The organism is Jannaschia faecimaris (genome assembly GCF_900107415.1).
GTDB classification, from domain to species: Bacteria; Pseudomonadota; Alphaproteobacteria; order Rhodobacterales; family Rhodobacteraceae; genus Jannaschia; species Jannaschia faecimaris.
In genome coordinates this window covers 224,179-277,843 of sequence record NZ_FNPX01000002.1, presented here as the reverse complement: position 1 = coordinate 277,843, position 53,665 = coordinate 224,179, and the positions used below count along the sequence as shown (strand labels likewise).

General features: G+C 63.9%; 61 protein-coding genes (2 of these 61 running past the window's edge). 29 read left to right on the top strand and 32 right to left on the bottom strand.

Translation table 11 applies throughout. From position 1 onward, the window contains the following. The 4 genes from BLV27_RS19275 to lgt all read right to left on the bottom strand — a co-directional run. A protein-coding gene (locus BLV27_RS19275) for a hypothetical protein (RefSeq protein ID WP_170831345.1) crosses the window boundary here: on the bottom strand, positions 1-52 show its 5' portion. The gene continues 92 nt to the left of window position 1, outside the view; the window shows 52 of its 144 coding nt (coding positions 1-52); it begins with the start codon at positions 50-52; its stop codon lies off the left edge, out of view. 130 nt (positions 53-182) lie between these two features. Beyond that, positions 183-947, bottom strand: coding sequence for a peptidoglycan editing factor PgeF (gene pgeF / locus BLV27_RS04185; RefSeq protein WP_092642835.1), 765 nt, complete (start codon positions 945-947; stop codon positions 183-185). Further along, a complete protein-coding gene (locus BLV27_RS04180) occupies positions 944-1,999 on the bottom strand; it encodes a class I SAM-dependent methyltransferase (RefSeq protein ID WP_092643021.1) in 1,056 nt (351 codons plus the stop codon). The genes pgeF and BLV27_RS04180 overlap by 4 nt, the downstream gene beginning before the upstream one ends. Then, positions 1,999-2,892, bottom strand: a complete 894-nt coding sequence (lgt, locus tag BLV27_RS04175; protein WP_092643018.1) for a prolipoprotein diacylglyceryl transferase — start codon at positions 2,890-2,892, stop codon at positions 1,999-2,001. Before lgt ends, BLV27_RS04180 begins: the two co-directional genes overlap by 1 nt. A gap of 112 nt (positions 2,893-3,004) precedes the next feature. On the opposite strand from lgt, the gene BLV27_RS04170 reads away from it, so the two are divergent. Beyond that, on the top strand, positions 3,005-3,250 hold the full coding sequence (locus BLV27_RS04170) for an accessory factor UbiK family protein (protein ID WP_092642832.1): 246 nt from the start codon (positions 3,005-3,007) through the stop codon (positions 3,248-3,250). Positions 3,251-3,348: 98 nt separating this feature from the next. On the opposite strand, the gene BLV27_RS04165 is transcribed toward BLV27_RS04170, so the two are convergent. From BLV27_RS04165 to BLV27_RS04140, 6 genes are all read right to left on the bottom strand, one after another. Further along, on the bottom strand, positions 3,349-4,362 hold the full coding sequence (locus BLV27_RS04165) for a threonine aldolase family protein (RefSeq protein WP_092643015.1): 1,014 nt from the start codon (positions 4,360-4,362) through the stop codon (positions 3,349-3,351). Positions 4,363-4,369: 7 nt separating this feature from the next. Then, positions 4,370-4,846: a YcgN family cysteine cluster protein gene (locus tag BLV27_RS04160; RefSeq protein ID WP_092642829.1), complete on the bottom strand. Its 477-nt coding sequence runs from the start codon at positions 4,844-4,846 to the stop codon at positions 4,370-4,372. Beyond that, positions 4,839-5,768, bottom strand: coding sequence for a bifunctional riboflavin kinase/FAD synthetase (locus tag BLV27_RS04155; protein ID WP_092642825.1), 930 nt, complete (start codon positions 5,766-5,768; stop codon positions 4,839-4,841). Before BLV27_RS04155 ends, BLV27_RS04160 begins: the two co-directional genes overlap by 8 nt. Positions 5,769-5,859: 91 nt before the next feature. Then, positions 5,860-6,303: a MaoC family dehydratase gene (locus tag BLV27_RS04150; RefSeq protein WP_092642822.1), complete on the bottom strand. Its 444-nt coding sequence runs from the start codon at positions 6,301-6,303 to the stop codon at positions 5,860-5,862. A gap of 108 nt (positions 6,304-6,411) precedes the next feature. After that, on the bottom strand, positions 6,412-7,284 hold the full coding sequence (locus BLV27_RS04145; RefSeq protein WP_092642819.1) for a TIGR01459 family HAD-type hydrolase: 873 nt from the start codon (positions 7,282-7,284) through the stop codon (positions 6,412-6,414). Between the two features lie 83 nt (positions 7,285-7,367). Continuing rightward, the gene (locus BLV27_RS04140) at positions 7,368-8,129 is read right to left on the bottom strand and encodes a Hint domain-containing protein (protein WP_170831344.1); all 762 of its coding nucleotides are present in this window, start codon (positions 8,127-8,129) and stop codon (positions 7,368-7,370) included. 141 nt (positions 8,130-8,270) lie between these two features. On the opposite strand from BLV27_RS04140, the gene BLV27_RS04135 reads away from it, so the two are divergent. Then, positions 8,271-10,409 carry a tetratricopeptide repeat-containing sulfotransferase family protein gene (locus BLV27_RS04135; protein WP_092642813.1) on the top strand — a complete coding sequence of 713 codons (2,139 nt, stop codon included), beginning with the start codon at positions 8,271-8,273 and terminating at the stop codon, positions 10,407-10,409. A gap of 11 nt (positions 10,410-10,420) precedes the next feature. Here the strand turns inward: BLV27_RS04135 and BLV27_RS04130 are convergent, their stop codons facing one another. Continuing rightward, positions 10,421-11,155 (bottom strand): alpha/beta hydrolase, encoded by a 735-nt coding sequence (locus BLV27_RS04130; RefSeq protein ID WP_092642810.1) that lies wholly within the window; start codon positions 11,153-11,155, stop codon positions 10,421-10,423. Between the two features lie 45 nt (positions 11,156-11,200). Here BLV27_RS04130 and BLV27_RS04125 point away from each other — a divergent pair, with 45 nt between their 5' ends. Next, positions 11,201-11,665: an NUDIX domain-containing protein gene (locus tag BLV27_RS04125; RefSeq protein ID WP_092642807.1), complete on the top strand. Its 465-nt coding sequence runs from the start codon at positions 11,201-11,203 to the stop codon at positions 11,663-11,665. Here the strand turns inward: BLV27_RS04125 and BLV27_RS04120 are convergent. Further along, the gene (locus tag BLV27_RS04120; protein WP_092642804.1) at positions 11,635-12,483 is read right to left on the bottom strand and encodes a DMT family transporter; all 849 of its coding nucleotides are present in this window, start codon (positions 12,481-12,483) and stop codon (positions 11,635-11,637) included. The two genes, BLV27_RS04125 and BLV27_RS04120, sit on opposite strands and share 31 nt — an antisense overlap. A 150-nt stretch (positions 12,484-12,633) precedes the next feature. Between BLV27_RS04120 and BLV27_RS04115 the strand changes: the two genes are divergently transcribed. Then, positions 12,634-13,524: a cation diffusion facilitator family transporter gene (locus BLV27_RS04115; protein WP_092642801.1), complete on the top strand. Its 891-nt coding sequence runs from the start codon at positions 12,634-12,636 to the stop codon at positions 13,522-13,524. Here the strand turns inward: BLV27_RS04115 and BLV27_RS04110 are convergent. Continuing rightward, positions 13,511-14,173: a DUF2161 domain-containing phosphodiesterase gene (locus BLV27_RS04110; RefSeq protein ID WP_092642798.1), complete on the bottom strand. Its 663-nt coding sequence runs from the start codon at positions 14,171-14,173 to the stop codon at positions 13,511-13,513. The two genes, BLV27_RS04115 and BLV27_RS04110, sit on opposite strands and share 14 nt — an antisense overlap. A gap of 88 nt (positions 14,174-14,261) precedes the next feature. Here BLV27_RS04110 and BLV27_RS04105 point away from each other — a divergent pair, with 88 nt between their 5' ends. Both BLV27_RS04105 and BLV27_RS04100 read left to right on the top strand, forming a co-directional pair. Continuing rightward, entirely contained in the window at positions 14,262-15,182 is a 921-nt protein-coding gene (locus BLV27_RS04105; protein WP_092642795.1) for a manganese-dependent inorganic pyrophosphatase, read from the top strand. Positions 15,183-15,234: 52 nt separating this feature from the next. Next, the gene (locus BLV27_RS04100) at positions 15,235-16,017 is read left to right on the top strand and encodes a metallophosphoesterase family protein (RefSeq protein ID WP_092642792.1); all 783 of its coding nucleotides are present in this window, start codon (positions 15,235-15,237) and stop codon (positions 16,015-16,017) included. On the opposite strand, the gene BLV27_RS04095 is transcribed toward BLV27_RS04100, so the two are convergent. The 3 genes from BLV27_RS04095 to BLV27_RS04085 all read right to left on the bottom strand — a co-directional run bounded on the left by BLV27_RS04095 (position 16,002) and on the right by BLV27_RS04085 (position 17,936). Next, positions 16,002-16,934, bottom strand: a complete 933-nt coding sequence (locus BLV27_RS04095; RefSeq protein WP_092642789.1) for a formate/nitrite transporter family protein — start codon at positions 16,932-16,934, stop codon at positions 16,002-16,004. The genes BLV27_RS04100 and BLV27_RS04095 overlap by 16 nt on opposite strands. Positions 16,935-17,001: 67 nt before the next feature. Further along, positions 17,002-17,397 carry a RidA family protein gene (locus tag BLV27_RS04090; protein WP_211605476.1) on the bottom strand — a complete coding sequence of 132 codons (396 nt, stop codon included), beginning with the start codon at positions 17,395-17,397 and terminating at the stop codon, positions 17,002-17,004. A 38-nt stretch (positions 17,398-17,435) separates the two neighbouring features. Then, on the bottom strand, positions 17,436-17,936 hold the full coding sequence (locus tag BLV27_RS04085; RefSeq protein ID WP_092642786.1) for an Lrp/AsnC family transcriptional regulator: 501 nt from the start codon (positions 17,934-17,936) through the stop codon (positions 17,436-17,438). A 233-nt stretch (positions 17,937-18,169) separates the two neighbouring features. Here BLV27_RS04085 and trxB point away from each other — a divergent pair, with 233 nt between their 5' ends. The 3 genes from trxB to BLV27_RS04070 all read left to right on the top strand — a co-directional run bounded on the left by trxB (position 18,170) and on the right by BLV27_RS04070 (position 21,579). Continuing rightward, positions 18,170-19,195, top strand: a complete 1,026-nt coding sequence (gene trxB, locus BLV27_RS04080) for a thioredoxin-disulfide reductase (RefSeq protein WP_092642783.1) — start codon at positions 18,170-18,172, stop codon at positions 19,193-19,195. Further along, positions 19,192-19,497 (top strand): hypothetical protein, encoded by a 306-nt coding sequence (locus BLV27_RS04075; RefSeq protein WP_092642780.1) that lies wholly within the window; start codon positions 19,192-19,194, stop codon positions 19,495-19,497. Before trxB ends, BLV27_RS04075 begins: the two co-directional genes overlap by 4 nt. 360 nt (positions 19,498-19,857) lie before the next feature. After that, the gene (locus BLV27_RS04070) at positions 19,858-21,579 is read left to right on the top strand and encodes a bifunctional sulfate adenylyltransferase/adenylylsulfate kinase (protein ID WP_092642777.1); all 1,722 of its coding nucleotides are present in this window, start codon (positions 19,858-19,860) and stop codon (positions 21,577-21,579) included. 190 nt (positions 21,580-21,769) lie between these two features. Here BLV27_RS04070 and BLV27_RS04065 read toward each other — a convergent pair whose 3' ends face one another. Next, entirely contained in the window at positions 21,770-22,015 is a 246-nt protein-coding gene (locus BLV27_RS04065) for a DUF1150 family protein (protein ID WP_244504529.1), read from the bottom strand. A 32-nt stretch (positions 22,016-22,047) separates the two neighbouring features. Beyond that, positions 22,048-22,491: an Hsp20 family protein gene (locus BLV27_RS04060; protein ID WP_092642774.1), complete on the bottom strand. Its 444-nt coding sequence runs from the start codon at positions 22,489-22,491 to the stop codon at positions 22,048-22,050. A gap of 217 nt (positions 22,492-22,708) precedes the next feature. Between BLV27_RS04060 and BLV27_RS04055 the strand changes: the two genes are divergently transcribed. From BLV27_RS04055 to trmB, 4 genes are read left to right on the top strand one after another with little or no spacing between them, the layout of a single operon-like run. Continuing rightward, positions 22,709-22,930, top strand: a complete 222-nt coding sequence (locus tag BLV27_RS04055) for a YdcH family protein (RefSeq protein ID WP_244504528.1) — start codon at positions 22,709-22,711, stop codon at positions 22,928-22,930. Positions 22,931-22,937: 7 nt separating this feature from the next. After that, positions 22,938-23,426 (top strand): 5-(carboxyamino)imidazole ribonucleotide mutase, encoded by a 489-nt coding sequence (purE, locus tag BLV27_RS04050; protein WP_092642771.1) that lies wholly within the window; start codon positions 22,938-22,940, stop codon positions 23,424-23,426. Continuing rightward, entirely contained in the window at positions 23,423-24,487 is a 1,065-nt protein-coding gene (locus tag BLV27_RS04045; RefSeq protein WP_092642768.1) for a 5-(carboxyamino)imidazole ribonucleotide synthase, read from the top strand. Before purE ends, BLV27_RS04045 begins: the two co-directional genes overlap by 4 nt. 51 nt (positions 24,488-24,538) lie before the next feature. Beyond that, positions 24,539-25,234, top strand: a complete 696-nt coding sequence (trmB, locus tag BLV27_RS04040) for a tRNA (guanine(46)-N(7))-methyltransferase TrmB (RefSeq protein ID WP_092642765.1) — start codon at positions 24,539-24,541, stop codon at positions 25,232-25,234. 6 nt (positions 25,235-25,240) lie between these two features. Here the strand turns inward: trmB and BLV27_RS04035 are convergent, their stop codons facing one another. Beyond that, entirely contained in the window at positions 25,241-26,284 is a 1,044-nt protein-coding gene (locus BLV27_RS04035) for an MBL fold metallo-hydrolase (protein ID WP_092642762.1), read from the bottom strand. 125 nt (positions 26,285-26,409) lie between these two features. Between BLV27_RS04035 and aroA the strand changes: the two genes are divergently transcribed. From aroA to BLV27_RS03970, 13 genes are all read left to right on the top strand, one after another. Then, positions 26,410-27,756, top strand: coding sequence for a 3-phosphoshikimate 1-carboxyvinyltransferase (gene aroA / locus BLV27_RS04030; RefSeq protein ID WP_092642759.1), 1,347 nt, complete (start codon positions 26,410-26,412; stop codon positions 27,754-27,756). An 80-nt stretch (positions 27,757-27,836) separates the two neighbouring features. Beyond that, positions 27,837-28,355: a tetratricopeptide repeat protein gene (locus BLV27_RS04025; protein ID WP_092642756.1), complete on the top strand. Its 519-nt coding sequence runs from the start codon at positions 27,837-27,839 to the stop codon at positions 28,353-28,355. A gap of 148 nt (positions 28,356-28,503) precedes the next feature. After that, entirely contained in the window at positions 28,504-28,914 is a 411-nt protein-coding gene (locus BLV27_RS04020; protein WP_092642753.1) for a GFA family protein, read from the top strand. Positions 28,915-29,009: 95 nt separating this feature from the next. Continuing rightward, entirely contained in the window at positions 29,010-29,624 is a 615-nt protein-coding gene (locus tag BLV27_RS04015; RefSeq protein WP_092642750.1) for a (d)CMP kinase, read from the top strand. Between the two features lie 82 nt (positions 29,625-29,706). Further along, positions 29,707-30,309, top strand: a complete 603-nt coding sequence (locus tag BLV27_RS04010) for a hypothetical protein (RefSeq protein WP_342023673.1) — start codon at positions 29,707-29,709, stop codon at positions 30,307-30,309. A 48-nt stretch (positions 30,310-30,357) separates the two neighbouring features. Further along, positions 30,358-31,560 carry a DUF2130 domain-containing protein gene (locus tag BLV27_RS04005; RefSeq protein ID WP_092642747.1) on the top strand — a complete coding sequence of 401 codons (1,203 nt, stop codon included), beginning with the start codon at positions 30,358-30,360 and terminating at the stop codon, positions 31,558-31,560. Next, positions 31,560-32,234 carry a dienelactone hydrolase family protein gene (locus BLV27_RS04000; protein ID WP_092642744.1) on the top strand — a complete coding sequence of 225 codons (675 nt, stop codon included), beginning with the start codon at positions 31,560-31,562 and terminating at the stop codon, positions 32,232-32,234. The genes BLV27_RS04005 and BLV27_RS04000 overlap by 1 nt, the downstream gene beginning before the upstream one ends. Before the next feature lie 384 nt (positions 32,235-32,618). After that, positions 32,619-34,328, top strand: coding sequence for a 30S ribosomal protein S1 (gene rpsA / locus BLV27_RS03995; RefSeq protein WP_092642741.1), 1,710 nt, complete (start codon positions 32,619-32,621; stop codon positions 34,326-34,328). Between the two features lie 403 nt (positions 34,329-34,731). After that, entirely contained in the window at positions 34,732-35,016 is a 285-nt protein-coding gene (ihfB, locus tag BLV27_RS03990; RefSeq protein WP_092642738.1) for an integration host factor subunit beta, read from the top strand. Between the two features lie 59 nt (positions 35,017-35,075). Then, entirely contained in the window at positions 35,076-35,417 is a 342-nt protein-coding gene (locus BLV27_RS03985) for a LapA family protein (RefSeq protein ID WP_092642735.1), read from the top strand. A 21-nt stretch (positions 35,418-35,438) separates the two neighbouring features. Beyond that, a complete protein-coding gene (locus BLV27_RS03980; protein ID WP_244504526.1) occupies positions 35,439-36,101 on the top strand; it encodes a phosphoribosylanthranilate isomerase in 663 nt (220 codons plus the stop codon). A gap of 71 nt (positions 36,102-36,172) precedes the next feature. Beyond that, positions 36,173-37,405, top strand: a complete 1,233-nt coding sequence (gene trpB / locus BLV27_RS03975) for a tryptophan synthase subunit beta (protein ID WP_092642732.1) — start codon at positions 36,173-36,175, stop codon at positions 37,403-37,405. 217 nt (positions 37,406-37,622) lie between these two features. After that, entirely contained in the window at positions 37,623-38,054 is a 432-nt protein-coding gene (locus BLV27_RS03970) for a hypothetical protein (RefSeq protein ID WP_139176550.1), read from the top strand. Between the two features lie 12 nt (positions 38,055-38,066). Here BLV27_RS03970 and BLV27_RS03965 read toward each other — a convergent pair whose 3' ends face one another. The 7 genes from BLV27_RS03965 to ygfZ all read right to left on the bottom strand — a co-directional run bounded on the left by BLV27_RS03965 (position 38,067) and on the right by ygfZ (position 44,972). Continuing rightward, positions 38,067-38,666 (bottom strand): GNAT family N-acetyltransferase, encoded by a 600-nt coding sequence (locus tag BLV27_RS03965; protein ID WP_092642726.1) that lies wholly within the window; start codon positions 38,664-38,666, stop codon positions 38,067-38,069. Between the two features lie 149 nt (positions 38,667-38,815). Further along, positions 38,816-39,202 (bottom strand): DUF2237 family protein, encoded by a 387-nt coding sequence (locus BLV27_RS03960; protein ID WP_092642723.1) that lies wholly within the window; start codon positions 39,200-39,202, stop codon positions 38,816-38,818. A gap of 51 nt (positions 39,203-39,253) precedes the next feature. Further along, entirely contained in the window at positions 39,254-40,405 is a 1,152-nt protein-coding gene (locus tag BLV27_RS03955; protein WP_092642719.1) for a serine hydrolase domain-containing protein, read from the bottom strand. Positions 40,406-40,467: 62 nt separating this feature from the next. After that, positions 40,468-41,160, bottom strand: a complete 693-nt coding sequence (pth, locus tag BLV27_RS03950; protein WP_092642716.1) for an aminoacyl-tRNA hydrolase — start codon at positions 41,158-41,160, stop codon at positions 40,468-40,470. A 208-nt stretch (positions 41,161-41,368) separates the two neighbouring features. Then, on the bottom strand, positions 41,369-43,219 hold the full coding sequence (locus tag BLV27_RS03945) for a M3 family oligoendopeptidase (RefSeq protein ID WP_092642713.1): 1,851 nt from the start codon (positions 43,217-43,219) through the stop codon (positions 41,369-41,371). A 69-nt stretch (positions 43,220-43,288) separates the two neighbouring features. Next, positions 43,289-44,125, bottom strand: coding sequence for a PhzF family phenazine biosynthesis protein (locus BLV27_RS03940; protein ID WP_092642710.1), 837 nt, complete (start codon positions 44,123-44,125; stop codon positions 43,289-43,291). A 124-nt stretch (positions 44,126-44,249) separates the two neighbouring features. After that, positions 44,250-44,972: a CAF17-like 4Fe-4S cluster assembly/insertion protein YgfZ gene (ygfZ, locus tag BLV27_RS03935; RefSeq protein ID WP_244504525.1), complete on the bottom strand. Its 723-nt coding sequence runs from the start codon at positions 44,970-44,972 to the stop codon at positions 44,250-44,252. Between the two features lie 130 nt (positions 44,973-45,102). Here ygfZ and BLV27_RS03930 point away from each other — a divergent pair, with 130 nt between their 5' ends. Both BLV27_RS03930 and BLV27_RS03925 read left to right on the top strand, forming a co-directional pair. Beyond that, complete coding sequence (locus BLV27_RS03930; RefSeq protein ID WP_092642704.1) at positions 45,103-46,371, top strand: pyridoxal-phosphate-dependent aminotransferase family protein; 1,269 nt, start codon at positions 45,103-45,105, stop codon at positions 46,369-46,371. A gap of 94 nt (positions 46,372-46,465) precedes the next feature. Then, complete coding sequence (locus tag BLV27_RS03925; RefSeq protein ID WP_092642701.1) at positions 46,466-46,825, top strand: hypothetical protein; 360 nt, start codon at positions 46,466-46,468, stop codon at positions 46,823-46,825. Positions 46,826-46,849: 24 nt separating this feature from the next. Here the strand turns inward: BLV27_RS03925 and BLV27_RS03920 are convergent, their stop codons facing one another. From BLV27_RS03920 to BLV27_RS03900, 5 genes are all read right to left on the bottom strand, one after another. Beyond that, positions 46,850-47,089 (bottom strand): hypothetical protein, encoded by a 240-nt coding sequence (locus BLV27_RS03920; RefSeq protein ID WP_092642699.1) that lies wholly within the window; start codon positions 47,087-47,089, stop codon positions 46,850-46,852. Between the two features lie 51 nt (positions 47,090-47,140). After that, entirely contained in the window at positions 47,141-48,238 is a 1,098-nt protein-coding gene (locus BLV27_RS03915; protein ID WP_092642696.1) for a pyridoxal phosphate-dependent aminotransferase, read from the bottom strand. A gap of 28 nt (positions 48,239-48,266) precedes the next feature. Then, a complete protein-coding gene (locus BLV27_RS03910; protein ID WP_092642693.1) occupies positions 48,267-49,196 on the bottom strand; it encodes a 2-hydroxyacid dehydrogenase in 930 nt (309 codons plus the stop codon). Next, positions 49,193-49,603 carry a VOC family protein gene (locus BLV27_RS03905; protein WP_092642691.1) on the bottom strand — a complete coding sequence of 137 codons (411 nt, stop codon included), beginning with the start codon at positions 49,601-49,603 and terminating at the stop codon, positions 49,193-49,195. Before BLV27_RS03905 ends, BLV27_RS03910 begins: the two co-directional genes overlap by 4 nt. 97 nt (positions 49,604-49,700) lie before the next feature. Then, a complete protein-coding gene (locus BLV27_RS03900; RefSeq protein WP_092642688.1) occupies positions 49,701-51,365 on the bottom strand; it encodes an NAD+ synthase in 1,665 nt (554 codons plus the stop codon). 151 nt (positions 51,366-51,516) lie between these two features. On the opposite strand from BLV27_RS03900, the gene BLV27_RS03895 reads away from it, so the two are divergent. Continuing rightward, positions 51,517-52,983 (top strand): 2-isopropylmalate synthase, encoded by a 1,467-nt coding sequence (locus BLV27_RS03895; protein WP_244504524.1) that lies wholly within the window; start codon positions 51,517-51,519, stop codon positions 52,981-52,983. Positions 52,984-53,078: 95 nt separating this feature from the next. On the opposite strand, the gene BLV27_RS03890 is transcribed toward BLV27_RS03895, so the two are convergent. Further along, positions 53,079-53,665, bottom strand: the 3' portion of a protein-coding gene (locus tag BLV27_RS03890) for a hypothetical protein (RefSeq protein ID WP_092642682.1). 43 nt of this gene lie beyond the right edge of the window; the window shows 587 of its 630 coding nt (coding positions 44-630); its start codon lies beyond the right edge, outside the window — the gene reads right to left on this strand; its stop codon occupies positions 53,079-53,081.

The window sequence follows — 53,665 nt, the reverse complement described above, 5'->3', positions numbered from 1 at the left end:
CAGCCTCTCGGGCGGCTTCGATGGTGCGGTCCATCCAGATCTGACGGGACATGACGTCCTCCGGCTTAGCATTTCATTAAGCAGATTTATGCCGGGCGGGCAGGGCAGCGGTGGGACGGAGTGCGGGTCTTTCGGAGGCGGGATTGTGTCAGGAATTAGGACAGGTCGCTTGCCCTGTCCGGTCAGAGCTGTATTGCAGCAATCAATCGCCCGTAGTCCGCCTGACCCGCATGCGTCGCGCGCCGATAGGAATAGAAGCGGCTGGGGTCCGCATAGGTACAGTGGCCCGTCCATTCCGCATCCGCGCCGGTCTTGCGAATGCGCCAGAGGCTGTAGCCGGGCAGGTCGAACATGTAGCGATCGCCTTCGCCGTTGATGAAGAAGCGGCTCGCTTCGGGCGCGTCATCGATGAACGGCTCCGGGAATTCAGGTCCGACCTCATAGAACCGCTGGCTGATTGTCGGGCCGATGGCCACGCGGATGTTATGTGCTTCCGCGCCCAAACCTTGCATCGCCTCGATCGTGGTTTCCAGAATGCCGGCCAGCGCCCCCTTCCAACCTGCATGGGCGGCCCCGATGACACCGGCTTCGGGGTCGTAGAAAAGGGCCGGCTGGCAGTCGGCGGTCAAGACAGTCAGGACCTGGCCCGGTACGTTCGTGACCAATGCGTCGGCGCGGCGCGGTGCCCCGTCGGGGTCGGTCGCATTGCACAGGGGGCCATCAATCACCACGGCGTCGGCGGAATGAACCTGGTTCACGCCGTGCAGCGGGCCGCCCATCGCCTCGGCCACGCGAGCGCGGTTCATCTCTACGGCTTCTGTCTGGTCAGAGGAACCCAGCCCGCAGTTCAGGCCTTCGAAGATACCCGACGACGCTCCACCCTTGCGGGTGAAGAATCCGTGGTGCACGGGGCCAAGCAGATCGGAGGTCAGGGCTTCCAGTGTCATGGGTCAAATCCCGGCGGCAGAGCGGCCTCTGGCGGTACCAGAGCCATCGCCTTGAAAAGGTCGCCCATCTTGGTGGGGTGGGTCAAGCGACGATGCGCGGTGACATGCGCGTCCAATGCGGCCCCCGTCAATCCGCGCGCCAGGGCCTGTGCCCGCGCCGTGATGCCCAAACGCTCCAACAAAACCCCTTGCGTCGTCATGAGGCTGACGCGCGCCGGACGGGCGGCGCGGGCGACGGCCTCGAAATCCACATGCGCCGTCAGATCGGCCTGTCCCGGATGGGCGAGCGGGTCTTCCGGTGCATGCGCGCGCAGGGCCTGCAATGTGTCGCCGCGGCTGCGCCAGTGGCCGTAGTCGATGAAAATCGCCGCCCCGCCCCCCGAGACGCGATCCGCAACCGACGCAACGAGGCCTGGAAGGCCCGGACATCGCTCCACTAGCGTGCCATCGGGTACGTCATGGTGGGCCAATTCGGGAACCGGTACCGGGGGTGACAGGGCAAAAGTCAGGGAATCGCCATCCGCCGTCACGAGCCGCTCCCGCCATTCGGTGCCGTCGCGCACGTGCTGGCGGATCGGCAGGGCGTCGAGGAATTCGTTGGCAAGCAGGAACTGCGGAAGCTCGGGCAGGGTATCGACTGTGTCGTGCCAGACCGGGGCATGTCCTGACAGGCTCGCGGCCTGCACCTCGCGCAAGGTGGGCGAAGCCTCGACCAGATGCACCTCCGCCGCTTCGACAAACCCGGCCACGGCGCGACCGACGCGCAACACGTCTGCTGTCAGGGTTCCCCGCCCCGGTCCCAGTTCGGTCAGGGCGAAGCGGGCAGGCCGGCCCTGCTCGATCCAAGTCTGCGCCAGACAGAGGCCCAGCATTTCCCCGAACATCTGGCTGATCTCGGGGGCGGTGGTGAAATCGCCGGCTTTGCCGAACGGATCGCGCGTCGAATAATACCCAAGTGTCGGATGCAGCAGGCAGTCGGACATATAGTCGGCCACCGTCAGCGGCCCGGTCGCATGGATACGCGCCAGCAGATGATCGCGCAACGTGTCGATCATGCCCGCCGGAAGCGCAGCGCCACTAGCAGGACAACGACGCCCGCCACGACCATCGGCAGCGAGAGAAGCTGCCCCATGGTCAGCCCGATGTCCGATCCACCGACAACGTGACCCAGCGGATTGTCGGGCGTGATGTACTGCGCATCGGCCTGTCGAAAGTATTCCACAAAGGTCCGTGCCGCACCGTAACCGATCAGGAACAGGCCGAAAATCAGCCCCGGCGTCTTAAGCCCGCCCCGGAGCGCCACGATCCAGAGCAAGACCAGAAGAACCAGGCCTTCCAGTATCGCCTCGTAGAGCTGGCTTGGATGGCGCGCGCAAAGTTCGCCCACGTTCGCGCAGGCCTGCGCGGCCCCGCCGGGGAAAATCACGGCCCAGGGCGCGTCGGATGGACGACCCCAAAGCTCCGCATTGATGAAATTCGCCACCCTCCCGAGGCCCAGCCCCAGCGGCGCGCAGAGCGCCGCGATGTCGACGATGGCAGGGACGGAAATCCCCTTGCGCCAAGCATAAATCCCCACGCCAAGCCCGGTGCCGATTGCGCCGCCGTGGAACGACATGCCGCCGCCCCGCAGGTTGAGGATTTCCAGCGGGTCCTGAAGGAGGAGCCCCGGCTGATAAAACAGCACATAGCCGATCCGTCCGCCCAGCACGATGCCGAGCACGACCCAGGTCATCACATCCTCGACCTGATCTCGGGTCATCGGCGCGGTGTCTCGGGGCCAGAGTGCCGGTCGCGATACCAGCCAGCGCCCCATCATCCAGCCACCCAGGATGCCCGCGATATAGGCCATGGCGTACCACTTCACCGCAAAGCCGATGACGGGGATCGTGAACATATCCGGCGAAATGTCGGGAAACGTCAGGGCGAGGGGAAGCGATGCGATCATGCCCAGTGCAATGCCCGTCCCCCGCGACAAGTTCAATGGTCGGGCCGTGCAATCCTTGAGGTCGCGGGCCAATCGCCCCATATGTCATGCAAGCAGCCCGGAGGCCCAAGACATGCAGACCCGCAATCGTATCATGGACGACATCGGTCAATTGATGACCAACGCAATGGGCGTGGCCCAAGGTGCCAAGGACGAAGCCGAGACGGCGATGAAGTCCCTTCTTGATCGTTGGATGGCGGATCGTGATTTCGTGACCCGCGAGGAATTCGACGCCGTGCGTGCTATGGCCCAGAAAGCCCGCGAGCAGAACGAGGCGCTGAGCGCGCGCCTCGATGCGCTCGAATCCAAGAAGAAGTGATCGGGCGGGGCGCGCCCCCGGTTGATCGTTTGCCCTTCCGACGACCCGTACCGAGATGACAGCGGCGCGGGTCGTTTTGTAATTCAGGGGCGGACGCCCTAGCCTGCGAAAAGCTCAAGCAGCCGGTCCACCTCGGCCTCCGTCTTGGTGAAGTCGCAGACGAGACGGCAGAGCGGTTCCTCGGCGTTGTCCATCAGGTAATATTGCGCTTCCGCTTGGGCCTTGTCGTGCGCGCTGCGGGGCAGGCGGCAGAAGATCATGTTGGCCTGCGGCTCCCACTCCATCCGTGCACCGATGTCGCGCAGGCCCTTGGCCAGACGCTGCCCAGCGGCGTTGGCGGCACGGGCGTTGTCCAGCCAGAGATCGTTTTGCAAATAGGCCAGCATCTGCGCCGACAGGAACCGGTGCTTGGACCAAAGCTGCGCGGCGCGTTTGCGTCGCAGTTGCATCTCCCAATGATGGGCCGGGTCGCGCATTACGATCGCCTCGACCCCCATGCAGCCGTTCTTGGTGCCGCCGAAGCTGACCATGTCAAAGCCCCGCACCATCTCGGCTGCCGTGCAATCCAGCGCGGCGCAGGCATTGGCAAAGCGCGCGCCGTCCAGGTGGGTCCGGATCCCGGCGTCCTTGGCCATCCCGGTCAGGGCACCCAGTTGGTCCAGGGAATAGAGCGTCCCCGCCTCGGTCACGTTGGTCAGGGACAGCGCACCCTTCTGAACATTGTGCACCGACCCGCCGGTCCGCGCGATCATAGCGGCGAGAGCGTCCTTGTCGATCCGCCCTTGCGCTCCGTCGATCAGGACCAGCTTGGCCCCGCCGGTGTAGAACTCCGGCGCGCCGCATTCGTCCTCCTCGATGTGCGCAATGCGGTGGCAGAGTACCGTTTCCCAAGGCTGCACCAACCCCGCCAGCGCAAGCGCATTGGCCCCAGTGCCCGTCGCGACCAGCAGGACTTCGGCCTCCGGCCAGTTGAAAAGGGTGCGGATCTGCTCGGTCACCTGGCGCATCCAAGGGTCATTGCCATAAGGCATGGCGGCCCCGGCATTGGCATCGACAATGGCCTGTAGAATTGGGCCGGCCACGGGACCGGTATTGTCGGACGCAAAATTCAGGTTCATGTCAGGCCCCTCCGGTGGGCTCTTCGATCAGGTGATCTTCCCAGTCGTCTTCGTGCACGACCGTTTCGGACAGCGTTTCGTCCATCATCGATGCGCCCGCCTTATGGGGGGACATCGGGTCGCCGGTCAGCAGGGGGTGCCAATGCGGCAGGTCTCGTCCTTCGTGCAGGCGGCGATAGGCGCAGGTGTCGGGCATGAAATAGGCGGCCTTGGGCAATGATTGAGGCGTCAGGACCACGCATTCCGGCACGAACGTCAGCCGCGCATCATAGTTGGAACAGCGGCAGGTCTGATCGTCGAACAGCCGGCAGGCGATCCGCGTGAACACGACTTCGCGGGTGTCCTCGTCCTCCAGTTTGTTAAGGCAGCATTTTCCGCAACCGTCGCAAAGCGCTTCCCATTCCTTGGGGTTCAGGTCTGACAGGCCCCGCTCCCAGAACTGGGGGCGTAGCCCGTCCCGGTCGATCGGGTCATCCACGGGGCAGCTCGGCCAGGATAGCGCGCGCGCGCATACTATCGTCATTCATCTGGGTGACGAGCGCTTCCAGATCGTCGAATTTCATTTCCGGCCGTAGCAGGTCTACCAGCGCGACCGAGAGGTGCTTGCCATAGAGATCACCCTCGAAGTCGAACAGGAAGGTTTCGATGTTTGGCGTGTTCTCCCCGAACATCGGGCGCACACCCAGCGAGGCCACGCCGTGGTATTGCCCGGCCTGCGGCCCCTCCAGCACGTCAACCAGCACCGCATAGACACCCAGCCGTGGCAGGTGCAGGCCCTGAACCGACATGTTGGCGGTCGGATAGCCCAGCGTGCGGCCCCGCTTTTCGCCATGTAGAACGGGCCCCTCGATCCGGTGCCAGTGGCCCAGCATCTTCGCCGCCTCGCGGGGGCGGCCTTCGGCCAGCGCGATGCGGATCGCGGTCGACGACACGGGCGTGATGTCGCCCAGTAGATCAGCCGTGGAGACATCAAAACCAAGCCGCGCGCCGCCTTCGATCAAGACATCAACGTCGCCGGCGCGCCCTTTGCCAAACCGAAAATCGGCCCCTGTGACCACGTGGTTCAGCCCAAGTCCGCCGGCCAGAACGTCAGCCATGAAGGCTTCGGCGGTCAACGGCGCTATCTTGGCGAAAGGCAGTTCGAACAGGATATCGACACCCAACTTGGCCAGGCGGTTCGCCCGCGCCTCGGCCGACATGAGCCGGAAGGGCGGGGCATCGGGGGCGAAAACCTCGCGTGGGTGAGGCTCGAAGGTCACGACCGCCAGGGGCATCCCCTCGCGCCGCGCCAGGTCAAGAACCGCCCGGTGGCCCAGATGCACGCCGTCGAAGTTGCCCACGGCCGCTGAGGCCCCGCGCGCGTCCGGTGGAATGTCGTGATGATCCCGAAAAATCCGCATGAAACGCGGCTAGCCCGACGGACCCGAAGGCGCAAGCATGGCCGCTTCCCTGCGTCCCAAATATGCGAACGCAATCAACCGATGGGTCGGTTCAGTCGAACTTCCGCGAAGGGGCCAAAACCACCGCCTCGCCCTTGAGAACCTTCTTGCCGTCGATGGCGCAGTGCGTTTCCATCGTCACACGGCGTTTGGAAATATCCATGTCGGTGACGGTGACGACAGCCTCGACCATGTCGCCGGGGCGCACTGGTGCCAGGAATTTCAGCGTCTGACCCAGATAGACCGTGCCGTGACCCGGCAATTGCTCCCCTATGACGGCGGAGACCAGGCCGGCCGTCAGCATCCCGTGCGCAATCCGTCCTTCGAAGATGGTATCCTGCGCATAATCGTCGTCCAGGTGCACTGGATTGTGGTCGGTGGAGACTTCGGCAAACAGCTGTATGTCGCGATCGGTTACGATTTTGCGCAGGCTGCGGCTCATGCCGATTTCGATGTCTTCGATGCAGATCGTGCCGCGCGGTGCGTTGTCGAGCATGTCCGAATCCTCCGAAACCGATGCCGTGATACACCTAGCGCAAATGCCGCGTTGCGGCAATCCCTTGTGAAATATAAGTTCGCCTAGTGGTAATTTTTAGAGTGATAGTTACCGAAGCGTGCCGATCACGTAGGTCGGAGCCACGCCGGTTTCAGCCAGGTAGGTGGCCAGCTTGTCCGGGTCCGGTTCGCCGCCCGGCTTCGTGCCTGTTTCCACAGCCCCCAGTCCACCAGAGATGAATAACAGGTCGAGGTCTTCACCCATCGCCCCCGCCGCATCCGTTGCAGGTCCGTCGCCAATGGCCAAAATTCCCGCGTCCGACACGTCCTTGATCTCGGCAAGGCGGCGGCGGGCAAGGTCATAAATCGGAGGATGGGGTTTGCCGAAATAGAGGCTTTCGCCACCCATCTCGGAGTACAGCTTTGCCAGCGACCCGGCGCAATACTCGCGACGCTCGCCCCGATCGACAACCAGATCGGGATTTGCGCACAGCAGTTTTAACCCGCGCGTCTTGGCGGCCAGGAATTCGGGCCGCATCACCGACGGATCTGCCATCGGGTCGAACGGACCGGTGCAAACGATACCCTCGGCCTGATCCAATGGCACGCGCTCGATCGGGGTGGGGTTTTCCAGGATCGCGGGGGGCTCGAAGAACCCGATGTCGTGCGCGGGGCCAAGGTGCCAGACCTTGGTGCCCACGGCCCCGTTGAACATGGCGACGCGGGCCGAATCGCCCGACGTGGCGATGTTGTCATAGGCGTCGTCAGGCACGCCGATGTCTTCGATCTGCGCGGCGACTCCGGCACGTGGACGGGGCGAATTCGTCAACAAGATCACGACGCCGCCCGTCTTGCGATAGGCCTGCAGTGCCTCAACGGCCCCGGGCAAAGGACGGACCCCGTCGTGCACACAGCCCCATAAGTCGACGAACATGGCGCGATAACGGTCCGACACTTCGGACAGGGCGGAGATGATCTGCATGGAAAACGGGCCTCGCTGCTGCGTTGCTCCGTTATCTACAGCAAGCGGCGGGGCGGTAAACCCGCGGTTGGTCCGCCGTCCGATTAGACGCCGGCCAACGCCAGTCCAACCGCCTCGGCCGGTGTGAGATAGGGGATGCGTGGCGCGCCAAACCCGGCCCCGCCGGTCGTCTGCGGAAAGAGCTTGGCCAGATCTGCCAGAACGGTTCGGTTCAGGCTGCGCACGGTGGCCCGTGCCGGGTGGTAGCTTTCGATTGCCAGCCCTGCGGCCAGCATCGCCTCCTGCCCACGGCAGGCGATGCCATAGACGGTGACCTCACCGGGCGGGACGATGGCGGCGACGTTGTGACCGTCCTCGAACGCGGAAATTGGGGCGAAAGCCAGTGTCCCGCCGACAAGGTCCACGCATTTCTTGCTGTCAATCAGGACGTGGGCGGATGCCCCCAGAAGAATGTCGACGTCCGGGCCGGAGGCCCCGAAGGCGCGCGCCGCGACCCGGTAAAACATGGGCCGTTCGGCCGTGCTGGAGTAGCTGCGCGACCCGATCCAATCGATCCGGGCCATGCCGCCGCCGCGCACCATCACCTGGTCACCGGGGATCAGATCCTCGACCGCGACCGGACCACGGGGGCCGCGCAACATGGCGCTGCGCGCGAAGCTGGATACGGCAGCTTCTACCTCGGGTGTGTCGGGAAGGGAGCGTCGATCCCAAGTGGCCATGCCACGGTGGTCGACCCAAGCAAGGTCGTAGGATGCGGTGGTCCGAACTTCGGCCCCCCGCGTGTCGCCATCGGGGCCCGGAACCGGGCTGAACGAGGCGGAAGGAAGCCGCTGATATGCTGTCATGACAAGGCTGTCCTGGCAAATGCGGCCCCCACCGCTTGGCTTCATTAACCCATACTTGGCCGCTTTATCTACGCCTCTTTCGGAAACAATCGGTTTCGTATGCCCGTTTCGGTGCCGTTCCGACCATGATACGCGAAGCGAATGACCCAAGACGTTCCCGCCCCCGCCGAGATGCTGACCGCCGCCCGCACCGCTCTGGAGGCGGAGCGGGCGGCGGAGGCTTGTACCCTTCTGAGGTCATTGGTCAAAACGCACCCTCAAGCCGCTGAAGCCTGGCTTCAGCTTGCCAAGGCGGAAGCGGCCTTGGGCGCGGCGGACCCCGCGCGCACCGCGTTCGATCGGTGCCTGGCGCTGGCCCCGAAGGAACCCGTGGTCTGGCTGGAGTACGCCCTCTTCGAAGCCACGCAGGGCAAGGGGGGCAAGGTTACCGCGCGGGCCCGCAAGGCCGGATTGCCCCAAGCCCTTGTCGGCATGGTGCAGGCAGCGGGCACCGGGCAGGGGGCAAGGGCGATGGGTGCTGGCGCGGCGACAAAGGCGGACCTGGCGGCCATCGCCAAGGCAAGTGCCGGGCGCGCGATCGCGTCGGTCGAGGCGCGGGCGATTCCGCTTCTCAAGGTACGGCCGGGGGCCGTTGTCTGGGGTTTGCTGGCGCAGGCGCAATACGACGCGGGACGTCTGGCTCAGTCGGTCGAGGCCTTCCGCCAGGGATTGAAACTTGAGCCCTACGCGGTGGACCTGCGTCTGGGGCTGACGCGCGCATTATCCGCACAGGGTGAGCTTGCCGCCGCCCTGGTGGAGGCGCGACGGGCCGCGCAGGTCGCACCATTGTCGAAGGCTGCGCAGCTGATCTATGGGCGGATTGCCCTTCAGGCCGATCTCGCGGCCCGCGCCATGTCCGTCGCTGACGCCCTTTTGGCCCGATACCCGACCGACGATGCCGTACTTGCGCTGGCCGCCGAGGCGGCGCTGGTACTGGGGCGCGACGCGGACGCGGTCAGGTTTGCCCGCGCCCGGTCGAACAAGGCCGCGGATCAGCTGATCCTGCTGGCTCGCGTTTTGCGCGATACCGGGGATGATGCGGGGGCCCTTGAAACGCTGGACCGGGTTCTTGCGAAATCTCCGGGGGATGCGGGCGCGCTGTCTATTCGGGGGCAGTCGCGGCAGACGATGGGCGATGCCGACGGGGCAGAGGCTGACCTTCGGGCAAGCCTCGCCGCCGACCCTGCCGATGGCGTGGCCGCGCGCGCACTGGCCTACGGCACAAGGCTGGCCGCCGATGACCCGGCGATCGCTCTGATGCGGCAGACCCTGAAACGGCCTGGCCTTTCCGCGACGGGGCGCCGGATGCTGGACTACGCGCTTGCGCGGGCGCTGGTCGGGTACGATCCAGATGCGGCGGCCCGACACCTGGCCGAAGCCAACGCGTCCATGCTGCGCAGCTACCCTTACGACCGGCAGCAATTGCGCAGCCTTCTGGAGCGGACGACCGACGCGACATGGCCCGCAGTGCGCGCGGCGCAGGCACAAGGGGCTGAAAGTGCGCAATCCGCCGCCCCGATCTTCGTCACTGGCTTGCCTCGATCCGGCACCACGCTGGTCGAGACGATCCTTGCCGCGCATCCCGACGTGATCGCCGGCGGGGAAATGGGGGTCCTCCAAGGCAGCCTCGCCAACCTGACTGCACGCGTTCAGAATGGCGACGAACTGGGCTCGGATGACCTGAGCGCAGCCGGTGCGACCTATGCCGCTGGTGCCGAGCAGGCGGTCGGTCGGGACGCAGCGGGTCGGCGCATCACCGACAAGTCGATTTTCACCTTTCTCGATATCGGATTGGCGCGCGCGGTCCTGCCGCAGGCTCACATTGTCGTCGTGACTCGTGATCCGCGCGATGTCGGCCTCTCGATCTGGCGCAACGCGTTTCGCGAAGGATCGCATCGCTATGCGGCTTCGCAAGAAGGGATCGCGGACCAGATCGAGTTGTTCCGGGACGCGCTCGCCTTCTGGGAGGCGGAGCTGCCGGGCACTGTGCACCGTATCGCCTACGAGGATTTGCTGAACGATCCGGAGGGGCAATCACGTGCCGTGCTGGATTTTGCGGGCCTCGACTGGGACCCGCGCGTCCTTTCGTTCCATGAACACGCGGGGGTAGTGAAGACGCTCAGCTTCGCGCAGGTACGACAGCCGATCTATCGTTCCTCGAAGGGGGGATGGGAGAAGAGCGCAGATGAAATTGCGCCGCTGATCGCGGCGTTGTCTCGGAAGGGGCTTCTGCCCGATTGAAGCACGGCGTGTTAGTCACTCGTCAGGGTCTCGACCGCTTCCGTCAGGGTCTGGTCGTGGTCGAAGCGCCCGGTGCGAAGGAAGGTCAGTACCTGCGCGATGACCAGCGGCTGGTTCATCATGAAAGTGTGCGTCACGCCCATCGCGATGTGATCATCCATGCCCTCCACGCGGGTCGATTCGACCGAAACCTTGCCGTCGTCCGGCCCCGGCAGGACGGTTGACCAGACAGGGTTCAGGCTGCGCGTGCCCGCGATGATGCCAACGCCGGGCCAGACCGGGCCGAGTTTCGGCGGTAGGCCCTTGGTGCCGAGTTCGTTTCCGGCGGGGCCATTGATCCACTCAAAGGCGGCGATCTCGCCCAGCGTATCGACGATCTCGGACCCTTGGTTCGGCGGAGCGAGCATTACCGTCCGTCCCAGATTTGGGACCGTGTTGTGCGCCATCCACTGCCGCAACAGGATGCCACCCAAGGAATGCGTGACGAAATGGATATTCGGCGCATCGGCGCACTGCGCGATTACCGGGGGTAGGGCGGTGGCCGTCAGCCCCTCCACGGTATCGGCCGTGCTGTCGTAATCGCTGTTGGCGACGCGGTAGCCTTGCGCCAGCAAAGCCTCCTCCATGATCAGCAAGGACGAATCGGACCGTACCAGCCCGTGCAGCAGCACAACGCAGTCGGGGTCAGGGGTTTCGGCCCGGGCGGGTAGCGCCAGAATGATTAAGAGGAGAAGTGTGCGGATCATTCGTCTGACCTAGTGCGCGGGGCCGCGCCGCGCTAGGCATATCGGATGACATTGACGTCCCGTTCCATACGCTTGGCAGCCCGCGCCGTGCTTTTGCACGAGGATCGCCTGCTGTTGGTCAACGCATGGCCCGCCTCGAAGGGCAGCGATCTGTGGTGCGCGCCCGGTGGCGGGGCCGAGGCGCATAGCAGCCTGCCGGACAATCTGGCCCGCGAAGTGCACGAGGAGACAGGCCTGCGGGTGGCCGTGGGCGCGCCCTGCCTGATCAACGAATTTCACTCGCCACGGCGGCAGTGGCACCAGGTGGAGGTTTTCTTCCGCTGCACCCTGCTCGACGGCGCGCATCTGGACGCGGCATGGAGGGATCCGGAGGGGATCGTGACATCCCGTCGCTGGGTGACACGCGCAGAGATGGCGGAAATCACCGTCCGCCCCCGTGCGTTGGAAAGCGTGGCCTGGTCGGACGCGGATGTACCGGGCTACGATCCGCTCGAATTGATCTTGGAGTAGGGCTTCACCGTCGCCAGCGCGATGCCGGCAAGCACCAGCGCGCCCGCCGCGATCGCCCGCGCGCCCGGCACTTCGCCAAGCAGGACCGCGCCCGCGACCATCGCGATGACCGGCACGCCCAACTGTGCGACCCCCGCCGTGGCGACCCCCATTCGCGGCAGGACGCGGAACAGCATCGCATAACCGATCCCCGAGGCGATCGCCCCGGAGAGAGACGCCATCAAGATGCCGAACGGCGTGATCGCAGCCCCCCACCAGATCGGGAAGGCCGCCGCGAACATCGCCGTTCCGATCAGGAAGTTGCCCGCCGTTCCGGCCAGTGGTTTGGGCTCATACTTTCCGGCGAAGGAATAGGCGGCCCAGCCAAGCCCGGCGAGGATCATCAGCCCGGCGTCCAGCGGATCGGCCTGTACGCCTCCGCCCGGCAGCAAAAGCCACACGAGGCCCGCGAGGGCCAGCCCCATGCCAGCGACGCGCACCGGGCCGGATCGTTCGCCGCGGATCAGCGACAGCGAGAACATCCCCAGTTGTACGGTTGCAAACAGGATCAGTGCACCCAGACCCGCGTCCAGCGTCCGGTAAGCCAGCGAGAACCCCAGCAGGTAGATCACCAGTGCCAGCGCCGCGCCCCAGCGTCGCCCGCCCCTCAGCGTGATCCCGCGTCGGGCGGCCAGCAGGGCCAGCACCCCCGCCCCAGCCGCCACGCGGATCGCGGCAAAGGCCAGCGGGTCGGTTCCATCCAGCACCCCCGCCCGCGTCAGCAAGGAATTTGCGGCTAGAAAGCACAGGGCGAGAAGGGTCAGTGCGGCTAGTTTCATGGCCCCTTCCTGCGCCGACCCGCTGCGCCTGTCTAGGTGAGTTCCGAATATCGTTGCCACACGATCCGGTCCAAACGCCCGGACCCTGCGTATTGCGCGGCGCGGCATGCGTGCCTATCAGCCGTGGACAACCGACCGGGGGGGCGGACAGTGGCGACCGTCATGAAACTCGCAATCGGCAGCCTGTTCATCGGCGTTGCCGTCCTGGCCCTCAAGGGGCTGGCCTATTGGCTGACGGGGTCGGTGGCGTTGCTGTCCGATGCCTTGGAGAGCACGGTGAACGTCGCCACAGCGCTGGCTGCACTGATCGCGATCCGCGTGGCTGCCATGCCCGCCGATGCCAATCATCCCTATGGTCATCACAAGGCGGAGTTTTTCAGCGCGGTTTTCGAGGGCGTGATGATCGTAGTTGCCGCCCTGTTGATCCTGCGGGAGGCTTGGGACGGACTGCGGATGCCCGTGCCATTGGATGCGCCGGTCGAGGGGCTGGCGGTCAACATGCTGGCGACGGTGATCAACGCGGCCTGGGCTTTCCTCCTGATAAGGGGTGGACGGCGGCACGCCTCGCCCGCGCTGTTGGCCGATGGACGTCACCTGGTGGCCGATGTGCTGACCTCCAGCGGGGTGGCAGTGGGGGTGGTTCTTGCGGTGGCGACGGGCTGGTGGATCCTTGATCCGATCATGGCGATTCTCGTGGCGCTCAACATTCTTTGGTCGGGCACCAAGGTCATCAAGGACTCGCTAAGCGGCCTGATGGACGAGGCGCTGCCGGACGAGACTCTTGCCCGGATCGAGGCGATCATCACGACCGAAGCCACCGGCGCGGTCGAGGCGCATGACCTGAAAACCCGCCACGCGGGTCGCGCCACCTTCATCGATTTTCATTTGGTGGTGCCAAGCGAGACGACCGTTTTCGAAGCTCATGAGATTTGCGACCGGATCGAGGCTGCCCTGAAAGCGGATGTCAAAGGTGCCAGTATCGCCATCCACGTCGAGCCGGAGCACAAGGCCAAGGAAACCGGCGTCATCACTCCGGACTGACGCACGTTTCGCAGGCCTCGCGGCCAGTTTCGCTGAGGGCATAGACACCCTTTTCGACTTTCGCGAACCAGCCGTAATGGTTGTCGCGCATGATCGTGGTCGCCCGCGCCACCCCTGTCGCGGCCTTGACCGCGCTGCCCTTGCAAGGGCCTGCCTGAGCCAGGTGCTCCGCAACCGCCAGCGCATCCTGCCGGTAGGCGGTCACCAGCCCGATCCGCGTCGCGCCGCCCTGCGTCGGGTCACCGCGACGGCTGGCGAATTCGCGCAGCAGACGTTCCCGCGGCTTTTTCTGCAGACGCGGCTGGAACGGGCCGGGGTCGCAATGCACCGTCACCAACCCGTCGGATCCCCGCACCGTCAGCACGCCCAGCCCCAGCCGTCGCGCCAGTTTGAGGTTGGCCTTCAGGGCCGACCAACCCCGCTTGCCCGCCACGTCGGGCACGGCAACGTAGACGTGCGGCGTGACCGCTTGTCGGTCGATACCCTGATGCACCAGCGCCAGCGAAAACCCCGTCTTCAATTCCACGATCACCGGCGGCTCGTCGTTTCGCACGGCCACAACGTCGGCCGGGCCGATTTCGCCCTTCACGGCGTAGCCTTGGGCTTCAAGGAAGGCCTTGATCGGTGCGTAAAGGTCTGTTTCTCGCATGGTGCCGCCTGTTTCCCTGCCGCCCCGTGACAAAAGGGCGAACGCGCGCTAAAGCCGCCGCGACCCATTCTCAGCACGGATGCACGCAATGACCACCCTCGTTTTCGGCCACAAGTCACCAGACACCGACTCCACCGGCAGCCCGATCGCCTGGGCATGGTACCTGAACGAGGTCGCCGGGGTCGCCGCCGTGCCCGCCCTTTTGGGTGAGCCGAACACCGAGGCGTTGTGGATGCTGCAGAAGTGGGACCTGCCCAAGCCGCAGATCATCGCGGATGTCGACGCCGGCCAGCCCTGTGTCATCGTCGACACCAACAACCCGGCCGAGCTGCCCGCCGGTATCAACGCTGCCGATGTTCGCGCGATCATCGATCACCACAAGCTGGTGGGTGGCCTCGAAACCGCGGGCCCGATCGATATCACGATCCGCCCGCTGGCCTGCACCGCCACGATCATGGCCGACCTGATGGGTCAATCATTGTCGTCGGCCCCCGCTGCGATCAAGGGCGCGATGCTGACCTGCATCCTGTCGGACACACTGGAATTCCGCAGCCCGACCACAACCGATCACGATCGCGCCCTTGCCGAGCGTCTGGCGGGTGAGCTGGGCATCGACATCGCCTCTTATGCCGCTGAAATGTTCGCCGCGAAATCCGACGTTTCGGCGTTCTCGGAGGCTGAACTGCTGCGGATGGATTCCAAGGAATACGCGGTTGAGGGCACGAAATTCCGCGTCTCGGTCCTTGAGACCACCTCGCCGGAGGCGGTGCTGTCGCGCAAGGACGCCCTGATGGCTGCCATGCCCGGCGTCGCAACGCAGGACGGGGTCGAGCAGGTCCTGCTCTTCGTGGTCGACATCCTGGCCGAGGAGGCGACGCTATTGGTCCCCAACGACCTGACCAAGACGGTCGCAGAAAAGAGCTTCGGGGTCAGCGTTTCGGGCGATACGGTCGTCCTGCCGGGCGTCATGAGCCGCAAGAAGCAGATCATTCCGGCGCTCAAACTGTAGGCTGCGCACGCCGCGCCTTGACGGGCGGCCCTGCCGGGTCGTCAACTGGGGCATGACACACCTCACGCCGCACCGCGTCGCCGTGATCGCAGACATTCACGGAAATGCCGACGCCCTGTCGGCGGTTCTGGCTGATGTGGATGCGCATAACGTCGATCTGATCCTGAACCTCGGCGATCACTTCAGCGGGCCGCTTGCGACCGCTGAGACGATGGCCCTCATCCGCGCGCGGGAGATGCTTTGCCTGCGCGGCAATCACGACCGCTGGATGACTGAGCAGGCCCCGGACGATATGGGGCCGTCGGACCGCACGGCCTTTTCGGAACTTGGTGTTGCAGATCTCGACTGGTTGCAGGCGTTGCCCGCCACGATTGGTGTCGGCGATGACATTTTCGCCTGTCATGCGACGCCGGAGGATGACCTGACCTACTGGATGCACAGCGTTCAACCAACCGGAGAGGTTGCGGGCCGGCCCGTGGCCGAGGTAACGCGGCTGGCCGGTACGCGGGCCGAACGAATCCTGCTGTGTGGACATACGCATTTGCCGGGCGAGGCCCGGCTGCCGGATGGACGGCGGGTTCTGAATCCCGGCAGCGTAGGCCTGCCCGCTTATGATGACGAAGAGCCGGTGTTCCACGTGGTGGAGGCGGGGACACCGGATGCCCGCTACCTGCTTCTGACCCGGTCGGATCAGGGGTGGCGGGCCGATTGGCGCAGCCTGCCCTATGACGTGTCACGTATGGCGGCTCTGGCCCGCCGCCGCGGACGCCCGGATTGGGCGCACGCGCTGGAGACGGGGCGGATGCCCCGACGCGGTGCTCACATCTCGTCGTGAACCTGTCCGTAGGCCAGCATCGCAAACAGGCCCGTGCCGCCCAGGATGTTGCCGACGAGCATTGGCAGAATGTGGTGGCTGAAGGCGGTCAGAAGCCCCAGCTCGCCCGTGAAGACCAACGTGAAAATCTCGTTTGATCCGGCGACGACATGCGTGAACTCGCCCGCGGCGATCAGCCAGGTGAACATGATGATCAGCAGCAACTCCGACCCCTTGGCCGAAGGCAGCATCCACACCAGCGCCGCGATGAAGAACCCCGAAGGAATGCCCCGCAGCAACGACTCGGAAACCGAAAGCTCCGCCACATGGTGGGAAATGCCGATGATGCCCCGGAGGATTTCGGGTGTCAGGATATTGCCGTGTACGGCCAATCCCGCGGTCACGAAGGTTCCGACCATGTTGGCGGCGAACACGATACTCCAAAGTCGGGCGATGCAGAAGAATCCGTGCGCGGTCGGCTTCGCCAGAACCGGCAAGACAACGGTAATCGTGTTTTCCGTGAACAGTTGCAGGCGGCACAGGATCACCAGCACGAAGCCGAACGTGTAGCCCAACGCCTGGAACAGGATCAGATAGGGGTGATCTTCACCAAGGTTCGCGCGGATCACGCCCACCATCAGAACGGAAGTCGATATGCCAAGGCCCGCCGCCACGCCGGACCACCACAGGGAGGTCTTGGGCCGATGCAATTCCTCCTCGCCTTCGCGCAGGATAACGGAATAAACGCTGAGTGCAGAGAGTTTCAGGCGCTCGCTGACGGCGTTCCGCTCCTCGCTGGTGAGCGCTTCTTCCGTGGTGGTGAGCGTCTGCTCCCGTTCCTCCCGTTCGCGAACCTTGGCGTCGGTTCTCGCTTTCGATTTGCGTTCGTTGCTGGCCTCTTCGCCCTTTTTCTGGCGGGCTTCCGCGTCGTCACTCATCGATGCACTTCCCAAGCTTCCCGATTGTCTAATTGGGGCGTTCGGTCGCGGCGTCCAGAGGTACGTATCAGGGGCGTCGCGCGACCATGTCGATCTCTACCAGCGCACCCACGGCCAGACCTGTAACGCCGATGCACGTGCGCGCAGGCAGTTTTCCTTCGGCGAAGAATGCCTGATAGGCCTGATTCATCGCCGCATAATCGCGGTCGAACTCCGTCAGGTAGACTCGCGCCTGCACCACGTTCTCCAGCCCCAGATCCATCCCCGACAGCACCAGTTTCAGGTTGTCCATGACGCGCCGTGTCTGGGCCTCGACGCCATCGGGCAGGGGGCGATCCGGCTCGCCTGGCCAGGTCGGCATCTGTCCGGTCAGAAAGACCCAGCCATCGACCTCGGTGCAATGAGAGAAAGTCGCGACGGGCTGCGGAGCCGCATCGATCATGTGGAAAGAGGGCAGGGGCATGCTGGGCCTTTCGTGTCGTGCGGATGGCAATTACGAGGTCAGGCGTCCTGCGCCAGACGCGCTTCCAGAACATCGAACGGCACACCGGGCTCATCCTTGGCCACCCGGATCACCAGCGAGGTCTTCACGCTGGCCACGTTTTCGGCCGCCGTCAGAGAGCCGGTCAGGAACGACTGGAATGTCGACAGATCGGGTGCCACGCATTTCAGGATGAAGTCCGTTTCGCCGTTGAGCATGTGGCATTCACGGACCAGCGGCCAGCCACGGCAAAGTCCCTCGAACGCCGAAAGGTCAGTCTCGGCCTGCCGGACCAGCGAAACCATGGCAAAGACCTGAACCTCGAATCCAAGTTGCCGCGCGTCCACGTCGGCATGGTACCCTTGGATCAGGCCTGCTTCCTCCAATGCACGAACGCGCCGCAGGCAGGGCGGGGCACTGATACCGACGCGCCTGGCCAGCTCGACATTCGTCATTCGTCCATCGGCTTGCAGCTCGGACAAAATCTGGCGGTCGATGGGGTCAAGGCGGCTGGTGGGCATTGGTTTAACCTGTTGGCTGGTTTTCGCATTCATGTCTCACGCTGGCGGGTGGTGCGCAACAATATTTCGGATTAACGCAAGATTATTTCCGCCAAAGCCGTATTGGACCGGTTGCACGTTGGGTGGCGGGGCGCTGCCCTGCTGCATTTCCGGGGTGAATGGCCGGCAGTGGGGGTTTTCCCCGCCCCCCCTTGGCCCCTATATCAATCCTCCAGACAGCAAAGGGTCCGACCATGGCAGATTCGACGACGGCCACGCGCCATTCCAAGGTTCTCATCATCGGCTCCGGCCCGGCGGGATATACCGCAGCCGTTTATGCAAGCCGGGCAATGCTGGAGCCGCTTCTGGTGCAGGGGATTCAGCCCGGCGGTCAGTTGACCATCACCACTGAAGTCGAGAACTGGCCCGGCGACACCATGGTACAAGGGCCCGACCTGATGGTGCGGATGGAGGCCCACGCCCGCGAGGTGGGGACCGAGATCGTCAGCGATCATATCGCCTCGCTCGACCTGTCCAAGCGTCCGTTCACTGCGACCAGCGATTCCGGCACGGTCTACACTTGCGACGCGCTGATCCTGGCGACGGGTGCCCAGGCGAAATGGCTGGGCCTTCCGTCGGAGGAGCATTTCAAGGGGTTCGGGGTCTCGGCCTGCGCGACCTGTGACGGGTTCTTCTATCGCGGCAAGGAGATCGCCGTTGTCGGCGGCGGGAACACCGCCGTGGAAGAGGCGCTGTTTCTGACCAACTTCGCGTCCAAGGTGACGCTGATCCACCGTCGGGACTCTTTGCGTGCCGAGAAGATCCTGCAGGATCGTCTGTTCAAGAACCCAAAGGTCGAGGTGATCTGGGACCACGGCGTCGAGGAAGTCCTGGGCGGCGAGAACCCGCGCGGCGTTGAGGGGTTGCGCCTGAAGCACACCAAGACCGGCGAAACGCGCGAAATCGCGGTCGAAGGCTTTTTCGTTGCGATCGGCCATGCGCCAGCGTCCGAGCTGGTGAAGGATACGCTTGAACTTCACAACGGCGGCTACGTTGTGACCGCGCCGGACTCGACCGCGACATCAATTCCCGGCGTGTTCGCCGCCGGCGACTTGACCGACCATATCTACCGCCAGGCGGTCACGTCGGCCGGAATGGGCTGCATGGCCGCGCTGGAGGCGGAGCGGTTCCTGGCGGAACACGGCCTCGACAGCGAAATCACCCAGGATCAGACCGAGCCTCTGGGCCATGGCGCACCGGCGGAGGAGCCGGCGGAATGATCCGGCTGGTCGCCGTAGCCTTGGCACTGGTCAGCCTTGCGGCCTGTGGCGGCAGTGCAAGTTCGGGCGGCGAGACGGCGGCGGCGCGGACCCTGTCCTTCGGCGGCGGCACCTGTCCCGATCCCGATCCCGTGCGCGACGGTCCATTTGTCGATGCGATCCGGACGGGCGATGCGCGCCCGGTCGAAGCGATCCTCGCGCAGCGACCCGATGATCCGCGCGCCTTGGCCGCCCAAGCCATCATAACCGCGCGGCCCCCCCCCGATCCGGCACAGGCCGCCTGCTTCTCTCCCTATTTCTAGCCGACGACCGAAACCTAAGTAGGGCGGGGGGAATGCTGCAATCAGGTCAGCCGGGGGCTTTCCGGGTGAACCTATCTCGGCCGTGACCGGGCATTGGGGCACCCTTCGCCGCTGGATTTCAGAATAGCGCATTTCGAGGCCTCCGGATGACTGAGGCCCCTGTTCGGCTCCAGAATCGGAATGAACCTTTTTTTGGGCGGAATGCCCGTCAATGTTCACCCGCCGGATAGGCACTGCCTTGTGCCCGTTGCAGGCCGGCATTGCGGGCCGGACAACTTGAAATCGTGCCGTGTATGTGAATAGAGGCGGGCATCTCTAACAAACCGCGCCTTGTCCGGGCGACACGAGAAAGATCTCTTAATGTCCTTTAACATATCCAACCTTGCGCCGATTCCGGAACTGTACGTCAATTACGACAGCGCTCGGAAGTTGAAGCTGGAAGCCGGGGACATGCTCAGCTGGGATCTGACGCCGCGCCAGATGTGCGATCTGGAATTGCTGATGAACGGCGGGTTCAACCCGCTGAAGGGCTTCCTCGGTCGCGCGGATTACGAGGGTGTGGTCGAGAACATGCGCTTGGCCGACGGCACGCTGTGGCCCATGCCGATCACGCTGGACGTGTCCGAAAAGTTTGCCGAGTCGATTGAAGAAGGCAAAGACATTGCCCTGCGTGATGCGGAGGGTGTGATCCTCGCTATCCTGTCGGTCAGCGACGTATATCGTCCCGACAAATCTCGTGAGGCCGAAAAGGTCTTCGGTGCCGACGATCTTGCACATCCGGCCGTGAATTACCTGCACAATACCGCGGGGGCGGTTTACGTTGGCGGTGCGATCACCGGGATTCAGGCCCCGATGCATTATGACTTCCGTGCGCGCCGCGACACTCCCAACGAATTGCGTGCCTATTTCCGCAAGCTGGGCTGGCGACGCATCGTGGCGTTTCAGACGCGCAACCCCTTGCACCGTGCCCATCAGGAACTGACATTCCGCGCCGCACGCGAGGCGCAGGCGAACCTGTTGATCCACCCCATCGTCGGCATGACCAAGCCGGGCGATGTCGATCACTTCACGCGCGTGCGCTGCTACGAGGCGGTGCTGGATCAATACCAGTCCTCGACCACGACGATGTCGCTGCTCAACCTTGCGATGCGCATGGCTGGCCCGCGCGAGGCGGTCTGGCACGGTCTGATCCGCCGCAACCACGGTTGCACCCACTTTATTGTCGGGCGTGACCACGCGGGCCCCGGAAAGAACTCCGCCGGCGATGATTTCTATGGCCCGTACGATGCGCAGGATCTGTTCCGCGAACACGAGGCCGAAATCGGTGTGGAAATGGTCGACTTCAAGCACATGGTCTACGTGCAAGAACGCGCCCAGTACGAGCCCTCGGACGAGATCGAGGACCGCGACAACGTCACGATCCTGAATATCTCGGGCACGGAATTGCGCCGCCGTCTGCGCGAAGGTCTGGAAATCCCGGAGTGGTTCTCCTTCCCGCAGGTCGTAGAGGAACTGCGCCGGACATCGCCGCCGCGGGACAAGCAGGGCTTCACGGTGTTCTTCACCGGCTTATCGGGGTCGGGCAAGTCGACCATTGCCAACGCGATCATGGTCAAGCTGATGGAAATGGGCGGGCGTCCCGTCACGCTGCTTGACGGCGATGTCGTCCGCAAGCACCTGTCGAGTGAGCTGACCTTTTCCAAGGAACATCGCGACATCAACATCAAACGCATCGGGTATGTCGCCAGCGAAATCACTAAGAACGGTGGCATTGCGATTTGCGCGCCCATCGCGCCCTATACCGCGACCCGCCGTTTCGCCCGCGAGATGATCGAAGCCTTTGGTGCCTTCGTGGAGGTGCACGTCGCCACCTCTCTGGAGGAGTGCGAAAAGCGGGATCGCAAGGGCCTCTACAAATTGGCGCGTGAAGGGAAAATCCCTGAGTTCACTGGCATTTCCGACCCCTACGAGGCACCGACTGATGCCGAGTTGGTCGTCGATACCGAAGGCTTCGAGGTCGACAACTGCGCGCAGCAGGTTCTGTTGAAGCTGGAATCGATGGGCCTCATCTCGGGCAGCTGAGTTCCTGCTTAGACGAAATTCATAGTGCCCGGGGAATTGCACCTCGGGCACGCTCCGATAGCCGGATTATATGGTGTTTGCCGAATGTCTCAAACCGAACGCGCGGTTTCGTTCCTGACTTCGGCCACACCCAACGAAAAACCGCCCCGGAGGGCGGTTTTCTTATGTCATGGCCTATCGGACACTTTCGTCAGTGTACGCTTACCGGATTGAGGTCGTTTTCCCGTGCAAGGTTGAATGCCAGGCTGCGGTCCCCGACCAGTGCGACCTGTTCGCCGTCAGCGCGGTGCAGCGCATAAAGTTCATCAAGGCCGCCCTCGCGGGCTTGTTCCTGCACAGCATGGGGCAAATCCTCGACGTCAACGCGCCGGACATAGACCAGCGATCCGCCAAGGGACTCGATCTTGCTACGCTGTTCGCTTGTGGTCATGGGCATTGTGTCGTTCCTTTCCCGCGTTCCTGTGGCGTTCAATCGTTGGCCGAAGCGCGGGCCTTGGCCGGTCCGCTCTCGATGCGTATTGTCTGCACCACGTTCTCGGGTGCCGACCGCTGCAAATCGATGTGCAACAGGCCATGTTCAAGGGATGCCCCCGCTACGTCCATCCCATCAGCAAGCACGAACGCGCGCTGGAACTGGCGGGATGCGATGCCGCGATGCAGGAACACACGCTCGTCGTTTTCAGGCTGGGATCGACCCCGGATCACCAATTGGCGATCCTCCAGCGTGATGGACAGGTCGTCTTCGCAAAAACCCGCGACGGCCAGCGTGATGCGCACCTGCGTGTCCGAAGTCTGTTCAATGTTATAGGGGGGATACCCCTCGTTTCCGGTGCGCGCCGTGCGCTCCACCAACCGTTCAAGCTCATCAAAGCCGAGCAGGAAGGGATGCGTGCCGAAGGTCGGCTTGGTCATCGTTCGGGCCCTTTCATAAAGCGATCCGATTTAGTCGATCCGGCCCTATTCAGGCACCGGACACATTCATAATGTGGGCATCCGCCGGCCTTTGCGCAAGTCTGGCGCGCTTCGTGACGTGGATCGCTACGCGGACACTCCGTCAGTTCTGGACCGAAACATTGGACGAAACGGACCGCGCGGTATAACAGGCGCTCAATCTGTCCGAGGCTAACCCGTGAACAAAGCTCCCGAAGAACTCAGTCACGACGACGTGCTGCGCATGCGCCTAGAGGTGCTGCGCCAGGATCACCGCGACCTGGACGTCGCGATCAAGGCGCTGGAAGGCAGCACGGCCCCCGACCTTCTGGTCATCAAGCGGCTGAAGAAGCAGAAGCTGAGCCTCAAGGACCGCATCGCGCGGATCGAGGACGAACTGACCCCTGACATCATCGCCTGAGGCCTCCATGACGACTGAAAATCCGCCCGTGGGCATCATCATGGGCTCCACATCCGATTGGCCGACGATGAAACTGGCCGCCGATATCCTCGACGAACTGGGTGTCCCCTATGAGACGCGCATCGTCTCGGCGCATCGCACGCCCGACCGACTTTGGGAGTATGGCAAGACAGCCGTCGAAAGGGGGCTTAAGGTCATCATCGCCGGGGCCGGTGGAGCGGCGCATCTGCCTGGTATGATGGCGTCGAAAACCCGCGTGCCTGTCGTCGGCGTGCCGGTCCAGACCCGCGCGCTGTCCGGTGTCGATTCACTTTATTCCATCGTTCAGATGCCCAAGGGGTTCCCAGTGGCGACGATGGCCATCGGCGAGGCGGGGGCAGCGAATGCGGGGCTGATGGCCGCGGGCATTCTTGCGACGTCCGACGCGGATCTCGCTGCGCGCCTTGACCAATGGCGCGCCGATCTGGCCGCTTCCATCCCGGAGGCACCGCAATGACCGATGCGCTTGCTCCTGGGTCAACCATCGGCATTCTCGGCGGAGGTCAGCTGGGCCGGATGCTTTCGGTCGCGGCCAGTCGGCTTGGATACCTGACGCATATCTATGAACCTGGGGACGCGCCAGCCGAGCAGGTCGCTCATGCGCGCACCAAGGCCAGTTACGAAGACTTGGGTGCGCTTGAAGCCTTCGCGAAATCAGTCGATGTCATCACCTACGAGTTCGAGAATGTCCCCGCGACCGCCCTGGACCTGTTGGAGGCGCTGCGCCCGATCCGCCCCGGCACCCGCGCCCTTGCCATCAGCCAGGACCGCCTGACCGAGAAGACTTTCCTTGAAGGGCTGGGTCTGACCTGTGCACCGTTCCGCGACATCCCGGATGCAGCGTCCCTTATCGCCGCGATCGAAGACCTTGGCACACCCGCCATTCTGAAGACCCGCCGTATGGGGTATGACGGCAAGGGCCAGGTCCGGGTCGACGGTCCCGAGCAAATCGAAGCTGCCTTTGCCGAGATGCGCGGAGCCGATGCGATTCTGGAAGGTTTCGTCGGGTTTCAACGCGAAATCTCCGTTATCGCCGCGCGGGGCCTGTCGGGCGAAGTCGTCTGCTTCGATCCGGGTGAAAACGTGCATCGGGACGGAATCCTGCGGACCACGACCGTGCCCGCGACCCTGACTGGCGCACAGCGGACCGATGCCGCCTTACTGGCCGGTCGCATCCTGAACGCGCTGGATTACGTTGGGGTACTTGGGGTCGAGCTTTTCGTCACTCCCGCAGGCCTGATCGTCAACGAGATCGCCCCGCGCGTCCATAATTCCGGCCATTGGACGCAGGCGGGTTGCGCCGTTGACCAGTTCGAGCAGCACATCCGCGCCATCGCGGGATTGCCCTTGGGCGACGGGCAGCGCTACGCCGATGTCGTAATGGAAAATCTTATCGGCGATGATATGGACCGGTTGCCCGACCTGCTGGCCGCGCCCGATACGCAGGTGCATCTTTACGGGAAGGCGGAAGTCCGGCCGGGCCGCAAGATGGCACATGTGAACCGCATCACACGCTGAGGCCGCAGGACTTCTCTGCTTCAAAATACTCAAACCCGAACACAGCTAATTATGACCGAACGTCCGCATCGAAATTTCTATGGCCGCACCAAGGGCAAGACGCTCAAGCAGTCTCAACAGGGCTATCTGGACGCTGACCTCGCTGCGCTCAGCCCGGGTGACGTCGGGTGGGACGTAAATCCGGAACGAGAGCCGATCGACCTGGGTGCTCTCTTCGGTGGTAAGGACGTCTGGCTTGAGGTCGGCTTTGGCGGGGGCGAGCACATGGTGCATCAGGCGGCCTCCAATCCCGACGTCGGCATTATCGGGGCGGAGCCCTATATCAACGGTGTCGCGATGCTGTTGGGCAAGATTCGACGCGCTGGGGTCGAGAACGTGGCGATCCATCCGGGCGACGCGCGCGACCTGTTCGACGTGATCCCCGACGCGTCGATCTCCAAGGCGTTCCTGCTCTATCCCGACCCCTGGCCCAAGGCCCGCCACCACCGCCGCCGTTTCGTGACCGAAGAACACCTGGTTCCCTTGGCGAAATGCCTGAAGCCGGGCGCGGAGTTCCGCGTCGCGACGGACATCCCCGACTATGTGCGACAGACCATGGAAGAGGTTCCCAAATACGGGTTCACCTGGCTGGCCGAAGGTCCGTCGGACTGGCGGGAGCCATGGGGCGACTGGACTCGCACCCGCTACGAGGCCAAGGCCATCCGTGAAGACCGTGTGCCGCATTACATGACGTTCCGCCGCGACTGATCGGGTTCAGGCCGGTACGTCCCACGTGGCTCCCGGCACCACTGTCTGGAAAACATCCGTCGAAATCCCCGCCGCTGCCAGCGCAATGCGCAGATGCTCCGGCGGCTCTTCCCGCGCTTCGTTCGTCAGCTGGAACGTGCCCCAATGGTGTGCCAGCGCATGTTTCGCGCCCGCTACGCGAAAACCGGCAACGGCTTCATCGGGGTTCTGGTGTTGACCCTTCATGAACCAGCGCGGCGCATAGGCCCCGATGGGAATGATCGCCAGCCGGTAAGGCCCGTACCGCGCCGCAACTTCATAAGGCCGCCCCCCATCATATCCGGTGTCGCCCATGGCATAGATCCGACCAACCGGAGTCTCCACGGCGAACGAGCACCACAGGGCGTGACTGCGGTCGCGCGTGCCGCGGGCGCTCCAGTGGTGACATTGCAGCAGGCGGGTGCTGATGCCGCCACCCTCCAACACGTCATCCCAGTCGCCTGCGCGCGCGTCGATCCCGGGGATCGCGGCGCGCAGGATCGTGTCGTTGCCCAACGGCGTCAGCACCGGCATCGCATAGCGCGCGTGAAGTCGGCGCAGCGTGCTGATGTCCATGTGGTCGTAATGATTGTGCGACAGCAAGACGACATCAATGGGCGGCAGATGGTCGAACGCGATGCCGGGGGCGGTGACGCGGGCCGGACCGGCGATCTTCAGGGGGCTCGCCCGCTTGGACCAGACCGGGTCGGTCAGGATATTCACCCCGCCCGCCTGGATCAGGACGCTGGCATGGCCGATCATCGTCACCCGCAGGTCCGCGACGCGGGCGTCGGGCCGGATCTGGGTCACGCCGATGCTGTCGGGCCAATCCGCCCGATCTTTCCCCAGTTGCCAGCGCAGCAGATCCCGGAGGCCCTTGGGTGGGATACCGTCAGGGTTAAAGAAGGCTTCGCCATCGAAATGGTCGCTTTTGGGGCCCGAGTAATAGCTGTTTCCCATCGTGACCCCGCCTGTGGCCAAGGCCCCGGCACCAAGGGTGGCAGCAAGGCCGAGAAGTGTTCTGCGTTTCATTCCTGAACAGATAGGGCAGTTCGTCGCCTCTGGACAGGTCACCTGCATCCTGCACCCGGACAGAACCGGCATGGACGCGCCCCGTTGTGCGGGCTATTCCGCCGGTCGAGCCGAAGGAGAACGATATGAGCCACGGACCCGCCACCCCCCTGACCGCCACTGCTTCGGGGCCTCTGACGGGCGAGGCGCATGTGCCGGGCGACAAGTCGATAAGCCACCGCAGCCTGATCCTGGGGGCTATGGCCGTGGGTGAGACCCGCGTGACCGGCCTTCTGGAGGGGCAGGACGTCCTCGACACCGGCAAGGCCATGCAGGCCTTCGGCGCGACAATCACCCGCGACGGTGACACCTGGGTCGTGAACGGTGTGGGTGTCGGTGGGTTGATGGAGCCTGAAGACGTGATCGACTGCGGCAACTCGGGCACCGGCGTGCGTCTGCTGATGGGGGCGGCGGCGACGCACGGCTTCTCGGTGACGTATACCGGCGACGCTTCCTTGCGCAAACGCCCCATGGCCCGCGTGACCGACCCGCTGGCCCTGTTCGGTGCGGCGGCTTACGGGCGTTCGGGTGGGCGGCTGCCGATGACGGTGGTTGGCGCAAGCGATCCGGTACCCGTGCGTTACGCCACCCCGGTTCCCAGTGCGCAGGTCAAATCCGCGGTCCTGCTGGCCGGGTTAAACGCGCCAGGCGAGACTGTTGTTGTGGAGCGTGAGGCCACCCGCGACCATTCGGAACGGATGCTGCGTGGTTTCGGTGCGCAGATCGAAACGCGGGACACCGCCGAGGGTCGAGAGATCACACTCTTGGGTCGTCCTGAATTGAAGCCGCAAGTCATCATCGTGCCGCGCGACCCGTCCTCGGCCGCCTTTCCTGTCTGCGCAGCGCTAATCGTGCCCGGATCGGATGTTTTGGTTCCGAACATCGGCCTGAACCCGACCCGCGCCGGCCTGTTCGAAACCCTGCGCGACATGGGGGCCGACCTGACATATGAGAATATGCGCGAAGAGGGCGGGGAGCCCGTGGCCGACCTGCGCGCACGCTTCTCACCTGACATGAAGGGCATCGAGGTTCCGCCCGCGCGCGCGGCCAGCATGATCGACGAATATCCCATTCTCTCGGTCGTCGCGGCCAATGCCGAAGGAACGACAGTGATGCGCGGCGTAGCGGAGTTGCGGGTCAAGGAATGCGACAGGATCGATGCTATGGCCACTGGACTACGGGCCTGCGGTGTCGAGGTGCGTGACGGTGCGGACTGGTGGGAAGTCGATGGCCGCGGGCCGGGCGGCATCGCGGGCGGTGCGACCGTTGCCGTGCATCTGGACCACCGAATCGCGATGAGCTTTCTTTGCGCCGGGTTCGCGTCGCGGCAACCAGTTACCGTGGACGACGCAGGCCCCATCGTCACGTCCTTCCCGATTTTTGAGCCGCTGATGGCTGGCCTGGGGGCGAGCTTCGACAAGCCGGACCACTAGGGTCTTGGTTCCGTGACTTGCCGTTTGGACCCGGTGCATCATTTTTTAGATAATGTACTTCCCGACCCGATGAGGCTTTCATGAAAGTTTACTTTGCCATTCTGGCCGCGTTGATGCCGCTGTCCGCGCTGGCCGCGGGCACCGCGCCGCCGGTCAAGACCAAGACGTCCGAGGACTGCACCGGCAGCCAGATTTACGACGCTGAAAGCAAGACCTGCGTCGACAGCGGCGATAGCCGCCTGAATGATGCGGAACGGATCGAGGGCGCGCGCGAATTGGCTAGTTTCGGCCGGGCGAATGATGCGCTGCGCGTTCTTGCGACGCTGGAGGATCCGACCACGCCCGACGCGCTGACGCTGCGCGGATACGCCACACGGAAGGGGGGCGACTTCCAAGCAGGCGTGGCGTTCTATCACGCGGCAATCAAGATCGATCCTGAGAATTGGCAGGCGCGCAGCTATCTGGCGCAAGGCCTTCTGGAGGAGGGCGACCGCGCCGGGGCCGAAGCACAGCTTTGCCTGATCCGCGCGGGCGGTGGGCGTGGAACCTGGCCCGAAATCTCACTCGTGCAGGCGCTGGGCGGCGACAGCACCTATTGACCGTGCGTGCCGGGCGCGGCGCGCAGATTGCACCGCCCCGTTACGCTCGCCAGTCCCAATGCGCCCTTGCCTCGCGTGGCTGGCCGACGATCATCATTTGATGAAAGATGTTACGACACGCGCATGAAAGCTCGGCGGGAAGGGTTCAATGACCGATATTACCCAACACGGATCCTGTCTTTGCAGGCAAGTTACCTACACCACGACGCATGCGCTTGGCCCGGTGACGGCCTGCCACTGCGGCCAGTGTCGCAAGCAGACGGGCCACTACGCCGCCGCTACGCCGGCACCTTGGAGCAGCATCGAACTGACCGGTGAAGTGAACTGGTACCGGAGCAGTCCGCAGGGGCGGCGCGGATTCTGCGGCATCTGCGGCAGCTACCTTTTCTGGGAGGAGGGGGACGGCACGGTTTATCTGATGGCGGGGTCGCTGGACGGAGATACCGGTTTGTCGATGGACGCGCATATCTTCTATGCCGACCGGGGCGATTACTACCGCGCCACCGACGGTCTGCCCTGCTTTGCTGCGGGTCGCAGCGGGCCAGAGGTGGAAGCGTGACGACCCTGCGCGCCCATTGCGCCGACGGACCGGGCTGATACGAAGTCGCCGAAATGTGTCCGTAGGTGCGGACGACGACAGAACAGGGGGCACGCATGATCTTTACGGTCGCGATAGATGGACCAGCGGCAGCCGGAAAAGGCACCATAAGCAAGGCCGTCGCCGCGCGTTTCGGTTTTCGGCACCTCGATACAGGCCTGCTGTATCGTGCGGTCGGGGCGCGGACCCTTTCGGGGGAAGATCCGGTCGAGGCGGCGCTGTCGCTGCGCCCCGAGGACATGGACGCCGATACGCTTCGCACGACAGAGGTGGCGCAGGCGGCCAGCCGGGTTGCCGTTCTGTCCGAGGTGCGCGCCGCGCTAACCGAGTTCCAGCGTCATTTCGCGCGGGCCGAAGGCGGGGCCGTTCTGGATGGGCGCGACATCTGCACCGTCATCTGTCCCGACGCGGAGGTGAAGCTCTATGTCACGGCATCTGCCGAGGTGCGCGCCGACCGCAGGTACCGGGAACTTTCGGACAAGGGTCATGACGTCACGCCCGGCGGTGTTCTGGAGGACGTGTTGGCGCGCGACGCGCGCGACATCAACCGGGTCGAGGCACCATTGAAGCCCGCGCCCGGCGCGACGATCATCGATACCTCTGAGATGGATATCAATGCGGCTGTCGATGCCGCGGCCGCCCGAGTTCAGGCGGCGCTCGACGCGCTCTGATCTGCGGCGATCACCGAAAGGTGCATGGCGACGTGATCGACCTTGGGTCTAGCCTTGGGACGGTTCGTTATCGGAGATTGCCATGCCTCGCGTCCTATCGGTCCTGACCGCCGCTGCGCAAACGTCCATGCGACTGCTCACCATGACCGTCGCTCCGATGGTGCTTATCATCGGCCTCTCCGGCTTGGCGCACGGCCAGTCGATGGCCCCCGAGGCGTCGCCCCCGGCCATCGTCGACATGAATCTTGAGCGGATGGCGTCGATCCTTTCCGCCCTTGATCCCGCCGTGGAACAGGCTGGCGCGGCTTTCCGCCTGACGGTCGAGGACGTGCCGGTCCTGATCGTGACCGATCCTCGCGCCGACCGGATGCGCGCGATGGTGCCCATCCGGTCCGTTGAAGGATTGTCCCAACAGGAACTGACCCGGATGATGCAGGCCAATTTCGACAGCGTTCTGGACGCACGCTACGCCATTGCGGAAGGCCGCGTCTGGGCGGTGTTCATCCATCCGCTGCGAAGCTTGCGCCGGGATCAACTGATCTCGGGCATCGGGCAGACCGTGAATACGGCGCTGACCTACGGCACGCTTTTTTCGTCAGGGGCGATTCAATTCGGACGGGGGGACAGCCGGGACGAGCAGCGACAGCTTCTGGAACGGTTGCTGGATCGCGGGCAGGACATCTGAAGCTGTAATCCGCTTGAAGACCGTCGCCGCGCGGGGCAGCGTGGTGGCATGAGTGATCCCACAATTTCCTGCCCCGATTGCGGCAGCGACATCAAACTGACCGAGTCATTGGCCGGGCCGCTTCTGGCCCAGACCAAACGCGACATGGCCGAGGCCCAGGCCGCGGCGCTGGTCGCCCAGAAAGCCCAGATCGAAGAGCAGGCGACCAAGGCCGCCCGCGCTGCTCAGGCCGAGAGATTGGCCCAGATGGAAGAAGCCGAGGCGCAGCGTGAGGCCGAGCTTGCCGCATTGCGCGCGCAGGACAAGGCCAGAGAGGCCAAGCTGGCGCAGGCGCAGGCCGCGCAGACCCAGGCTCTCAAGCTGGAGGCGGAGCTTAAGGATCGCGCACGGGAAATGGATCTGACGATTCAGAAGCAGGTCGCCGCCCAGACCGAGATCGCCCGCGCGAAGCTGGCGCAGGAGGCGGAAGCCCTGGCCGCCGACCGGCTTCGCGCGCAGGAGGATGCGTCGCGGCTCAAGCTGGTCGAGAAGGATCAGCAGATGGACACGCTGAAGCGGCAAATCGATGTCCTCAAGCAAAAGGTCGAGCAAGGCTCGCAACAGTTGCAGGGCGAAGCGGCGGAGATCGTTCTGGAAGACCAACTGCGCCAGGCGTTTCCGGCAGACGGCATCGCCGAGGTGGGCAAGGGCGTGCGCGGGGCGGATTGCCTGCAGACCGTCGCGGGCGCGGGAACCATCATCTGGGAGTCCAAGGCCACGGCGAATTGGTCGAAGGATTGGCTGCCCAAGCTGCGCGACGATGCACGCGGTGCCGGGGCCGACGTGGCCGTTCTGGTCAGTCAGGCGCGCCCGGAGGGCCTGAGCACCTTCGCGATGATTGATGGCGTCTGGGTCGTGGCCCCGCGCTATGCGGTGTCGCTGGCCCATGCCCTGCGTGACGGAATGCTGCGCGTGGCCGAAGCGCGGGGGGCCCGGGACGGGCAGGCGACGAAGTCCGAGATGCTTTATGATTACCTGACCGGGCCGCAGTTTCGGGCGCGCATGGAGGCGGTGGTGGAGCCCTTCGAGGCGATGCAGGCCGCGCTCGCGAAGGAAAAGAAGCACATGACCTCGCAATGGGCGACACGCGAAAAGCAACTGGAAAAGGCCATCGGCGCGATGATGGGCATGTATGGCGACGTGCGTGGCATCGCAGGCGCGGCAGTGGGTCAAATAGAGGCCTTCGAGCCTGACATGTTGGAGGAAGACTGATGGGCGAACGTTACGAATATTCCGGCGACGACCGGACCCTTGTCGGCTACCGCGCGCAGCCCGGGACACCGAACGGCGCGGGGCTGCTGATTGCGCCGGCTTTTGCCGGTCTGCGGGAGTTCGAGATGGAGCAAGCGGATCTCTGGGCCACCAAGGGCTATGACGTGCTGGCCCTCGACTACTACGGCGATGGCTGGCGCACGAACGACAGCGGCGAAGCCAGCCAGAAGATGGGCGAGGTGCAGAACGACCGCCCGGCGCTTCTGCGTCGGATGCAGGCCGGCTTGGCCGAAGTGCGCGGGTGGGGGCCGGTTCGCGTGGGGGCTTTCGGGTTCTGCCTTGGCGGCAAGGCCGTCTTGGACCTGGCGCGATCGGGGCAAGGGGATGCGATCGTCTCGTTCCACGGTTTGTTCGACCGACCGCCGACACCTACGCAGACCATGCCGCCGGTCCTGCTATGCCACGGTTGGGCCGACCCGCTGGCCACACCGGCGCAATTCGGGGAGATGACCGCCGAATTGGAGGAGCATTGCGCCGACTGGCACGCGCTTTGCTTTGGGCACACCGAACATGCCTTTACCGACCCGGCACGCACCGAAGGATACGTTGCGAATTCGACCCGGCGCAGTTGGGCTGCGGCGGGGGCGTTCCTGGCGGAGCATCTGGTCGGGTGACACTCTCGGCTGTAGCGTTGCCGCCGCTGCAGCGAGAAAGTGCCCCGAATTTCGGGCCTTCCGAGTGCTTGCGTCGCAGGCGCGCAGCACTGGGCCGGACCGGACGGGCGCGCCGCAATTCCGCTGTGACGTCGTCAGGCTTGGCGGAGTGCCCGCAGACGTTTCCCTCGCGATTGGCGCGGATATTGGGACGGCCGCCTGACCGCTGAGGCGTGACGTCCATTCCCCTTGTGCGTTAGACGTTTTTGGCCTATTCCCCCCGCGTCACCCGACAGCGCGACGGACAAGCGGTTCAACCTGCGTCTGAGGCGCTTTCCGACCAAACCGTTCTGCCGAAGGCAGACATCAACCCAGACCGGCGGAGCCAACCGCGCGGCCAGACAAATGCAAACGTTAGGAACTGAACGCCATATGGCTACCAATGCATCCATGGAGGAGTTCGAGGCCCTCTTGAACGAAAGCCTCGAAATCGACACGCCGCAAGAAGGCAGCGTCGTCAAAGGCAAAGTGCTGGCAATCGAAGCCGGCCAGGCCATCATCGACGTTGGCTACAAGATGGAAGGCCGCGTCGATCTCAAAGAATTCGCGAATCCCGGTGAGCCTGCGGAAATCGAAGTCGGCGATGAAGTCGAAGTCTTCCTGCGCAACGTTGAAAACGCCCGTGGCGAAGCCGTCATCTCGCACGAGATGGCCCGCCGCGAAGCCGCATGGGACCGCCTCGAAGAAGCCTATGGCAAGGAAGAGCGGGTCGAAGGCGCAATCTTCGGTCGCGTCAAGGGCGGCTTCACGGTCGACCTCGGCGGTGCCGTGGCCTTCCTTCCCGGATCGCAGGTTGACGTACGCCCCGTGCGCGACGCCGGCCCGCTGATGGGCCTCAAGCAGCCGTTCCAGATACTGAAGATGGATCGCCGTCGCGGTAACATCGTGGTTTCGCGTCGTGCGATCCTCGAAGAGAGCCGTGCCGAGCAGCGCGCCGAAGTCATCGGCAACCTGGCCGAAGGTCAGACCGTGGACGGCGTCGTCAAGAACATCACCGAGTACGGCGCGTTCGTCGATCTGGGTGGCGTTGATGGCCTGCTTCACGTCACCGACATGGCCTGGCGCCGTGTGAATGACCCGCGCGAGATCCTGTCGATCGGCGAGACCGTCAAGGTGCAGGTCATCAAGATCAACAAGGAGACCCATCGCATCAGCCTCGGCATGAAGCAGCTGCAGGATGATCCGTGGGATGCCGTGATCGCCAAGTATCCACTCGACAGCAACCACACCGGTCGCGTCACGAATATCACCGACTATGGTGCATTCGTGGAGCTGGAGCCGGGCGTCGAGGGCCTCGTTCACGTCTCGGAAATGTCCTGGACCAAAAAGAACGTGCACCCCGGCAAGATCGTTTCGACCTCGCAGGAAGTCGAAGTCATGGTGCTGGAAATCGATACCGCCAAGCGCCGCGTTTCGCTTGGCCTCAAGCAGACCATGCGCAACCCGTGGGAAGTGTTCGCGGAAACACACCCCGAGGGCACGCAGGTCGAGGGCGAGGTCAAGAACATCACCGAGTTCGGTCTGTTCATTGGGCTTCCGGGCGACATCGACGGCATGGTCCACCTGTCGGACCTGACTTGGGAAGGCCGTGGCGAAGACGTGATCGGCGACTATCGCAAGGGCGACATCGTCAAGGCGGTCGTCTCCGAGGTCGATACCGACAAGGAGCGTATCTCTCTGTCCATCAAGGCGGCAGGCGGCGATCCCTATGCGGAAGCCATCGGTGGCGTGAAACGCGGCTCGATCATCACCGTCGAGGTCACCAAGATAGAAGAGGGTGGCATCGAGGTTGAATACGAGGGCATGAAGTCCTTCATCCGTCGGTCCGACCTGGCCCGCGATCGTGCCGATCAGCGCCCCGAGCGTTTCGGCACCGGTGACAAGATCGACGTCCGCGTGACGAATGTCGACAGCAAGAACCGTCGCTTGGGTCTGTCGATCAAGGCGCGTGAGATCGCCGAGGAGCAAGAGGCCGTCGAACAGTTCGGGTCCTCTGATTCGGGTGCATCGCTTGGCGACATCCTGGGTGCCGCGCTTAAGGGCGACGACGACTGAAAGAACGACATACGTCGTTTGGATAAGGTGGCCCTCCTTTTGGGGGGCCGCTTTTCGTCTGAAAAGGTTTGCTTTTCGGGGCGGGACCAAATTCCCAGCCGTAAAGGCGGGAAAAGTATCTTGGTAAAAATGTCACAAGGCGGTGTGCTGTGGCGGGCATTTGCAATGATCCCCGTGACTTGCGGCGCGGAATTTGATCAACAACCTGAATATGCTGGGTGATGGAATTGCCGATACCGAGGGGGTAGCCTGCCTGCGTCTCATAGCTTCACTGATAGGAAAAGTTGGACATTCAAGCGGCTGCGATCCAGAGAACCCCTTTTTTGCAAAAGCGAAATTGTCTATACTAAACAGACCTGCATGAGACGAAATTTTCTTCAGGCCAAGGCAGGAAAGGGAAGACATGATACGTTCCGAACTCATCCAGAAAGTCGCGGATGAGAATCCGCACCTTTACCAGCGTGATGTCGAGAAGATCGTGAACACGATTTTCGAAGAGATCATCGACGCGATGGCCGATGGAAATCGTGTGGAGTTGAGGGGGTTCGGAGCATTTTCGGTCAAGCAACGCGATGCCCGCACGGGCCGCAACCCGCGCACGGGCGAAGCCGTTCAGGTTGAAGAAAAGCACGTGCCTTTTTTCAAGGCCGGCAAGCTTCTGCGCGATCGCCTGAACGACAAGGCCTGAGCCATCCGGCACGCTGCATCCATCTGGACAGCGTCGCGCGACGGGGCTAGGTCAATCATATGAGATTTATCCGATATCTGTTTCTTGGCCTGCTCGCCCTTTGCCTTGTGGTGCTGGCTTTGGCTAACCGTTCGATGGTGACGTTGCGGATCATCCCCGAGGACATGTCGGGGTTCATCGGACTAAACCTGTCGATTACGATGCCGATGTTCGTCGTTATCTTCCTTGCGATGGGGCTGGGCCTGCTGATCGGGTTCGTCTGGGAATGGCTGCGAGAGCACAAGCACCGGGCCGAGGCCCGGTCGGAGCGTGCGCAAAAAGAAAAGCTGGAAAAGGAACTCGCCAAGACTCGGAAAAAGTCCGACTCAGACGATGTTCTAACCATTCTGGGCGATGCCTGATCCCGGCACGGTCTTCCTGAGATGATGCGAGTGACACAGCCGGGCCGGGGCGTTCGCACCAAGATCTGTGGCCTGACCACGCTTGACGATGTCGATGCGGTGGCTGCGGCAGGGGCGGCGTACATGGGTCTGGTATTCTTTCCGAAATCACCCCGGAACGTGACCATCGAACAAGCCCGGGACCTGGCGGTTGCCGCGCCGGTCGGGCTGGCCAAGGTGGCCCTGCTGGTCAATCCCGATGACGCGGCGCTTGACGCGATCACGGGTGCCGTCCCCCTGGACATGATCCAGTTGCACGGCGACGAAACCCCTGAGCGTGTTCTCGAGGTGCGCCTGCGGACCGGTCTGCCGGTGATGAAGGCCGTGGGTCTGCGCGATGCTGACGATCTGCCCGCGCTTGATGCCTATGCCGCCGTCGCGGATCAGTTACTTGTAGACGCGAAGCCGCCCAAGGGGGCGGACCTGCCGGGGGGGAATGGCGTCGGCTTCGACTGGCGGCTGATCGCTGGGCGGGAGTGGTCCCGCCCCTGGATGCTGGCCGGCGGCCTGACCCCCGACAACGTCACCGAAGCGGTGCGTCTGACGGGCGCATGCCAGGTCGACGTGTCCTCTGGCGTCGAAAGCGCGCCGGGTGTGAAGGACGCCGCAAAAATCGCGGCATTCGTGGCCGCTGCGGCGGGCTGACGCGCGTCGCCCCCGTTGCAGGTGCCGGTTCTGCGCTTTAGACCCAATCTGACACGAGGGGGAGCAAACCCATGCCCGACGATCTTCTCAACAGCTTCATGACCGGCCCGGACGAGAACGGGCGCTTTGGCGACTTCGGCGGACGCTTTGTCTCCGAGACACTGATGCCCCTGATCCTCGAGCTGGAACGTCAGTACGAATTCGCCAAGACCGATGACAGTTTCTGGGCCGAGATGCACGACCTGTGGACACATTACGTCGGCCGCCCCAGCCCGATGTATTTCGCCGCGCGCCTGACCGAGCGTCTGGGCGGTGCGAAAGTCTATCTCAAGCGTGACGAGTTGAACCACACAGGGGCTCACAAGATCAACAATGTGCTGGGCCAGATCATCTTGGCACGTCGCATGGGAAAGACGCGTATCATTGCGGAAACCGGCGCGGGTCAGCACGGCGTCGCCACGGCGACCGTCTGCGCGAAGTTTGGTATCAAATGCGTCGTCTACATGGGCGCGCACGACGTGGAACGACAATCGCCCAACGTCTTCCGCATGAAGCTGCTGGGGGCGGAGGTCGTGCCGGTGACCTCGGGTCGCGGTACGCTCAAGGACGCGATGAACGACGCGCTGCGCGATTGGGTGACGAATGTGGATGACACGTTCTACTGCATTGGGACCGTTGCGGGTCCGCACCCCTATCCTGCCATGGTCCGGGATTTCCAAGCCATTATCGGCCAGGAAGCCAAGACCCAGATTCAGGACGCCGAAGGCCGTCTGCCAGACACGATCATTGCCGCGATCGGTGGTGGCTCGAACGCGATGGGCCTGTTCTTTCCGTTCCTTGATGACAAGGAAGTTAACATCATCGGTGTAGAAGCCGGTGGGAAGGGCGTGAACGCCAAGATGGAGCACTGCGCCTCCCTGACGGGTGGACGCCCCGGCGTTCTGCACGGAAACCGGACGTATCTGCTGCAGGATGACGACGGTCAGATCCTGGAAGGATTCAGCATTTCCGCCGGACTCGACTATCCAGGCATCGGGCCGGAGCATTCCTGGCTGCACGACATCGGGCGAGCCCAATACGTCTCGATCACTGACAAGGAAGCGCTTGAGGCGTTCCAGTTGTGTTGCGAGATGGAGGGGATCATCCCCGCGCTGGAGCCCAGCCACGCACTGGCCCATGTCATGAAGATCGCGCCGGACCTGCCGGCAGACCACATCATCGTCATGAACATGTGCGGTCGTGGCGACAAGGATATCTTCACCGTTGCCCGCGCGCTTGGCTGGGAGATGGGGGACGTTCTCTAGCCTGACGCAGGGGTCGAGGTTCGTCGCGCGGGGGCAGGCGGGTCTTGGCGGGTTTCCGACCTGCCGGGGCGCGTCCTTGATTTGGCCACATTGCTGAACTTAACTTTTGGCAAGAAACCTGAAATCTGCTGGAGCCTGTCAAATGTCCGCTTTCCGTTTTGTTCATCTTGGTGCCCTGAGCGCCTTATCCCTTGTCTTCGTCATGGGAAGCCCGGCGATGTCACAAACCGTCGAAGTCGACGAGGTGACAGAAGAAGTCGTCGAGGCCGCCGCAGAAGAAGGCTTTGAGCAGGTTTCAATTCGGGACCGTTGGAACGAGACGGAATACGAGATGAAGAAGGGGACAGAGTCCCTTATCGTCGTTTACGATAAACTGGCCGGTCGAATGGAGACCGAAGAGGGTGAGGAAATCGAGGAAGGCGCGCGCCATCCCGGTCTCAAGGGTATCGAAACCGCCTTGGAGGCGCACCTGCGGAATGCCGAACGTGCTGCCACGCGAGACGAGGCCCGCGCCGAGCGTCGCGCCGAGCGTGATGATCGCCAGGCCTCGAGGTCGCAAGGCCGTGGTAACGGCAACGGTGGTAACGGCGGCGGCAATAACGGCAATGGCGGCGGTAACGGCGGCGGAAATGGAAACGGGCGGAAGTAACGCGGTCTGGCGTCACCCCTTGATGATGGGGTGATGCGCCGCTGCGGTCTCGGGGATGGTCCCGTCCAGACGCGGATCATCCACAATTTCAATCTCGCGGCGCACGGGCACGAACCCCGAGCGCATGTAAAACGGCAGCGCGACGGGGCTGTCGAACGTGCAGGTGTGGATTTGAAACCGTGTGATGGGCCGGGCGAAGGCGCGGGTTATCGCGGTTGTCATCAGGGCGCGTCCGGCCCCGATCCCCTGCGCGGCGGGCGTTAGACCCAGAAAGGCCAGTTCGCAGGATTCGCCATCGCGGAAATCCAGTTCCAGGAGCCCTTCAGTCTGATCGTTGAGTGTGAGCGCATAAACTTCGACGTCCCGGTCGCGCAGGATGCCCTGCAACGAGGCATCCGCCATCCGAAGCCGGGAAAACCACAGCCAGTCCAGCGCGCCGACGCGAGTGAAAAGGTCGCGATACCAATCGACCTCAGGCCGCTCCACCCGTGTCAGCGCCGCGCCGTCGGGCAGGGTCGCGGGACGCATCGCGGGCGGCTCTACCATCTCCAGATGGGTGACGACGGCGGCGATTTTGCCGGGCGGGACGGGGTGGAAACCAGGAGTTATCATGGCTTCGTCAGGTACAGGACATCCACGTGGGATTCCAATATGGAGTTTCGACATCGGGTGGTGTCTGTACAGCATCATCCTGAACAGGGCGACATCGAACAGGATCGTCGGGATCCGGCCTCCGGGCAGCGGCAAGCGGCCTGCGTGTTTCAGCCCTCGGCATACTGCTGCAAGATTTCGAGTGGCACGATGTCCAGAGTTCGCTGGTGCGTCGCGGTCAGATTGACGCGTGGCGCGCAATCCTCGTGGTGCGCTTGCAGAAACCGCGCGGCACAAAGGCACCAGCGGTCGCCGGGGTTCAGGCCTGCGAAGCCGTATTCCGGGCGGGGGGTCGACAGATCGTTGCCCAAGTACTTGGAATAGGCGAGGAACTCCGCCGTCATAACCGCGCACACGGTGTGGACGCCGACATCCATCGGGCCGGTGTTGCAGCAGCCGTCGCGGAAAAAGCCGGTGACTGGGTCCATGCCGCAGACGGCCAGTGGTTCGCCGAAGACGTTGAGTGCGGCCACCTGGCCGGGAACGGATTGGGACATGGGGCCTCCTGACTTGGTTGGGGCGACAGGTAACATAGGAAGCGCGAAATGCTATTGCGCGGCGGCGATGGCGCGGAACATCTCGATATTGGCTTTCGACACTCCTGTCGCGCGGAAATTGCGGTCTGCCGCGTTGACGGCGATCACCACATCCCGCGCCCGGTCGATATAGACGAACTGGCCGTAGACGCCCTGCGCCATGACCTCACCCGCGCGCGCGTCCGACGGCATCCACCATTGATAGCCGTACTTCATCTGCCCTGCCCCTGTCTTGGCCGATGGCACGGTTGAAACATTGACCCAATGTGCGGGCACGATCTGCTGCCCGTCGAGCCGCCCACCCTGAGAGACCAGCAGGCCCATACGGGCATAGTCGCGCGTGCGCATGTTCAGCCCGCCCAGAACGAAGGCCACGCCCTCTCCGTCGGTCAGGAAATAGGCGGGGCCGATGCCCATCGGGCCAGTCAGCCGTTCTGCCATCAGGACAGGGATGGTTGCCCCGGTTGCCCCGCGCAGCACCATCCCCAGCACGTGCGAATCCATGGAAACATACGTCATTGCCTCCCCCGGTGCACGGTCACGCGTGTCGAGCGCGGCGGTGAACTCATCCAGTGCGCCGCCCAATGCGATGACCCGGCCCATACGGTTGATGTCGCTGTCGGGGTCGAAATAATCTTCGTCGAAGGCGACTCCGGATTCCATTTGCAGGATATCCTGCACCGTCGCCCCCGCGTAGGCGGAGGTCGCAAGGACAGGCGCGTATTTCTCGACCGGATCCGACAGGTCGATGCGCCCCTCGTCCACCAAGATGCCGGTCAGCAGCGACAGGAAGGACTTGGCAACTGACCAACTGATCCGCAAATCGTCCGGCCCGGTGCCGAGGTAATAGCTCTCGTGTGCGACCGCGCCGCCGCGCAGCACGACAAGGCCGGTGATCTGCCGGTCGATGATCCACTGCTCGGCCCCGACCGGCAGGCGCGTTTCCACGCCTTGGGGCGGCGGCTCGCCCGCCTGACCCTGCAGCGGCACCCAGAGAAACGCGCCCCTCATATCCGAGAAATTCGCGACGATCCTGTCGGGTGCGAAGAGCGTGTTGACCGCCAGCAGACGCGTGATCTCCTCGCGCTTGACGATGGCAAGGCCACCGCCCGCCAGCACCAGCGCAAGCAGGATCAATCCAATCCGTGTCAGCCATTTGCGCATGTGAAGGTCCTCCGCGCCCCGATAACTATTGGGCAGCTACGTCGTTGAAGGGAGGTGTCGCGTCACTTGAATTTCGCAGCGAGTCTTTGCAGCGGCGACAGCTTTTCCTGGATGGTTGGGGCATCCGTGGGCTTGTCCGGCTCGGGTTTCGCCTTGTCCTGTTTGGGCCCACCGCCACCTGAAGACCGCGGCGGCGCGACGCGCAGGGCCACGGCATTGGTAAAGCCCGGTCCGTCCCCCGCGGCCAGCTTCGACGCGCCGTCGCAGATGCCGCGCAACAGATCCTCCAGCATCTGGCCCTCGGCCTTGGCGAAATCCGACAGAACGTACGCCGCAACCCGGTCCTTGTGCCCCGGATGGCCGATGCCCAGCCGCACGCGGGCATAGTCCGGCCCGATATGCTGATGGATGGAGCGCAGACCGTTATGCCCGGCATGTCCGCCCCCCTGTTTCAGGCGCAGTTTGCCGGGGGCCAGGTCAAGCTCATCATGGAACACAGTTACGTCGCCCGGCTCCAGCTTGTGAAAACGCATCGCTTCGCCCACTGACTGGCCGGACAGGTTCATGAAAGTGTGAGGCTTAAGCAGCCAGACCTTCTCGGACCCGAAACGCACTTCGGCAAGGTCGCCTTGGAACTTCGACCGCCAAGGCGCGCCCTGCTCCTCGGCGATCCGGTCAAGTGCCATGAAGCCGATGTTGTGCCGGTTTCCCGCGTATTTTGCGCCCGGATTGCCCAGGCCCACCCAGAGTTGCATGCAGGGTTCCTCGAATTTCGCGTCATGAGGCTAGGGCAATCAGGCGCGGGGGGCCAGAGGCCGGGACGAAAGGCGGGCGTGGTCTATTGAACCATGACCTGACCGCTCGGCTGCGGGTTCGTGGTTCTGGGGGCGTCCCCGAAACTAATGTCACCTTCGCCGCGAATGGCCCGCATAAAACCTGCGGGCCCTTGTCTTTGGTGGGGCGTTACTCCTCCAAGGCTTCCAATTCGTCGATGAAACCTTCGATCATGGACAGGCCCTTGTCCCAGAATGCCGGGTCGGAGGCGTCAAGGCCGAAGGGGGCCAGAAGCTCCTTGTGGTGCTTGGAGCCGCCGGCCTTCAGCATGTCGAAGTACTTGTCCTGGAACCCCTCGGGCGCGTCCTGATAGGCCGCGTAGAGCGCGTTCACGAGGCCGTCCCCGAAGGCATATGCATAGACGTAGAAGGGCGAATGCACGAAGTGGGGGATGTAGGCCCAGAAGTGCTCGTAGCCTTCCATGTATTCGAAAACCGGCCCCAGAGATTCCGCCTGTACCGACATCCACAGCGCGTCAATATCGTCGGGCGTCAATTCGCCCTCGCGACGGGCGGCGTGAAGTTTGCACTCGAAGTCATAGAAGGCGATCTGGCGGACGACCGTGTTGATCATGTCCTCTACCTTGCCAGCCAGCATGACTTTTCGCTGCGCGTCGTCCTTTGCCCCATCCAGCATGGCGCGGAAGGTCAGCATCTCGCCAAAGACCGACGCCGTTTCGGCCAGCGTCAGCGGTGTGGAGGACAGCATCTCGCCCTGATCTGCGGCCAGGACCTGATGCACGCCGTGGCCCAGTTCATGCGCCAAAGTCATCACGTCGCGCGGTTTGCCAAGATAGTTCAGCATCACGTAGGGGTGCACCGTCGTGACCGTGGGGTGCGCAAAGGCACCGGGGGCCTTGCCCGGTTTGACGCCCGCGTCGATCCAGCCCTTGTCGAAGAACGGCTCGGCCAGTTTCGCCATCTCGGGCGAGAAACCGGCATAGGCGTCCATTACGGTCTTGCGTGCCTCGTCCCAGCCGACCAGCCGCGTTTCCTCCATCGGCAGGGGCGCGTTGCGGTCCCAGACCTGAAGCGTGTCCAGCCCCAGCCATTTCGCCTTGAGCTTATAGTACCGGTGCGACAGGCGCGGATAGGCGGCGACCACGGCGTTGCGCAACGCCTCGACCACCTCGGGTTCAACATCATTGGCCAGGTGGCGGCCCGACTGCGGCGTTGGCAGGCCGCGCCAGCGGTCTGTGATTTCCTTTTCCTTGGTCAACGTATTGTGGACGCGGGCGAAGGTCCGGACGTTTCTGCCGAACACCTCGGCCAGCACGCGGGCACCGGCTTCGCGCTTTGCCCGGTCGTGATCGGTCAGCAGGTTCAGCGTCCCCTCGATGCCGAGTTCTTCGCCGTCGACCACGAACGTCAGGCCGGCGATCGTTTCGTCGAAAAGCTTGTTCCAGGCCGAGGCCCCGACGACCGAAGTGTCGTGAAGAAACTTCTCCAACTCATCGGACAACTGATACGGCTTCATCGCGCGCAGGCGGTCCAGTGCGGGACGGTAGCGCGCCAGGTCGGCGTTGGCCGCCATCAACTCTCCGTAGCGTGCGTCGTCGATCCGGTTGAACTCCAGGCTGAAGAACACCAGCGGCGTGGTGAAGGTGGTCAGCTTGTCCTGACAGTCGGACATGAACTTGGCCCGGTCGCCGTCGGTGGTGACCTGATAGTATCGCAGGCCTGCGAAGGACATGATGCGGCCTGCGATCTCGTCGATCTTTTCGTTGCGCTGGATGCAGCGGAGCATGTCCTCGGCGCTCAGACCCGCCAGCTTGCCTTCGTAGTCGGCGGCAAAGGCGGCGCATTCGGTTTCCAGCCATTCCATGTCGCGCTTCAGCTCCGGCGCGTCTTCCGAAGCATAGAGGTCGGTCAGGTCCCATTCTGGCAAGTCGCCCAGCGGATCGCCACCCGCAGGCGCGGCGTTTGCGTCGCGGGGAAGGGTGCGGTTCAGCGTGGTCAGGCTGGCGGGGAAGTGGGTCATCGGGGCCTCGTGTCTGTTGGTTGCGACACAGGTAGGTCGTTCCCCTTCGGATCGCAAACCCCCGTGGCGTCAGATCGCCCGCGTCCGACCCGCAACGCGCACCCGGTCGCCGGGTTTGCCGGTGACGGCGACGCGCAACACGGACGGCGCGCCCATGTCCTGACCTTGCCGGATAGTGAACTCGCCGCCTTCACTCAGGCCCGGCCAGTCGAGGTCGACCAAGGCACCGCCAAGGGCCGCCGCCGCCGCACCCGTCGCCGGATCCTCCGGCACGCCGCCGCTGGCGAAGGCATTCCGGGAGGCGAACTCAACGTCCGATGTGATGTGCAGCAGACTGATCGTCGTCAGGTCGTGGCGGGCCATGATCGCGTGGCCCGCGTCAAGATCGTAGTCCATTGCGGCAAGGCGGGCGCGGTCGCTCAGGGTCAGAATGGCGTGCTGCACGCCGGCATGGGCGAGGGTTGGGGGCAAGGCCGGGTCGAGGTCGCCATGCCCAAGGTCGAAGAGCGCAAGAACCTCGGCCAGCGCGTCTGCCTCCAACGGGCGCGACCACGTCGGGGGCGAGGTCAATTCCGCCACCCAGCCATCCGACTCTGACCGTGCGTCGACCGTGATTTCGCCACCTGACAGCGACAGCCTGTAGGTGCCCGCCCCGTGGCGCGCGCCCAGTTCGACCGCCAGTGCGATCGTGGCGTGTCCACAGAAGGCGACCTCGCCCTCGGGCGCATAGTAGCGGGTGATCCAGACGTCGCCGTCGGGCGCGGCGAAGGCCGTTTCGGAATAGCCCAGGTCTTGCGCCACGCGCTGCATTTCGGTCGCAGGGGGCAGGGCGTCGGCAACAACGACACCGGCGGGGTTTCCGCCAAGCATTCCATCGGCAAAGGCGGCGATACGGCTGGGAATCATGTTCTGTCCTTTCAAAGCGTTTCGCCCGGACAGGTAGAGTGCAGGGAGTTTCGACGCCAACGAAGGTTGGTGATCCCTGAGTTCAGAATGCTTGATGATCAGCGCCTGCAACTAGGTCGCACAGTCAGACCAGCGTGAGCGGCCCCGCCTCAGTCTCCATCCCCTCGGCGCGGTCAAATCGCAGGTAGGCTAGCGCGCGGTTGCCCGACACCGTGTGGACCGTGCCCGCCGGACGGCCCGCGTTGGTGATCTCGGCCCCCGGTGCAACGGCCCCTTTGACCCGGACCAGCCCTTTGCGCAGCTCGGTCTTGTGCTTCATGCGGGCGACGATTTCCTGCCCGACGAAACAGCCCTTTTTGAAGTCGACGCCACCCAGCCGCTCGAACCCCATTTCCAGAATATAGCTTTCGTTGGGGATCAGCTCGATCCCCGCCTGCGGAACGATGTTCTCCACACGGACGGCATCCCAGTCGATATCATCGCCGCCCTGTGCGCCGCCCTCTGTGGCATACTGTCTCCAGCCCATGCCCGGCCGGGGGTCGACCACCGCGTCCTTGGGAGCCTCACCAATCCCGCGCGCCACGGACAGGCCGCTGTCCGCGATCTCCACCTTCGAGCGCAGCCGGTACATCGCAAGCCGCTGCGCTAGGCCAGGGGCCTGGTCGGCCGATACGTCGAGATAGAAGGCGTCCGCGTCACGGAACGTCAGGAAATCGGCTAGGTATTTGCCTTGCGGAGTCAGCAGCGCGGCATAGCCCAGGCCGGTTTCGGGCACGTCCCGCGTCAGCAAGCCATGAAGAAATTTTTCCCGGTCGTTACCCGAGACACGAAGGATAATGCGTTTCACGGGCAATAGATGGCGCAAGCGCGCCGCCGCGCCAACCCCTTGCTGCCGCACATTGATCCCGATTGCCGTCACACATTGACCCTGTCGAAGGCGGGGCTTACCGATCTGACAAAGCATATCAGGAGCTTTCATGTCGCTTGCCCACGGTCCCAAGACGCTCGCCATTCCCGGCCCTTCGATCATTCCGGACCGCGTGCTGCGCGCGATGCATCGCCCATCTCCGAATATCTACGTCGGTCCGCTGATCGACATGACGCATTCGTTGATTCCCGACCTCAAGACGGTGGCGCAGACAGAGCACAACGCGACCATCTACATTGGCAACGGCCATGCCGCGTGGGAGGCGGCACTGGCCAACACGCACGCGAAGGGGGATCTTGTCCTCGTGCCGCGCACGGGCACGTTTGCCGACGGCTGGGCCGAGGTCGCGCGCAGCATGGGGATCCGGACGGAGATGCTGGATTTTGGCAACCGTCATGCGATGGATCCCGCCGCCATTGGGCAGCGCCTGCGCGAGGATACGGAGCACGAGATCAAGTCCGTCCTTTGCGTTCACGTGGACACTTCGTCATCGATCAAGGCTGATCTGAAGGCGATCCGGGCGGAAATCGATGCCGCTGGCCACCCCGCGTTGCTGCAGGCCGATTGCATGGCCAGCTTGGGCTGTGACGAGATGCGGATGGACGAATGGGGCGTGGATGTCGCCTTTGCGGGGTGCCAGAAGGGACTTATGACGCCTGCCGGTGTGGCGTTCGTCTTCTACAACGATCGGGCGGCCAGGTCGCGCGAACGGTCCGACCTGGCCACGTTCTACTGGGACTGGAAGCCGCGCACGACACCCGACGTGTACTTCCGTTACTTCCAGGGCACCGGCCCGACGCACCACCTTTTTGGGCTGCGCGAGTCGCTGGACATGATCGTCCACGAGGAAGGGATCGAGAACGTCTGGGCACGCCACGGCACGCTTGCCGGGGCGCTTCATGCAGCCTTCGCGCGTTGGGAGGATCACGGCACAAACGGGGCTGGTGTCGAGATGAACGTCCGCGACCCGGCCATCCGCTCAAATGCCGTTACGGCCGTGCGCCTGCCCGAAAACGGGACCAAGCTGCGCATGTGGTGCGAGGACGAGATGGGTCTGACGCTGGGAATCGGCCTCGGCATGGTCCCGCATGGCGATCCGGCCGAGCTCGGCTTCTTCCGGGTCGGTCACATGGGGCATGTTTCGGGGCATTCGATGATGGGAACCCTCGCCTCGATCGACGCGGGCCTCAAGGCACTCGGGGTGCCGCACGGCTCCGGAGCAATGGACGCGGCCAGTGCCGTGGTCGCCGGGACAGCGCACCCGGTCTCTGACTCTTGCGTCACACTGCATCAAGTCGCGTCTGGCTTGTCGGGCTGAAGCGGGCTGCCCGAATTATGCCCTGATCTTGGGGCAATTTCCCCCTAATCGGCCGATTCCCCTGCCAATTCGGAACCGGCCATTCGGAGGCGAGATGAACGCGGAAGAAGCACCGACGACAACAAGACGTCCCCTGCGTGATATTATCACCGGGGGGCCAGCGAAGACCTTTCTGGCAGCGTCTGTCCTCGGTCTGATGTGGGGACCCATCCTGGCCTCCGTGCTGGACGCGGTGGGGCGGGTTTCCGAACATAAGACGGCACAGGTCGAAACAGATCTTAGAGTGTCTCTGCCGTCGATGCGGCCAGATTCGCATGCGGATCTGATCGTGACCGAGGTGACTGCCATCCCCATGGGAACATCGTCCGATGATTCCGCGATCGAACGACTGAAAGGCCTGACGCGGCAGGGCAGCCTGTCGAACCTGGACGATCCCGCCAATACCACTCCCTGAGTCGCGAAGGGCCGAAAAGCCCCGCTAGTCGCGCCGGCGCGCCAAGGCAGCCTGAACGCGCGCCTCCCAGGCTGCTTCACGCGCGGCCCGGAATTGTCCCCACCGCCGTATGCCCCAATGCATCACGGCGCAGATCGCCAGCGATACTGGATAGCCCCAGACGCCCCAGATAATCACCAGCGTCATCACGAGGATCAGATAGAACATGCCCAAAAACGCATTCGTATAATCCTGAACCCGTTCAAACTGACTGTCTTCGCGCATCGCTGCTCTCCTCCTTTGGGGCAGTTTAGCGCGAAGCCGCCGCAAGAAAAGTCACGATACCGCTTGGGCGAGGGCCTTGGGCAATGCCACGCGCAGGGCATCCATGTCGGCGGCCGTGCCGCAGCCGATCCGGATACAGCGGTCCAGAGGCGCGATTCCCGGCATCCGCACAAAGATGCCCTGGGTGATCAAAGCGGCCAAAACCGCCCGCGCGAATCCGCCGTCGCTGCCGCAATCCACAGTCACGAAATTCGTGGCCGAGGGCAGAGGCGTCAGCCCGTTCTGTTCTGCGATGGCGGCAATTGCATCGCGCGACTGGGCCACGCGGGCCTGCACTTCGGCCAGCCAATCAAGATCCGCCAGCGCCGCGACTGCCCCCGCTTGCGCCACGCGGCCCAACCCGAAATGATTGCGAACCTTGTCGAACGCCCCGATCAGGTCCGCGTGCCCCAAGGCGTAGCCCACGCGCAGGCCTGCCAGTCCGTGCGCCTTTGAGAACGTCCGCATCCGGATCACGCGATCCTCGGTCACGTTCAGCGGCGGCACTGCGTCAGGCGGCGCCAGGTCGGCATAGGCCTCGTCAAGGCAGAGGACGCATCCCTCAGGGATCCGTGCTATCATGTCCGCGATGACGTTCGCGTCGTGCCAGCTTCCCATCGGATTGTCGGGGTTCGAGAGATAGATGAGCTTGGCCCCCACGTCTCCCGCCTTCTTCAGCAGCGCTTCGGGGTCCTCGTGGTCGCCCTTGAACGGCACGGTGTGGAGCGTGCCGCCAAAGCCCGTGACATGATAATTAAACGTCGGGTACGCCCCGGCCGAAGTCACCACCGCGTCCCCCGGACCGACCAGCAGACGCACCAGATAGGCCAGCAACCCGTCTATCCCCTCACCGGCGACGACGTTCTTTGCCGCGATGCCATGGTGCGCGGCCAGCGCCTGCCGCAAGGTGTAATACTCGGGGTCGCCATACATCCAGGCTTCGCGCGCGGCGCGTTCCATGGCTCCGATCGCGCGGGGGGAGGGGCCGAAGACGCTCTCGTTTGCGCCCAGTCTTGCCGCAAAGGGCGCTCCGCGCGCACGCTCCTGAGCTTCCGGTCCGACGAAGGGGACAGATGCGGGTAGGCTGTCGGCAAGCGGGGTCAGTTTCATCGCGTGTCCTCCGGAGATAGACCTGCGTCTACGCCAACGCCTCGTCGCGGTCCACGAGGTGTAGAAGTGGCTCACCCGCCTCGCCCCTGCGAATGTTCTCAGCCACGACCTGCGCGGCGGTCGCGGGCCGGGTAGCGGAGGCGATATGCGGAGTGACGGTTACCTTGGGATGCGACCAATAGGGATCGTCATCGGGCAAGGGTTCGACGCGGAACGTGTCCAGCGTGGCATGGCCCAGCCGGCCCAGTGCCGCCAGAAGTGCGTCGTCGTCGATCAGCGCCCCGCGTCCGGGGTTCAACAGGACGGCATCATCGCGCATCCAGCCAAGTGTTTGCGCATTCATCAGATTTTCGGTGGAGCGCGTATGCGGCGTCAGGAGGACGACGATGTCCGCACCTTCCAAAGCCTGCCGCAACCCGTCGCGTCCGGTAACCGAGCGAACGCCGGGCTGATCCTTGGGGCTGCGCGACCAACCGGTCACCGGAAAGCCCAGATTTACCAGGGCTGCGGCGCAGGCCGACCCCAGTTCCCCCATACCAAGCATCGCGATGGGCCGGTGCGCGGCCAGCGGCGGGGCGTCCGGACTCCAAGGGCAGCCCTTGATCTGCGCGTCCATGCCAAGGTGATGGCGCAGCACATGCCCTGTCACCCATTCGACCATGCCTTGCGTAAGCCCGCCGTCGACCATCCGGCAAAGGGGCGCGGTCAGGGTACGGTTGCCCTCCACCTGCTCGACGCCGGCCCATAGGTTGAGCACGCCCCTGACCGCCGTGTAGGGCGTGAAATCCTGCAATTCGGAGTTTGGGGCATAAACGATCCAGTCGATCGCGCCGGGGTCGTGCGGGTCGGCGACCTGCACGATCCGGGCCGAGATACCTGCCGCGTCCAGCGCTGCCGGTAACGCCTCGCGGTAATCCTCCCAAGTCGAGGGCTTTGCGGCGAAAAGGACTGTCGTCATGTCTCGAAGGCCCCTGCAGGGTCCCGCATGCCTTTGAATTCCAACGGGTTGCCGAAGGGGTCGAGCAGGAACATCGTCGCCTGTTCGCCCGGCTGTCCCTCGAAACGCAGATGCGGCTCAAGCACGAAATCCGTGCCTGCGGCACTGAGCCGCTCGGCCAACGCACGCCACTCCTCCATCGGCAAAAGGACACCGAAGTGCGGCATCGGTACCATATGATCGCCGACCTTGCCGGTTGGACGATGGGCGAACGGCTCGCCCAGATGCAGGCTGATCTGATGGCCGAAAAAGTCAAAATCGACCCAGGTTTCTGTCGATCGTCCTTCCTTGCAACCCAGCAGATCGCCATAGAAGGCGCGGGCCTGATCAAGGTCGCGGATGTTGAAGGCCAGATGGAAAATGCTCACTGGGAATTCCTTAAGTGACGTTGGACGCGTTCTATTCGTCCGTTCTCTGTTTTCCAAATATCCCACGGGGGTCCGGGGGTGTGAAACCCCCGATCCTTCAGTCGGGGTCGCGCCATCGGTTCACGATCGGATATCGCCGGTCCAGCCAGAACGCCCGCTGCGACAGGCGGGCACCGGGCGCGGACTGGAACCGTTTGTATTCAGACAGGTAGATCAACCGTTCGACATGCTTGACCACGTCCCGGTCGTGACCGGCGGCGACGACCTCCGGGACCGACTGCTCCTCATCGATCAGGCGTTTCAGGATGTCATCCAGGACTGGATACGGCGGCAGGCTGTCTTCGTCCTTCTGGTCGTCGCGCAGCTCCGCGCTCGGTGGCTTGTCGATCACGCGCTGGGGCATGACCTCCCCGTCCGGGCCCTTGAACCAATCGAAGGTATTGGCGTTCCGCCAGCGGCAGACGTCGAACAGATCCGTCTTGTAAAGGTCCTTGACCGGGTTATAGCCACCCGACATGTCGCCGTAGATCGTGGAATATCCCACGGCGACCTCAGACTTGTTGCCGGTGGTCAAAAGCATGGCACCGAACTTGTTGGACATCGCCATCAGCAGCAGGCCGCGCAAACGGGACTGGATGTTTTCTTCGGTCAGGTCGGGTGTCGTGCCCGCGAAAAGGGGGGCCAGCGTTTCTGTCACGGCGGCGCGCGATCCGGCGATCGGCAGGGTGTCGAGCTTGCAGCCCAGCCGTTCTGCCACGCCGCGGGCGTCTTCCAGGCTGTGTTCGGAGGTGTATTCCGACGGCAGCATGATGCAGTGCACGTTCTGCGGACCAAGCGCATCGGCGGCGATTGCCGCCACGATGGCCGAATCCACGCCCCCCGACAGGCCAAGGATCGCGCGGTCGAACCCGGCCTTGGTCATGTAATCGCGCAGCGCGATGACCATTGCCGCGTAGTCTGCACCGGGCCCCTCGGGCTGGGAGACGCGCTCGCCGTCGCGGGCCAGCCAGCCGTCGTCGGTGCGATCAAAATCGATGTGGACCAATGTTTCCTGGAAGGCCGGCAAGTGATGGGTCAACTTTCCGTGCGGGTTCAGCACGAAACTGGCCCCGTCGAAAATCTGGTCGTCCTGTCCGCCAACAAGGTTCAGGTAAACCAACGGCAGGCCCGTTTCGATGGTGCGTGCGACCATGTGGCCATAGCGGACATCCTGCTTGCCCCGGAAATAGGGCGAGCCGTTTGGCACCAGCAGGATCTCGGCCCCCGTCTCGGCCAGCGTTTCGGTCACGTCGTCGAACCATGCGTCTTCGCAGATCGGCGTGCCCAAACGGACCGGCCCGACGGTGTAGGGGCCGGAAATATCGCCGGAGGTGAAATACCGCTTCTCGTCGAAGACCTTGTAGTTAGGAAGGTGGTGCTTGTGGATTTCGGCGACGACCTTGCCGCCGTGGGCCACGACATAGGAGTTGAAGGGCTTTTCCTCCTCTGCGGGCCAATGGGCCAGCCCAAGGCCGATTGCCGGGCCATCGGCGCAATCGGCGACCAAAGTGTCGAGTACAGCGCGGGCATGGGCGACGAAGGCGGGTTTGCGGATGAGGTCCTGCGGCTGATAGCCGGTCAGAAACATCTCGGGCAGGGCCACCATGTCCGCGCCCGCGTCCCGCGCGGCCTGCCATGCGTCACGGGCCATGGCGGCATTGCCCTCCAGATCGCCCATCGCGGGGTTCAATTGGGCCAGGGTCAGGCGGAACGTCTCGGTCATCTTGGCCTCCGAAGGCTTTTCGCCAGCGGACGTAGCGCGCCTGCGCGGCAGGGGGAAGCACCGATGCTGCACCAAGTGCCGCATCCACCGTTGCCTGACGCCCCGCCATTGCCTAGCCTGCGGGTCGAGAATGGGGCGAAGGGGCTATCGGATGAACAAGCTGATCGGGGCAGTCATGCTAAGCTTGCTGGCGGGAGGCGCGGCTGCGCAGGACGTCATCACCAAGCAATATGGCGATGGGGGCATCTACGAGGGCACTTTCCTTGACGGCAAGCAGCACGGGACGGGCACCTATACGTTGCCGTCGGGCTATACCTACACCGGGGAATGGGCGAACGGTGAAATCGTGGGCCAGGGCCGCGCGGTGTTTCCCGATGGCTCCATCTACGAGGGCCAATTCGCGAAAGGGGAGCCGAACGGAACGGGCACGATCACCTTCGCCGATGGGGCCACCTATACGGGTGAATGGACAGATGGACGGATCGAGGGTGAGGGCGTCGCCGATTATGCGAACGGCACGCGCTATACCGGCGACTTCGTGAACGCGGTCCATGACGGGCAGGGCGTGATGGAGGCCCCGAACGGCTACCGCTATGAAGGCGGTTGGGCCATGGGGCTGAAGGAAGGCCAGGGGCGGATCACCTATCCTGACGGTTCCACCTATGAGGGGGACATGGCGGGTAACGTTCGGTCGGGCCAGGGCATCCTGCGCACGCCTGACGGACTGACTTATGATGGTGCTTGGGAAAACGGTCAGATCAACGGCACGGGTACGCTGCGGCAGGCCAACGGCGACGTCTACGAAGGCAGGCTGGTGGCCGGCAAGCGCGACGGGCAGGGCAAGGTGACCTACGCCAACGGCGACGTCTACGAGGGCGAATTCCGCAACGACCGCCGCCATGGGCAGGGCACCTTCACCGGCACGGACGGCTATGTCTACAGCGGGGGCTGGATCGATGGACGGATCGAGGGGACAGGCGAAGTCACCTATCCCGACGGTTCGGTATATGTCGGAGAGTTCGCGAACGACCTGGCACATGGCACCGGAAAGATAACCTATATCGACGGTGCCACTTATGAAGGCGATTGGAAGGAAGGCGTGATCGAGGGGCAGGGCCGCGCGGTCTATCCCAATGGCCTGATCTACGAAGGCGGCTTCCTCAACGCGCAGAACCACGGGCTGGGGGTGATGACCTTCACCGACGGGTACCGCTACGAGGGCGAATGGGCCGAGGGGCTGCGCAACGGGCAGGGCCGGGCGACCTATGCCGACGGCACTGTCTACGAAGGCAACTTCGTCCGGGGCCAACGGCAGGGCGAGGGCACGATCACGATGGCAGACGGTTTCACCTATTCCGGCGGCTGGAAAGACGGGGAGATCGACGGTGAAGGTGTTGCGACCTATGCCAACGGCGATGTCTACACCGGGTCGTTCGTCGCCGGGCGGCGCGAGGGACCGGGAACGATGCGATATGCCACAGGCCAGGTCGAGAGCGGCCGCTGGAACGACGGCGATCTGGCCGAGCGCGATGGCGCAGCGGCCGTGACTGTGAACACCCCAGCGGACAATGAAGACCCGGCACCTGCTGCGCCCGCGCCGGCAGCCAGCGACAACTGAAGCGGCACCATGGTCGTCCAAGAATGGGGCGCGCCATCAAAAAAGGGGCGCATCCGTTCGCCCGGACGCGCCCCAATCGAGGGAAAGTCTTGCGTTCAGGTCTTGGGCAGCGTCGCCGCGACCGCTTCCCAGAGCACGGCCAGTGACGGACGCGGCGGGATGTCGATGATTGGGACGTCGGCGTCCATCAGGGCGTCGATCAGAAGGAGTTGCTTGGCCGGATTTGGCGCGTTTTCGCGGATCAGGGCCGCAGCAGGTTGACCGTGTTCGTCAACGATCAACATGTCGACGAACAGGCCGTTAAGCGGATCATGCCCCTCGTAAGCGGTCGAAGCCACCAGGAACGCTTGCAGCGCGACGCCGACGTGAAGGGTGCAGCACGGGGCTTCGGCCTCCATCCGATCCAGAAGCCAGTTATGCAACTGCACGTCACGCTTGGACATCAACGGGCGGGCCCTGATGGTGCCTTCCGCGATTTGATCAACGGCACGATTTATTTCCTCGGCGCGGAATTTTCCGGGGGATGCAACGGCCTTGGCCCGCGCAACCGCCGCACGGGCACCGACCCATTCGTTGGCCCAACTGCCCGATCCGCGAAGACCGTGCGGCATCGCCTTGCGCTTCGCCGTGCCCTCATTGGCCGACTCGGATGTATCACGCAGCGCGGCGATGCCGGTCTTGG

Excerpts from the sequence above, each read along its gene's own strand:
- pgeF (WP_092642835.1), bottom strand. The coding sequence starts at position 947 with ATGACACTGGAAGCCCTGACCTCCGATCTGCTTGGCCCCGTGCACCAC.
- lgt (WP_092643018.1), bottom strand. The coding sequence starts at position 2,892 with ATGATCGCATCGCTTCCCCTCGCCCTGACGTTTCCCGACATTTCGCCG.
- BLV27_RS04170 (WP_092642832.1), top strand. The coding sequence starts at position 3,005 with ATGCAGACCCGCAATCGTATCATGGACGACATCGGTCAATTGATGACC.
- BLV27_RS04155 (WP_092642825.1), bottom strand. The coding sequence starts at position 5,768 with ATGCGGATTTTTCGGGATCATCACGACATTCCACCGGACGCGCGCGGG.
- BLV27_RS04150 (WP_092642822.1), bottom strand. The coding sequence starts at position 6,303 with ATGCTCGACAACGCACCGCGCGGCACGATCTGCATCGAAGACATCGAA.
- BLV27_RS04145 (WP_092642819.1), bottom strand. The coding sequence starts at position 7,284 with ATGCAGATCATCTCCGCCCTGTCCGAAGTGTCGGACCGTTATCGCGCC.
- BLV27_RS04140 (WP_170831344.1), bottom strand. The coding sequence starts at position 8,129 with ATGACAGCATATCAGCGGCTTCCTTCCGCCTCGTTCAGCCCGGTTCCG.
- BLV27_RS04135 (WP_092642813.1), top strand. The coding sequence starts at position 8,271 with ATGACCCAAGACGTTCCCGCCCCCGCCGAGATGCTGACCGCCGCCCGC.
- BLV27_RS04130 (WP_092642810.1), bottom strand. The coding sequence starts at position 11,155 with ATGATCCGCACACTTCTCCTCTTAATCATTCTGGCGCTACCCGCCCGG.
- BLV27_RS04125 (WP_092642807.1), top strand. The coding sequence starts at position 11,201 with ATGACATTGACGTCCCGTTCCATACGCTTGGCAGCCCGCGCCGTGCTT.
- BLV27_RS04120 (WP_092642804.1), bottom strand. The coding sequence starts at position 12,483 with ATGAAACTAGCCGCACTGACCCTTCTCGCCCTGTGCTTTCTAGCCGCA.
- BLV27_RS04110 (WP_092642798.1), bottom strand. The coding sequence starts at position 14,173 with ATGCGAGAAACAGACCTTTACGCACCGATCAAGGCCTTCCTTGAAGCC.
- BLV27_RS04105 (WP_092642795.1), top strand. The coding sequence starts at position 14,262 with ATGACCACCCTCGTTTTCGGCCACAAGTCACCAGACACCGACTCCACC.
- BLV27_RS04100 (WP_092642792.1), top strand. The coding sequence starts at position 15,235 with ATGACACACCTCACGCCGCACCGCGTCGCCGTGATCGCAGACATTCAC.
- BLV27_RS04095 (WP_092642789.1), bottom strand. The coding sequence starts at position 16,934 with ATGAGTGACGACGCGGAAGCCCGCCAGAAAAAGGGCGAAGAGGCCAGC.
- BLV27_RS04090 (WP_211605476.1), bottom strand. The coding sequence starts at position 17,397 with ATGCCCCTGCCCTCTTTCCACATGATCGATGCGGCTCCGCAGCCCGTC.
- BLV27_RS04085 (WP_092642786.1), bottom strand. The coding sequence starts at position 17,936 with ATGCCCACCAGCCGCCTTGACCCCATCGACCGCCAGATTTTGTCCGAG.
- trxB (WP_092642783.1), top strand. The coding sequence starts at position 18,170 with ATGGCAGATTCGACGACGGCCACGCGCCATTCCAAGGTTCTCATCATC.
- BLV27_RS04075 (WP_092642780.1), top strand. The coding sequence starts at position 19,192 with ATGATCCGGCTGGTCGCCGTAGCCTTGGCACTGGTCAGCCTTGCGGCC.
- BLV27_RS04070 (WP_092642777.1), top strand. The coding sequence starts at position 19,858 with ATGTCCTTTAACATATCCAACCTTGCGCCGATTCCGGAACTGTACGTC.
- BLV27_RS04065 (WP_244504529.1), bottom strand. The coding sequence starts at position 22,015 with ATGCCCATGACCACAAGCGAACAGCGTAGCAAGATCGAGTCCCTTGGC.
- BLV27_RS04060 (WP_092642774.1), bottom strand. The coding sequence starts at position 22,491 with ATGACCAAGCCGACCTTCGGCACGCATCCCTTCCTGCTCGGCTTTGAT.
- purE (WP_092642771.1), top strand. The coding sequence starts at position 22,938 with ATGACGACTGAAAATCCGCCCGTGGGCATCATCATGGGCTCCACATCC.
- BLV27_RS04045 (WP_092642768.1), top strand. The coding sequence starts at position 23,423 with ATGACCGATGCGCTTGCTCCTGGGTCAACCATCGGCATTCTCGGCGGA.
- trmB (WP_092642765.1), top strand. The coding sequence starts at position 24,539 with ATGACCGAACGTCCGCATCGAAATTTCTATGGCCGCACCAAGGGCAAG.
- BLV27_RS04035 (WP_092642762.1), bottom strand. The coding sequence starts at position 26,284 with ATGAAACGCAGAACACTTCTCGGCCTTGCTGCCACCCTTGGTGCCGGG.
- aroA (WP_092642759.1), top strand. The coding sequence starts at position 26,410 with ATGAGCCACGGACCCGCCACCCCCCTGACCGCCACTGCTTCGGGGCCT.
- BLV27_RS04025 (WP_092642756.1), top strand. The coding sequence starts at position 27,837 with ATGAAAGTTTACTTTGCCATTCTGGCCGCGTTGATGCCGCTGTCCGCG.
- BLV27_RS04020 (WP_092642753.1), top strand. The coding sequence starts at position 28,504 with ATGACCGATATTACCCAACACGGATCCTGTCTTTGCAGGCAAGTTACC.
- BLV27_RS04015 (WP_092642750.1), top strand. The coding sequence starts at position 29,010 with ATGATCTTTACGGTCGCGATAGATGGACCAGCGGCAGCCGGAAAAGGC.
- BLV27_RS04010 (WP_342023673.1), top strand. The coding sequence starts at position 29,707 with ATGCCTCGCGTCCTATCGGTCCTGACCGCCGCTGCGCAAACGTCCATG.
- BLV27_RS04005 (WP_092642747.1), top strand. The coding sequence starts at position 30,358 with ATGAGTGATCCCACAATTTCCTGCCCCGATTGCGGCAGCGACATCAAA.
- BLV27_RS04000 (WP_092642744.1), top strand. The coding sequence starts at position 31,560 with ATGGGCGAACGTTACGAATATTCCGGCGACGACCGGACCCTTGTCGGC.
- rpsA (WP_092642741.1), top strand. The coding sequence starts at position 32,619 with ATGCAAACGTTAGGAACTGAACGCCATATGGCTACCAATGCATCCATG.
- ihfB (WP_092642738.1), top strand. The coding sequence starts at position 34,732 with ATGATACGTTCCGAACTCATCCAGAAAGTCGCGGATGAGAATCCGCAC.
- BLV27_RS03985 (WP_092642735.1), top strand. The coding sequence starts at position 35,076 with ATGAGATTTATCCGATATCTGTTTCTTGGCCTGCTCGCCCTTTGCCTT.
- BLV27_RS03980 (WP_244504526.1), top strand. The coding sequence starts at position 35,439 with ATGATGCGAGTGACACAGCCGGGCCGGGGCGTTCGCACCAAGATCTGT.
- trpB (WP_092642732.1), top strand. The coding sequence starts at position 36,173 with ATGCCCGACGATCTTCTCAACAGCTTCATGACCGGCCCGGACGAGAAC.
- BLV27_RS03970 (WP_139176550.1), top strand. The coding sequence starts at position 37,623 with ATGTCACAAACCGTCGAAGTCGACGAGGTGACAGAAGAAGTCGTCGAG.
- BLV27_RS03965 (WP_092642726.1), bottom strand. The coding sequence starts at position 38,666 with ATGATAACTCCTGGTTTCCACCCCGTCCCGCCCGGCAAAATCGCCGCC.
- BLV27_RS03960 (WP_092642723.1), bottom strand. The coding sequence starts at position 39,202 with ATGTCCCAATCCGTTCCCGGCCAGGTGGCCGCACTCAACGTCTTCGGC.
- BLV27_RS03955 (WP_092642719.1), bottom strand. The coding sequence starts at position 40,405 with ATGCGCAAATGGCTGACACGGATTGGATTGATCCTGCTTGCGCTGGTG.
- pth (WP_092642716.1), bottom strand. The coding sequence starts at position 41,160 with ATGCAACTCTGGGTGGGCCTGGGCAATCCGGGCGCAAAATACGCGGGA.
- BLV27_RS03945 (WP_092642713.1), bottom strand. The coding sequence starts at position 43,219 with ATGACCCACTTCCCCGCCAGCCTGACCACGCTGAACCGCACCCTTCCC.
- BLV27_RS03940 (WP_092642710.1), bottom strand. The coding sequence starts at position 44,125 with ATGATTCCCAGCCGTATCGCCGCCTTTGCCGATGGAATGCTTGGCGGA.
- BLV27_RS03930 (WP_092642704.1), top strand. The coding sequence starts at position 45,103 with ATGTCGCTTGCCCACGGTCCCAAGACGCTCGCCATTCCCGGCCCTTCG.
- BLV27_RS03925 (WP_092642701.1), top strand. The coding sequence starts at position 46,466 with ATGAACGCGGAAGAAGCACCGACGACAACAAGACGTCCCCTGCGTGAT.
- BLV27_RS03920 (WP_092642699.1), bottom strand. The coding sequence starts at position 47,089 with ATGCGCGAAGACAGTCAGTTTGAACGGGTTCAGGATTATACGAATGCG.
- BLV27_RS03915 (WP_092642696.1), bottom strand. The coding sequence starts at position 48,238 with ATGAAACTGACCCCGCTTGCCGACAGCCTACCCGCATCTGTCCCCTTC.
- BLV27_RS03910 (WP_092642693.1), bottom strand. The coding sequence starts at position 49,196 with ATGACGACAGTCCTTTTCGCCGCAAAGCCCTCGACTTGGGAGGATTAC.
- BLV27_RS03900 (WP_092642688.1), bottom strand. The coding sequence starts at position 51,365 with ATGACCGAGACGTTCCGCCTGACCCTGGCCCAATTGAACCCCGCGATG.
- BLV27_RS03895 (WP_244504524.1), top strand. The coding sequence starts at position 51,517 with ATGAACAAGCTGATCGGGGCAGTCATGCTAAGCTTGCTGGCGGGAGGC.